This is a genomic window from Streptomyces sp. MA5143a (genome assembly GCF_900290235.1).
GTDB lineage: Bacteria > Actinomycetota > Actinomycetes > Streptomycetales > Streptomycetaceae > Streptomyces.
Genome location: NZ_OLMK01000103.1, coordinates 1 through 57671, shown reverse-complemented (window position 1 = coordinate 57671; position 57671 = coordinate 1). Strand labels below are relative to the sequence as shown.

The window sequence follows — 57671 nt, the reverse complement described above, 5'->3', positions numbered from 1 at the left end:
GGCGAGGCGGCGCTCGGTGTGGTACCGGGTGGCGTTGTCGTGGGCCAGGGCCAGGCGGTGGGCGAGGTTCTCCAGATACTTGCGTTCGAGCGCGGAGTAGCCGTCGGTGTGCCGGGCGAGGACGAGCGCCCCCAGCGTCTGGTCGTGGGAGCGTAGCGGCAGGGCCAGCACGGTGGCGTGCGCCGGGTGCGGGCCGGCTGGGGCGGGGGCCGTGCCGCTGATCGCGTGGGCGGCTGCGGTGGCCAGGGCCTCGCAGGCCAGCAGGGGGGCGCCGGCGGTGTACGCCGGGGGCGACTGCGCCGGGGCGGATGCCGGGTCGGTGAGGTGGATGCTGATCTGGTCGGCGAAGTCGGGCAGCAGGAGCTGGCCGGCGGTGTGCAGTATCTGGTCCGGGTCGAGGGTGGCGGACAGCCGCAGGCCCGCGTCGGCCAGGGAGGCCAGCACGGCCAGCTGGTTGCGGGTCTCGGTCAGGACCTGTTCGCGCAGCCGGGACAGTTCCAGCCCGGTGCGGACGCGCGCCAGCAGCTGGCGCGCGGAGAAGGGCTTGGCCAGGTAGTCGTCGGCGCCGGCGAGCCGGCCCTGCACGGAATCCTCCTCGCTGGCGCGGGCGGTGAGCAGGACGATGGGCAGGCGGGCGGTGCGCGGGTCGGCGCGCAACGCCCGGACCAGCTCAAAGCCGTCCATGCGGGGCATCATCACGTCGCTGAGCACCAGCTCCACCGGCTGCGCCAGGGCCGTCTCCAGGGCGGCCCGGCCGTCGGCGGCGAGCAGCACCTCGTACTCCGGCTGCAGCAGCTGGGCGAGGTAGGCGCGCATGTCGGCGTTGTCGTCCACGACCAGCAGCCGTGCCCGGTGGGGGCGGCCGGTTGTGTGCGGGCGGCGGTCGGTCTCCTGCGGGCCGGGGCCGCAGGGGATCTCCGGGGCCCCACGATCCTGCGGGGTGCGTGCCGAGGCAGGCCCGGCCTCCAGCCAGCCCAGAGCCTCGTTGACATAGGCCTCGGCGCGGCCGGGCCGGCCGCCCGCGTCATCCCCGGAGGGCGCGGCGCTTGGAGCGGGCGGGCCTGGGCGGGGCCGGTGGGCGGCGGCGAAGGGGAGGTCCACGGTGACGGTGGTGCCCCGGCCGAGCCGGCTGTCCACGCCGACGGTGCCGCCGTGCGCTTCCACCAGGTCCTTCACCATCACCAGGCCGAGGCCGCTGCCCTCGTGGGAGCGGGAGCGGGCGCCGCGGACCCGGTGGAAGCGCTCGAACAGGTGCGGCAGCTCATCTTCTGGGATGCCGGTGCCGGTGCCGGTGTCGGTCACGGTCAGCCGGGCCCGGTCGCCGGCCGCGGCCACCTGCACCCGGGCGCCGCCGGTGAAGGTGAACTTCAGGGAGTTGCTCAACAGGTTGAGGATGATCTTCTCCCACATCTCCCGGTCCAGGGGCACCGCCTTGGGCAGCGGCGGGCAGTCCACCTCCAGATGCAGCCCGGCCGCCTCGAAGGCGGAGCGGAACACTCCGGCCAGTTCGGCAGTGGTGCGGGAGAGGTCGACCGGCTCGAAGATCCCCCGCACCTGCCCGGCCTCGGCCCTGGACACGTCCAGGAGGGTGTTGACCTGCTTCAGCAGACGCAGGGCGCCGCGCTCGGCCAGCTGAAGCTGCTCGCGCCGCTCGGGCCGGTCCTCGTCGACGAGGGCCTGCTGGATCGGGCCCAGCAGCAGGGTGAGCGGGGTGCGCAACTCGTGGCTGACATTGGCGAAGAACGTGGTCTTGGCCCGGTCCAGCTCGGCCAGCGCCTCCGCCCGCCGACGCTGCTCTTCGTGCGCGACCGCGGCCGCCACCGCCCCGGCCACGGCGGAGGCGAGCACCTCCAGGAAGTCCCGGTAGGCCCCGGCGGGCGGGAAGCAGGGGTTGACGCCCACCACCAGGACGCCCTCCACCCGGCCCGCGCAGTGCAGCGGCAGGGCCAGAGCCTGCTCGACCGGGAACCGGCGGGCCCCGGCGTGCTGCCCGCCGCCGAACGCGGCGGCCGGCAGGGGGGCCGGGGCCCCGTCGGCGACCACCCGCGCCAGCCGGGCCGCCGCCTCCGCCCCGCCGACCGCCTCCAGCGAGACGGTCTCGGGCGCCGGCCGGAGCCCGGCGGGCAGGCCGGCGGATGCCGCCAGCCGCAGCACCCCCGGCTCGGCGGCCATGTACAGGCCCAGAAACGGGATCTCCTCGCGGTAGGAGTCCGCCACCTCGGCGACCACGCGGGCGACCTCGCCGGGGGTGGGCAGCCCGGCGGTGCGCGCGCCGGTCTCGCTCAGCAGCCGCAGCCGACGCTCGCCCAGTACCCGGCCGGTGGTCTCGGTGGTGATCTGCAGCACGCCGCCGACGGTGCCGTCCTCCAACAGAACGGGCTGGTTGGCGGCGTCGAAGTAGCACTGCTCCAAAATGCCGTGGCGCTCAATGACGATCGGGTTATCCGGGATCCGCAGGGGCTTGCGGGTGTCCGTCACATAGCGGAGTTGGGAGCCCCCGGGCTCCCAGACCTCGGGGAACGCCTCCCGGAAGGGCCTGCCGAGCGCCCCGGGATGCTGGGCTCCGGCAATGGATGCGGAGCTCTCGTTGTACAGCATGGTGAAGTCCGCCCCCCAGTACAGAACCATCCCCTGCTCGGAGGCGAGCATGAGGCGCAGGGTGTCCACCAGGGGCCCCGGCCAGGACTCCGGGGGCCCCAGCGGCGTCGCCGCCCAGTCGATCCCGGCCAGCAGCTCGCCGAACGCGCCGCCCTCGGCGAACACCCGGGCCGCCGCGGTGCGCGGGTCATCGGGCCGGATCATCAAGAAATCTTCCTCCTGGCGCCCATGTGATCCGTCCGCGACCCCCATAACGCCGACAAGTGGGGGGGCCACCGCACTGCGGAGTGCGCCACGGACCTCGCAGGCATATCGAACGCCGGATTCGACATTTCTGACTATATTTCTACCAGATTGGCGGATTGGGGTCGTTTTATCGGGAATGCTCGCCCGCAGCCACACGCCGACGGCCGCGATCGAGAAGCCGCCCGCCGTTCGGCTCGACATCGATGGACGGGCATACGAACGGCAAGCGGCTGGCCCACCCCACCGCAGAGTGCTGTGACCTGCAAAAAGGGGTTCAGACACAGGTCCTACGTGGTGAGGCGGACGAGGCGCTTGTAGCAGCAGGGGGTGGCGGCCAGGCCGAGAAGGGCCAGGTAGTTGCGCGAATTGCATTCGTAGCGGGGGCTGAGTCTGCGGTAGCCGGACAGCCACGACATGGCTCGCTCGATGACCCAGCGGCGGCGCCCTAATCGCTCGCTGGACTCGATGCCCCTGCGCGCGATCCGCACTCCGATGCGCTTGCCGCGTAACCATTTCCGCAGATCGGCACGGTCGTAAGCCTTGTCCCGTGTAGGCGCTGGGGCTTGAAGTACCGGCCGCGAGACGCCGACAAGGAGGGGCAGGCAGTCCGTTCGCGTCCGACAAGATGTGCATACGTCGCACAGCCGCGTCCGGAGCATCGCGCCTCCCCCCGGCACCGCGATCGAGCGGAGCTGGCCCTTTTCTCCATCCTGCCCCGGTGACCAGGTGTGCGCACGACGGTCAGCGGCGGCAGCCGTCCAGGAGTGCTCTGCATGGTCAGGAGCCGCAGCGTGAGCCGAGCCGGCGCCCGGGGCGATGTGGCCGGCTGCCAGGCGCAGGTGACCCGAGGCTCCTCCGGGCTGGATGGCGCCGCGGCGGACCTGTGCTCCCGGGCGAGGGCGGCGATCGCCGTGGATGCGCAGGGCGAGACGGTCGCGGTGCGGGACGTCGAGTTCACGTACGAGGCCGGAGAGGTGCACCGTGTCGATGGGTCGCGCGTAGGTTCATGCTGGGGTGCGCTGGCCTGCGACGGAGTGGACCGCCCCAGCGCCGCCACGCCCTCGGCTCGCTCCGCGTCGCGCGCACCATGGTGCAGACCCTCGGTCCCCGCACGGCACACCTGACCAGAAGCCCGATCGGTCGAACACTCGCCCTCTGGCAACTCGCCGCCCGTCCCTGGCAGATGACGGCAGAGGCGGCCAACGGTGCCCTGCGCAACCTCGTCCGCTCACCCGGCTTCGAAACCACACGCCGGGCAGCCCGCACCTACCGGCGCACCGGCTTCACCCCCAACGCCCCGGTCACCGTCGCCTGGGATGCCCGAGACCTTCTGACAGCCCGGCACCAGGCCCACCACGCAGCCCTACTCCTGCCCGCAGCCCGCGTGTCCGGCTGCGCGGCAGCGGGCAATCACCCATGTCCGACGATCCCGGCCGGATTGCCCACCTCCTGCTGCCCACAAACACCGGCTGAGGCAGGGGAGTCGGCGTCAGCCTTCGGGGAGTAGGGGTGCCGGTAAGTACCTGTTCCTGGGCTGCTCATGGCATGAGGGGGTTTCTCCGGCCGTCACTCGAGCCCGCCCGGCGGATCATGCCTCCAGGAGCGCCGGGCCACCGCCGTAGAGTTCTCGCTGTGACAGCTCACCGAATGCCTTCCGCGGAGGTTTCAGTTCCTGTCGACTTGGTGCGCCGTCTACTCGACGAACAGCACCCCGACTTGGCGGATCTGCCGGTCGAGATGCTGGCGAACGGCTGGGACAACCTTGTGTGTCGGCTTGGCGAGGAGTTACTCGTCCGGTTGCCGCGGCGTGCCCTGGCCGCCGAGCTCCTCGCGCACGAGCAGCGGTGGTTGCCGGAGTTGGCCGACCGTCTGCCGTTGCCTGTGCCGGCGCCGGTGCGTGTCGGGCAGCCGACAGCTCGATACCCGTGGTCCTGGAGCGTCGTGCCGTTTTTCGCGGGCCGGATCGCGGCGCGGTCGGAGCCCGACGACCCCTGTTCGGCCGCGGCGACGATCGGCGGATTTCTGGATGCGCTGCACGCCCCGGCCGCTTCGGAGGCGCCGGTCAACGCGGCTCGCGGAATTCCGCTGGCCGGACGCGCCGAGGGCGTCCTGACCGGACTGGCACATGTCGCCCCGGACGATCGAGCAATCGCACTGCAGATCTGGCAGAAAGCCGTCGCGGCGCCCGTCTGGGACGGGCCGCCGGTATGGCTGCACGGAGACCTGCACCCGGCCAACATCCTGGTCGACCGCGGCCGGATCAGCGCCGTGATCGACTTCGGTGACATCACCTCCGGCGATCCTGCCACCGACCTGTCTGTGGCCTGGATGTTGTTCACCGCGGAGCAGCGCGCCGTTCTACGACAGGCGTACGGCCGCGCGGACGACGCGACTTGGGAACGGGCCCGCGGGTGGGCGCTTGCCCTGTCCTTGGTCTTCCTGTCGCACTCGGCGGACAACCCACTGATGCACGGTATCGGCGAGCGGGCATTCCGTGCGGTGCTGGCTGCGTAGGTTCCAAGCGAGAGCACACATTGATGGGTTCCGGCATCACTCGTGGTCCGGAGAGCGCAGAGATATCGGTGAGAAGTAAGAGCGGTGAAGCGGCGTGGGCTCGCAGTGATCGCGTGCGGGGCAGTACGGGCCGTGGCAAGATGACGGCATGTCGATCCGAAAGGCCGATGCCGCGTAGGCGTCCAAGAGGGCTACGCGCGGAGCGTTGGCGGCCCAGAAGAAATGTCCCGGTTCGCCGGATCCGCGGTGTTTCCGCGGCGACTCGCGTAGCGATCCGTAAGTTGGAAGAAGACCGCCTGTGGCCTGGGGCTGTGGCCGCTGCCCTGGCCGAGTGCCGATCGTATGTGGGGCAGCCAGGGCGCGTTCTGCCGGATCCGTTGATCGGCTGTGACTGCTGTGACCCTTTGGTGGCACGAGACCGTCTGGAGGACGTGCTGCTGTGGCTGCCCCGTCGTGCTCGGGCAGACCTCGGCAGGCTCGTTGCCAGGTTGGACGCTGAGTTCGACCGCCGGGCCGTATCCCTCAGCCCTCACCTCATGCTGGCAACCCCCTTCAGTGCTTGCGGGTATTGGCGCCGGCGATTCATGGAGAACTGAGGGCCGGATGGTCTCTCGCTGCTCAGCCGGCGGCCGTCGCTGAGACCAAGGAGGGCTACGACCTCTGTAGTCAGGGGCCCGCATCAGGTCCTGAGCTCGTAGCTGCTCTCGCGATGGTGTTCAAGCTCGCCGACGCCGCCCAGGCCGGCTGACGGGCGGTCACCGCACCCCACCTGGTCGCACTCGTTTCGATCCGGCGCCCGCTTCGAAAACGGCCAACTGGTCGAGCACCCCGACGAACAGGCAGCGGCCGCCTAGTGACCCGAGGCCGAGTCACGGATTTCACCGCGAGATGATCCTCCCATGGCGGATGTGGTTTTCTTTGATCTGGACGGCACCCTGGTCGATCACAGAAGCGCGGTCTTGGAAACGATTGGCCAGATCGTCCAGGCCGCGCCGAACGCGACGGCTCCACCAGAGGAGCTGGTGACGTTGTGGTGGACGCTGGAGGCGCGACACATGCGGGAGTACCTGGCCGGTCAGTGCTCCTTCGCCGAGCACCACCGACGCAGGCTCCGTTCCTTCCTGCCGATGCTCGGCGAGCCGGTTCCTGAAAATCCCGGTCTTCTGGACGCCTGGATCGCCGAGCGCTACCTCACCGTGTTCGAGAAGTCCTGGCGATGCTATCCCGATGTCCAGCCCTGCCTGGAGAGCATGAAACGGCTTCCCCGAGGACCGCGTCTGGCCGTTCTCACCAACGGAGACCCCGATCAGCAGCGCGCCAAACTCGCCCGCTTCGGCCTCCTGGAATACTTCGAAGCCGTTCTGACCCCGACCGAGCTCGGAGCGGCCAAGCCCGCCGCCTACGCCGCCGCCTGCCGGCGGATGCAGACGGACCCCGCGCAGGCCGTCAACGTGGGCGACATGCTGAGCAGTGACGTCAACGCAGCCGCCCTGGCCGGGCTGACTGGCATCTGGCTGGACCGCGGCATCGACTTCGTCACCGGTGGCCCATCGCCGACGGCAGACGAGACGGTCCTCCGCATCGAACGGCTCACCGACCTTCCCGACCACCTATCACCCACGCATGCCTGACAAACTCTCAGGGACTTGATCCACAGGTCTTGACTATCTACTGGTACATGAGGCACTGGGGCCCGCTACGTTCAAGCTGATCATTGTCCAACGAGGCCATCGATGGGGCAGGTCCGGGTGGCAGTGGCGCCGAGGTGTCGGCGGTGGAGTAACGACCTCCGGGGGAAACTGAGGTCCGGGCGTGCTGGCCTGCCGCGATGTCGAGCTCGCTACAGGTAGCCAGTGTTTAGCAAGTGGCCCTGGCGTGGCACGCTACGACGTAGGCAGGATCGTGAGTCATGCATGCAGTTGTGTTCGACATGGATGGGACGCTACTGGATAGCGTCCCCACGGTGTCCCGCGCATACGCCGATACGATTCGCTCGCTCGGCGGCCCGCCGGTCTCGCCGGATGAGGTGGTCGCCGGCTGGCATGTCGGCCACACAGAGCGGGTTCTCGCCCACTTCCTCGGCCGCACCTGCGGCCCCGCCGAGGTCGAGCGCTTCCACGCTTACCTGGATCCGGCCGTAGCCGAGCTGCGGCCGTTCCCCGGCATTCCGGCCCTGCTCGACGAAGTCGCCGATGCGGGCATGCGGCTGGGCGTATTCACGGCGGCCACCCGGCGAGTGGCTGCGAGCATGCTCGCAGCCGCCGGAATCGCCGCGCGATTCGACGTGGTCGTTGCGGGCGACGAAGTCGACAACCCCAAGCCGGCGCCGGACGGGTTGTTGCTGGTGCTGCGGCAGCTCGGGGTCCCGGCCGAGGCAACTGCCTATGTCGGTGACGCTGAAGTGGACCTCGACTGTGCCAACGCCGCGGGATCGCTGGGAGTGCACGCAGGGTGGGGTGCACGCGCCGGTGTCCGTACCGGGGCCCACCCGGTCGCGGCGCGTCCGTACGACGTGCTCAGCCTGCTGGTGGCGCCTCGCAGGCGTACGGCGACGGCACGGCCCGCCAAGGCGGCTCCGGGAGAGTGTCCCGCAGATCGGCAGATCAGTTGAGGCTCGCGAGTGAGGGTGGGCTGTCGTGATCACCATTGGTTCGCTGTGCGAGGAAGATCGCGCCGCCTGGGAAGCGCTGGCGCGCGGGTACAAGGCGTTCTACCGCACCATGGTGCTCGACGAGGGCTACGAGCAGACGTGGCAGCGGCTACGGGGCGACACCGAGTTCCACGGCATTGGCGCCTGGTCGCAAGGGGAGCTGGTCGGCATCGCGCACTATCTGTTCCACCCGACGTTCTGGATGGAAGACAGTTGCTACCACCAGGACCTCGTAGAGACGGACGGATGTGCCATGACTCGATCCTCTCAGGGAATCGAGCCGCCATCAGACCCAGAGCGGTTCAGCCCTCGTCAGCGCAGTCCTGCTCGGTGTCACCGCCGCGACCTGCTCATCGCCGCACACCGGCAGCAGCTCGGCGCACCGCACCCATTGTGCTCGTGTGGGACAACCTCAACGTTCACGAGGACCGCCGGCTGCGGGACTTCATCGACACCCACGACTGGATCACCTGCTACTTCTTGCCTGCCTACGCACCGGACCTCAACCCCGGCGAGGGCATCTGGCCCCTGCTGCGACGCAGCAGCCAGAGGTCAACACCGCCGTCAACGACCCAGACCACCTCATCGGAACGCTCCGACACGGTTCCCGTCAGATCCAGTACCACAGCAACCTCGTCAGCGGATGCCTCGCCGAAACCGGACTCACCTTGACGACATCACGGCAACAACGTCAGTAACGAAACTGAGCCCAGTTCCCACACGCGTTCGAGACCTCCCAGACGGGCTCTGGCCTGGGGCAATGACTGGTTCGCCACACCGTAGAGCAACGGTGGCTAGCTACGCTGAGCCCGCTGCCGCGGGCCCAGCTAGCCACCAAAGTGAGGGGCGCTCTTCGCGAGGGAGGGCACGGCAAAGGAACTGGCTGCCTCTTACTCGGGCTGAGTCACTGTCAGGGACCAGCGAATGTGTTCGTCCGAGGCGTCGACTCGTATGGTGAAGGATCCTGACTGTACGACGCCCGCGTCCATCGTCACCGAGCCGACTCCTGCGGTGCCGGTGGGGCAGTCCACGGTGAAGTCGGCCACTTGTCTCTGCTGTGATTCCATCTTCACTGCGACACTGCCTCCGCCTTCGCATGCCACGGTGAGGACGGTCGGTGCTTTCTCCCAGGCCCCGCCGGATGCGACTCCGCCGTCTCCGGTCATCTCTTCCACCCACACCAGCCCTTCCGGTCCAGGGTGAGGAAGGAGGCCATCGGCAGCCGCTGCCGGCGTGGTCGCGAGGCCCGCCATCCCGAGGGCTGTCAGCATCGCCGTCGCAATGATCTTCCGTGCGCTCATCGCGCCTGCCTTTCTTGCTCGTCTGTCATGACACCGACAGTCTGACCTACGTCAGGCGTCAGGGCATGAGTACGAGAACTCATGACAGCAGCGGCCAAAGGGTGTTGCACAAGGCCGTGTTCGGGCAGGTCAGGGCCCGTGATCGCGGACTTCTGGTCATGATGCGAGCGCGAGGTTGTGCATGTGGGCGACGGCCTGGACCGCGTGGTGGAGGCCGTCGCCGCGCTGCCGGCAGTCGCGGAGGATCTTGTAGTTCTTCATCCGGCCGATCACATGCTCCACCCGTGCACGCACCTTGCGGTGAGCGGCGTTGTCGCCCTCCTCGCCCGGCAGCAGGGGCCGGTGCGGGCGTTTGCGGTGCGGCACGACCATTCCGCAGTTGAGGTAGGCGCCGTCGCCCAGGACAGTCACGCCCTGTTAGGGGTTGTCCCGAAAGTGGGCAGGGTGAGCTACAACCCCAGGGCGGCGGCACCGTCTTACATAACTGATCCCTGAAGGGCTTCTCGCCACTGGTCCCTCACATCGCGGGACTCGTCCAGGGCGGGATCGCGGCTTCCGCCAGGTGCGTAGGCAGGAGACCGGTCTGCGCGGAGCGGCACGTGGGCGCAGTACCAGGCTCGCTTGGCGCCTGCTTGCTCCGCGTCCGTGCCGGTCCGCAAATAGCCGAGCAGGGCGGTCATGACCCGGCGGCGCCCGAAAACGTAGACCGCGGGTTCGACGAACCAGCGGCAGAAGCTGGGGTCCGGGTCGTAGACGGCTGCCGCCAGCAGGGGGGCGAAGAACTCCTCGGGCAGGTGGGCGCGTTCGAGCAACGGCTCGCGCACCGCATGGGCCAGGTGCCGCGCGCGGCGGGCTTCCGGCACGTCGGCTGCATCCCCGAGGTCCATCAGCCGTGCCACCTCGGTGGCACATGACAGGAAGGAGCGTGCGGCGGGCTTGGTGTGCTCTTCGTCGGTCATGGCGGCATTCTGGGCCAGCTCGGACCGAGAAGGCGTGGGGCGGTGTTGCCTCTCGCCGAGTGAAACGATTACGAGGTGGCTGGTGTGATCACGGCATCGGTGCCGTCCCGGATAGAGCCGTTCACCGGACTGAGCTTGCGCTGCTTCGACAAGTTGGTTGCCTCGGTGCGACGCGAGCAAGCCTTGGATCAGCAACGCGGCCGGCCCTGGAGCCTGCCGCTGGAGGATCGCGTCCTGTTGATGACGGCTTATTGGCGAACGAGCTTGACGATGTGACAGCTTGCTCTGCTGTTCGGGATCTCCAAGTCGGCCGCTGACCGGATCATTGACCACATCGGACCGTTGCTGGCGCTCCGACAGCAGAAGCAGTTCCGCAAGGACGCTGTGCTCGTTGTCGACGGCACTCTGGTGCCCACGCGTGACCACTCGGTAGCCGAGCAGTCGAAGAACTACCGCTACTCGACCAACCACCAGGCCGTCATCGACGCCGACACCCGCCTCGTCGTCGTGGTCGGCCGGCCCCTGCCGGGCAACCGCAACGACTGCAGGGCGTGGGCGGAATCCGGCGCGAAGGACGCCGTCGGCAAGACGATGACCATCGCGGACGGCGGTTACCCGGGCACCGGCCTGGTGATGCCGCACCGACGCGCGAAAGGCCAGGCCGAACTCCCCGACTGGAAGCCGGCACACAACCGCTCCCACAAGCAGGTCAGAGCCCGAATCGAGCACGTCTTCGCCCGCATGAAGGGGTGGAAGGTCATGCGCGACTGCCGCCTCAAGGGTGACGGCGTGCACCACGCGATGCTCGGCATCGCACGCCTGCACAACCTCGCCCTGGTGGGCTGATCGAACAAGCCGCCCGACGGGCATCTGCGTCACCGCCTCAGCGGAGATCACTTACGGGACATCGCGTGGGGGTCGGCGCGCTCGCGCTCTTCGAGGCCGGGCTGGGCGGCTGAACCCTGTGCCGGACGACTGGTTCGTAGCGTCGGCGCCAGGTGTAGAAGCACTGGCGGCTGATGCCGTAGTAGCGACACGTGGCAGCGATGTTGCCGCTCACCTCTTTCGCGTGGCGCAGCACTGCGAGCCGATGGCGGGCGCGTCTTGCGAGATCTCGTTCAGTCGTGCGGGCCTCATAGGGACGGGAGACCCACCTGTCGATAACACCCGCCAGTTCTAGAACCAGCGCGTGTCTCTTTGAGGGTTGGTGAGTTGATCGGACGTGTCTGTCCGATTAGTGATCATCGATGCGATGTGGGACAGGATCGAGTCGTTGATGCCGACTGCTCCGGTCCGCGGGCGGAGGTGGGCAGAGGCAAGGTCGCATGCATCGACAACTCTCCTTCGATCGCTCCGGCTACGACGGAACTCCGGAGGACCTGAGCTGTCGGCGCGATGGCGTGGGAAGCGCAGAGAGGCGAGCCAATATGTGAGTCATGACTCACACATGTGGTGAGCGTGAACTCACTGTGCGCGCACTTGCGCGACGGCGAGCGAGGAGGTCACCGGCCGTCCGGGGTGGCGAGGAGGTAGGAGATGACCGCGGTCTGGAGGTGACTGCGCAACTGGCTCCAGGGCAGCGGGCGGTCGGACTCCAGGAACTCGCCCTGCGTGACGCGGTGGGCGACTGTGGCGTAGACCAGGCGGAAGGCGAAGTCCAGCGCGGCCTCGGGATCCGGGTGCGCGACGGGGATGTGACGCAGCGCCTCGGCGAAGGTGCGGTTGCCCTCGGCGCTGACGCGTGAGCCCTCGACCCGCACCGCCTCATGCCGGGTGCCGAGCAGCAGGAAGACGCGCAGCAGGGACTCGTAGGCCTGGAAGGCGTCGGTGATCGCGCCCACTGCCTCGGCGACCGCCACGGCCGGATCGCGCAGAATGCGCAACCGCTCCGGGGACATGCGCTGGGTGATCTCGGCCTGGAGGTTCTCGGTGAAGGCGTGCTGGATGGCCAGCAGGAGTCCTTCCTTGTCGCCGAACCGGCGGTAGATGCTGCCGACCGCCATGCCGGCCCGCTCGGCGACCGCGGCCACGGTCAGTGCGTCCACTCCACCCTCTTCGAGCAGCGCGTACCCGGCCTGCGTGAGGTCCTGCTGCGAACGGCGACTGCTTTCCCGGAGGGCGGCAGGCCTGCGGGCGGGGGACTCGGTCATCTGTGCAGTTTATCGACCGGGGTCTTGACGTCCATGTTGCCATCGTGTGAATCTCGCTTCACTCAAAGTGTGAATCCGAATTCACATGGAGCGCGACATGCACCGCACGGTGGAGCCGCACCTCTCTCCTTCCCACCACAGCCCCTCGCAACGGCGCGGGGCTGTCTTCGGAGGTGTCCGATGGCTCCGCACTATGACGTAGCCGTCGTCGGCTACGGTCCGACCGGACTCGCCGCGGCGTCCCTGCTCGGCCGGCTCGGCCACCGGGTGGTGGTCTGCGAACGCTGGCCTGCCCTGTACGGGCTGCCCCGGCTCACCCACATCGACGACGAGACCGCGCGTACCGTCCAGGCGGCGGGCGATGTCGACGAGGCGCTGCGGGACTCGTCCCCGTGCGAGTACCTGTGGGTCAACGGCAAGGGCGAGACGCTGGTGCGCATCCCGGCGACCCCCGACGGCCCGATGGGTTATCCGGACCACATCTCCATGTATCAGCCGCACGTGGAGCAGGCGATCGACAAGCGGTTGCGCGGCTACGGCACGGTCGACGTCCGTCAGGGCTGGGCGGTCACCGGCCTCGACCAGGACGACGACGGCGTCACCCTGCACCTGAGCGGCTGGAACACCGAGACAAACTGTGCGGACGGTCCGCGCGACGAGGTCCGGGCCCGCTATGTGATCGCCGCCGACGGCAGCCGCAGCGGCGTGCGGGAACTGCTCGCAGTGGAGCGCGAGGACTTCGGCTTCAACGAACAGTGGCTCAACATCGACACCGAGTGGCTGCGCCCCCAGCCACCGGAGTTCGCCCACGGCACCCAGTACTGCGATCCCGCACGCGGCCACATGACCATCAACATCGGCACAACCCGCCAGCGCTTCGAGTTCGCCGTCCTGCCGGGCGAGACGCGTGAGGAGATGACCGCGCCGGAGACGGCATGGAGGCTGCTGGGGGAGTACCACGAGCTGGGTCCGGACGATGTGCGGATCATCCGTCAGCTCGTCTACGGTTTCGAGGCCCGCATCGCCACCCGCTGGCGCACCGACAGGGTCTTCCTGGCCGGCGACGCCGCCCACACCATGCCCCCTTACCTCGGCCAGGGTGCGTGCAGCGGCATCCGCGATGCCACCAACCTCGCCTGGAAACTGCACCTCGTCCTCAGTGGCCTGGCGCCCGAGGCTCTGCTGGGCACCTACGAGAGCGAGCGCCGCCCGCACGTCACCGCCCTCACCCACATGGCGATCGGCCTCGGCAAGGTCGCCAACACCCACGACGTCGAGGCCGCGGCGGCCCGGGACGCCGCGTTCTTCGCGGGCAAGGTGCCACCGCCGCCGCCGTTCCCGCCGCTGAGCGGCGGAGTGCTGCGCAAGGAAGCCGGCACACCGGTCGGCACCCTCACCCCGCAGGGCCGTATCCGTCTGGCCGATGGCCGCACCGGGCGCCTCGACGACCTGACCGGATACGGCTTCACCGTCGTCACGGCCGAGGACCCCACCGCCGCCCTCGGCCCCGGCCGGCTCGCCAGGTTGGAGCGTCTGGGCTGCGCCGTGGTCGCCCTCGACACGGTCGACGACCTCGACGGGCGGCACCGGGAGTACCTCCAGCGGCTCGGCGCGGTCGCCTACCTGGCACGTCCCGACTTCGTGCTGTTCGGTACGGCGGCCGACAGCACGGACCTCGGCGCGCTCGTGGACGACCTGGACGACGCACTGTCCGGCACGGCCAAGGCGGCCGTATGACGCCCGCAGTCCCCAGGACGGCTTCTCTGCCGCCGCTGGTGGCGGCCCAGCACCGGGCCATGCCCTTCACCCGGCTCACCGACTGCGGCATGGACCCGGCCGACGCCCGCCGCCTGCTCGCCGACACAGCGACTGGGACACCATGGCAGGACGCCGCCGCGGCCATCGCGCAGACGCAGCTGGTACGGGCCCGGCGGGCGGAGGAGGCGAGCCACCGCACAACCGCCCGGCAGGCGTACCGGTTCGCTTCCGCGGCCTGGATGTTCGCACAGATGGCGTACCAGAGCGACGCTGCGGAGAAACGGCAGCTGTACGCCCGGCACACCGCCGCGATCGCCGCTCTCGCACCCGCCGTGGAGCGCGTGGAGATCCCGCACCGTCACGGGGCGCTCGGCGGCTGGTTGTGCCTGCCGCCGAGCGGCGAGGCCTCGGCCACCGTCATCGTCTGGGGCGGACTCAGCGGCTGGGGCGCCGCATACCTGCCCGTCGCCGACGCCTACACCGCGCGCGGCCTGGCCTGCCTGCTCGCGGAAGGCCCCGGGCAGGGCGAGTCGCGGCTGCGGCACGGACTGTACGTCGACGAGCGCGTCACCGAGGGCTTCGCCCGCTTCGTCGACCTGGTCGAGGCCGATCCCCGCCTTGGCGGCGCGATCGGTGTGCAGGGCATCAGCTTCGGCGGCTTGTTCGCCGCCCACCTGGCCGCCGCCGACCCGCGCGTCGGTGCGGTGGTCGTCAACGGCGCCCCGGCCACGCCCACGGTGCCCGAATTCCGCACCGCCCGCGAGCAGATGGCCGCCGTGGTCGGCACCGACGAGTTGGACCGGGTGGCCGAGGTCATGGGCGCCCTGCGCTTCAACCCGGACAAGCACCGCATCACCTGCCCCCTGCTCCTGCTGCACGGCGGCCAGGACCCCCTGGCCCGCTACGAGGACCAGGAGCCCTTCCTGCGTGCCGCCGACCCCACCCGCGCGACCGCCCGCATCTGGCCCGACGGCGAACACACCCTCTACAACCACGCGGCCGAACGCGACGCGCTCACCGGAGACTGGTTCACCGACCACCTGACCGGCCAGGGCACCGCCAACAGTTAGGAAGACCAGTGGACTTCACCGTCGAGACCGCCACCGACGCCGTGGTGGAGAGCTTTCGGCAGACCAAGGACAAGCGGCTGCGGCAGATCATGGAGAGCCTGACCCGCCATCTGCACAGCTTCGTAAGGGACATCGTACCCACGATGCAGGAGTGGGAGGCGGCGATCGATTTCCTCACCGCGGTCGGCCGCACGTGCGACGACACCCGCCAGGAGTTCGTCCTGCTCTCCGACATCCTGGGCGTCTCCATGCTCGTCGAGACCATCAACGGTGCCGAGGAGGGAACCGAGACAACCGTCCTCGGCCCCTTCCACATGACCGAATCCCCCCGCCGCGAACTCGGTGACTCCATCGACCTCCTCGGCACCGGCCGTCCCTGCGTGGTCTCCGGCCGTGTGCTCGCCTCCGACGGAACCCCGCTCCAGGGCGCGGAACTCGACGTGTGGCAGTGCTCGCAGGACGGCTTCTACGACGTGCAGCAGCCCGACGTACAGCCCCCGGGCAACGGCCGCGGCCTCTTCCGCACGGACGAGCACGGCCGCTACTGGTTCCGCACCGTCGTCCCCTCCCACTACCCGATCCCCACCGACGGCCCCGTAGGCCGCCTCCTCCAAGCCACCGGCAGGCACCCCAACCGGCCCGCCCACATCCACTTCATCGTCGGCGCCGCGCACCACCGGACGGTCACCACGCACACGTTCGTCGCGGGCAGCCCCTACATCGACTCGGACGCCGTCTTCGCCGTCAAGCGGGGCCTGATCACCGACTTCGCCGAATCCCACGACGAACAGGACGCCGAGCACTTCGGCGTCACCGCACCCTTCACCCACGCCGGGTTCGACATCGTGCTGGCACCGGAGGCAAAGGCGACGCGATGACCTTCACCTACGAGGCCCTGCCCATGCGAGTGGTCTTCGGCCCCGGCAGCCTGCGCCAACTACCCGAAGAAGCAGACCGCTTGGGCCTGTGCCGACTGCTGGTGCTGTCCACGCCCGGTCAGCGCGCTCTCGCCGAGCACGCGGCCACCCTGCTGGGCGACACATGCGTGGGGCTCTTCACCGAAGCCAGGATGCACGTGCCGGTCGAAGTCGCTGAAGCGGCTCGCGCGGCCGCCCACGAAGCCGGCGCGGACGGCTGTCTGGCCATCGGCGGCAGCTCCACCATCGGTCTGGGCAAAGCGATCGCCCTGACGTCCGGCCTGCCCGTGATCAGCGTACCCACCACCTACGCCGGCTCCGAGATGACCACCGTCTGGGGACTCACCGACAACGGACGCAAACAAACCGGCCGCGACCGGGCCGTCCTGCCTCGCAGCGTGGTCTACGACCCCGAACTCACCCTCGGCCTCCCCGTGGACGTGTCCGTGACCAGCGGATTCAACGCCATCGCCCATGCGGTGGAGGCCCTGTACGCGCCCGACGCCTCACCGATCGTGTCCCTGATGGCCAAGGAGGGGGTGCGTTCACTGGCCGCTTCCCTGCCGCTCATCGCCGCCGACCCCGGCGACGCGGCGGCCCGTATCGACGCGCTGCGCGGCGCGTGGCTGTGCGGGGCGTGCCTGGGAGCCACGACCATGTCACTGCACCACAAGCTCTGCCACATCCTCGGCGGCACCTTCGACCTGCCCCACGCCGCCGTCCACACGGTCCTGCTCCCGTACGTCACCGCCTTCAACCTCCCTGCCGCACCGGCCGCCGAGCAAGCGCTGCGCCGCGCGCTGGCCACGGACGACGTGCCGAAGCACCTCGCGCACACATCCGCCGAACTCGGCGCTCCACGCTCACTGGCCGAACTCGGCCTGAGGGAACGCGACGTCGACGAGATCATCGCCCAGGCACGGGCCCAGCGCTATGCCAACCCACGACCGGTCACCGAACAAGCTCTCCGCTCGCTCCTCACCCTGGCGCTGAAGGGAATCCTCCCGTGACCAAGTTTGTGGCCGCTGCACGGCGGCGCCCCGGTATGACGCACCCGCTCAACGACCGGAGATCAGTACCCTGAGGCCCATCAGCACATGCTGCCCATGATCGACTGCGAGAAGCGTTCACTGGCAAGAGGGCTGGCGAAGACCCTGGAAGCCCCCACCTAAAGTGACACGCTCTCTGGCGGCTGGAGGTGGCTTCGGGAGTCCCTTTCGACTCGCTGGGCCGTGAGCGGCGTGGGCCCCCGTTTGGGAAGGATCATCCGGGTTTGCCTGGTCCCCAGGGGGCGTTGGCAGTGCCTCAGGTGAGGAGAGTTGCCAGCGCCTCGACTGCAGAGCGTAGTGCAATACATCCCCCCGACACACAGCTGACGGCAGCCTACAGAAGCCATCATGCACCCAACTCGACGGGTGTCTCATCGAATCCGAGCCGGGCGAACTCCACCGGGAGACCGCAAGAACAGGCACTTGGGAGTTTCGACAGCACCGAGGGCGGGGCATTGGTCGGCCTTCAGGCAGACCCGAACGCTCGCTCCTGTGCGCTGAGGTCAGCCTGTGCGGCGGGAACGGCCCAGAGCCAGCCACCCGAGGACCGTGGCGATCAGCCCCAAGAGCAGGGCAGCCCCGCCTCCCACCACTCCGTTCCCGGTGCCGGGACCACCGTCGGCGACGGCAAGATGTACCGTGCCACCCACCATGGTGATCAGCCCCACCGCCAGGGCCGTGATCGCCCCCTTCGTCCCGCCGTTGCCGTTACGGCGGACCGAGCGGGTCAGAGCCCGCCGGCCGATGACAACGCCGGCCAGCGCCAGCAGCGCGGCCGCGGTTGCCCAGAATCGTGCTGTGGTCAGCGTGTATGCGCCGACTCCCGACGACTGGGCCGAGACGTGCGCGGCCGCTGGTGCGGCAAGCAGGCGACGAACAGACATCAAGATGCTCCTTCTCTTCCTGCGACGGGTGTGGACCGAGCATGTCTGCCGGATCCGCCCCCGGTCGTCCGGCGGACGGAGACACTTCGCACTGCCGCCGGTGCCGCATCCGGCTACCACGGACGCCGCAGGCGCCGTGAAGGTACTGCGTGGGCGGTAGTCAGCTACTCGTCCACGAGGGGGACTCGCCCGCGGCGGCGGCCAGCTAGGGTGCGCGCATGAGTGCAGGTGAGACCGGTGTCCGGGGCCGTGTCGGAGAGTGGGGCATCGCTGTCGGCGTGGCGACGGCGCTGCTGGTCACCGGGCTGTCCGAGCAGCACTCCGCCACGGGCCTCGACCTGCTCGGCTACACGCTGTTGACGGCTGGCGGCCTGGTGCTGGCCGCGCGCCGTCGGGCTCCGGTGGCCGTACTGGTCGTCGCCGGGCTGTGCGCCGCGGGCTACCAGGCGGCCGGTTTCGACGTGCCTGCTGTGGCCTACCTGTTCGCGGTTTACGCAGCCGTACGGGCGGGATACCGCACCATCACGGTCGCGGCGAGCGTAACCATGCTGGCCGCTCTCCCCCTCGCAGCCCTGGCCTCGGGCCTGCACGACACGGGCGAGGCGTTCGCGCAGGCCCGAGGCGCCCTGGAGATCGCCTGGCTCATCGCGGCGGGCGCCGCGGGGGAGGCGCTGCGGCAGGCCGAGCGGCGGGCGGACGAGGCCGAGCGCACCAGAGAGGAGACCGCGAGACGCCGCGCCGACGAGGAGCGGCTGCGCATCGCGCGGGAACTGCACGATTCCCTCACCCACCAGATCTCGGTCATCAAGGTGCAGTCCGAAGTCGCCGTCCACGTGGCCCGCAGGCGTGGCGAGCAGGTGCCGCAGGCCCTGCTGGCGATCCAGGAGGCCGGACGTGAGGCGACCCGGGAACTGCGCGCGACCCTTCAGGCGCTGCGCGACGACGACACCACCCCGCCGCGCGGCCTCGACAACGTCCCGGAACTGGTGGAACGGGCAAGCAGGACGGGCCTGGAGGCCACGCTGACGATCGAGGGACAGCGGCACGGCGTGCCGACCGCGGTGGGGCGGACCGTCTACCGGATCGTTCAGGAGTCGCTGACCAACATCGCCCGCCACGCGGACGCGGCCACGGCGTCCGTCCGGATCGACTGCGGTCCGGACGTTCTCGCGATACGCATCGATGACGACGGCAAGGCGACCCATGACACCGCTCCGGAACCCGGCGTCGGGCTTCTGGGCATGCGCGAACGCGTCACCGCCCTCGGCGGCCGACTGCGGGCACAACCGCGCGGCGGGGGCGGCTTCACCATCCAGGCCGAACTCCCCCTAAACCGAACGTCATGATCCGTGTCCTGCTGGTCGACGACCAGCCCCTCATTCGCAGCGGGTTCCGCGCGCTCCTCGACCTCGAAGACGACATCGAGGTGGTGGCCGAGGCCGCCGACGGCAGCGAGGGCTTGGAGCTCGCCAAACAACACCTGCCCGACGTCGCGCTCATCGACATCCAGATGCCGGTCGCCGACGGCATCGAGGCGACCCGGCGCATCGCCGTGGACCCGGCCCTGGCCGGGGTGCACGTCGTCATCCTGACCAACTACGGTCTGGACGAATACGTCTTCAACGCGCTGCGCGCCGGCGCCGCCGGATTCCTCGTCAAGGACGTCCTGCCGGAAGACTTCCTGTACGCCGTACGCGTCGCCGCTCGCGGTGACGCCCTGCTCGCACCGTCGATCACCCGCAAACTGATCAACCAGTACGTCGCCCAGCCACTCAACACCGGCGCCGGCACGGGGCTGCAACAGCTGACCAACCGCGAACGCGAGGCCGTCGCGCTGGTAGCGCAGGGCCTGTCCAACGACGAGATCGCGGACCGTCTGGTGATCAGCCCGCTGACCGCGAAAACGCACATCAACCGGGCCATGACCAAGCTCCATGCCCGCGACCGTGCCCAACTCGTCGTCCTCGCCTACGAATCCGGCCTGGTAACGCCACACAACACTTGACCCGCGCTTCCACGCGGGCGCTTGACTGCTGCCTGCCGACCGCAACCCGTCCCCCTGGAGGACCCCCGCGACAACTGGCGTACGACCGGGTCGTCAGCTCCGTCCGGCTTCGCCCGAACCGGAGAAAACCGAAGCCGCTGGTCAGGTAGGGGCGCCACGCGCCACGCTGTCTTCACCGTCGGGGACTGATGCGACGGAGGCGTCGCGGCGACGCCGACTTCACCCGCATACCACACACCCTCGGCGCCCAGTGCATCAGGCGGAACCCCAGCTGCCCTTGCTGCCCCGTGGGAAGAACCGCTTCGGTGAGCACCACGAACTCGACCCGACCCGTTTCGTCGACCGCGCCGGCCTTGCGCAGATCGCCGAACTGGAGCTGGAGGACCTGCCGCATCCGAAAGCACGGGCGGAAGGACCTGCCCCCGCCCCAGGCCGAGCCTTCTACGACGCTCCCTCAGCCTCGACAGCGGCCTCGATCGCCAAACCCTCGAAGCCTTCCTCGACCTGGCGCTCCCGCCCTCCGCGCAATCCCCCGGCGGACGATGACCATTCCAGCGATGGCCGACGCCGAAGCCGCCGACTGGCTCACCACCACGGCGGCAGGGGAGAACTGACCCACGTCCGGAGACATCACGGGCCCCGGGGGGGAAGGCATCCCCGGGGCCCGGTGCATGGAGTCGTGCTGTTCAACGAGGCTTCGCCTCTCACGGCACGGGGGGTGCGCTGCTCGGCGTCCCGCTTAGCTTGTCCTGCAATCCTGGTCAGCGGATCCTTCGACGAGCTTCAGAAGCTGAGACAGGATACGGGGCAGGTCGTTCTCCGAGGTGATCACCTGCTGGTCTTGCCAGGTGCACTCGGTCTGGGAGTCGATGAAGAGCAGTGAAGCGCTTCCCGAGCCCCATACGAACAGCTTCCCCAGGCGTTCGTCCGACTCCAGAGTGAGGCTCACGGCCGTTGCCTTCGGGCGCCTTCTGGTTGCTGTGCAAGGGACTGGCTGATTCACCGTGGGGCTGATCCCGCGAGAGCGGAGTTCGTGTGCTTGTGCGGCATGCCATTCCACGAGCCATTGAACGATCTCCGGCATTACGCCCCTCGCTGTCACGGTCGAACGAGTCGTCGAACTCGATCGTACGGATGGCGTTCGCCGGACCGCTGGGACGGCCGCCTGGGCCTCGCCGCTCCTGGCATTCCCGATGGATGGTTTCCCCGGCAAGCCGGCCGGACATGAGCCGGGAACTTCTGGGTAGGCGGGCGGTGCCTGCCGGGGAAGGGCCGTCAAAGCCTGGGGAGGTCGAAGCGGTCCTTCCCCTGGCAGGTTGCGCCAGAGGGTGGAGGAGTGGTGCTCACGGCGGCGCCCCGAGCACGGTGCCTCTGGGCGGCACTGCTGACCGTCGGATGATCAGTAGCGGTGAGCCTCCTCGCTCACCGCCCACTGAACCCGAGTTCGGCCAGCGACTGGAGCCACTCAGCCCCGAGCTTGGCCCGCCAGGTCTTGCTGTTCGCTTCGGGGCTGACCACCATTCTGAACATAGGGAAAGGGGCCGCCAGCGACTGACGGACCCTCACTGCAAGATCGCGCTAGCGGTGAGTACCCACTACTTCGGGGTATGGCCGCAGCAGGCGACGGTCTTGGTCTGGTCGGTGCTGGCGAGGGGCACTACGGCGAGCACGGCAGCCAGTGCCACGAACAAACCGATGACGGCTTGACGCATTCACTTCTCCTGGTCAGTCGGGATCCGGTGCTGCTTGAGGAACCGGCCAGCTGCCCCTGCCCCTGCCCCGAGCCGCGGCGCCGGCAGGCTGCTCAAGTGACGCTGTTGACTATCACCTGGTGAGCACAGGGGTGTCATCGAATCAGGGGCACAGGATGCGTGCCGATCGATAACCTTCCTATTATGTCATCAGGTCAGACGGGCAAAGAGGTTGCCTCCGTTGGGGTGACCGTGTCGAAGAAGCCGAGCATTCATCAGCTTCGGCTCTATCTCACACTGAGCGAGGAACTCCACTTCGGGCGGGCCGCCGCACGTTTGTCCAACACGCAGCCAGCGCTGAGACAGCAATTCAGAGAGCTGGAGAAACGCCTCGGGGTGCGCGTGGTGGAGCGCATCAGCCGGACGCTCACGCTGACCGATGCAGGACAGGCCCGCCGAGGTCCTCGTACCAGTCGCGGTTGCCCGGTATCGAGTAGATGGGCGCTGGGTAGTCCCGGTACGGCCGGAAGAACTTGCTGCCGTAGTCGTCCGTGCTGCCGCCGGGTAGATCACGACACTGGCGATGACCGTGAAGAACGCTTCCTGACTGTGCCTCAGGAAGTTGGGTACCACAGCACACTTGGGTCGTCGCCCTACCGGTGTCGCCGATGATCACGAAGGAGAAGCTGTCCGCGTTACGCCGGATCTCCTTGTCCGTGGGTGCTCCAACCGCCTGACGCCGCGACACCCACCGGCCACGGGTTCGGCCCGTGGGGTCCCCGAACCATGAGGCGAGCACACCGTTGCGGGGCGGCCCGCAGCATCCGGGGATCGAATCACGAGATCTTCGCTGTCCGGCCGGGGATGAGCCGCCGGTACGCGCCGGGTTCGGCGTCGCTCCAGTCGGCGCCTTCGGCGCCTTCGGCGCCTTCGGGGGTTCGGCGTGAGGACGTTGAGGAGTCGGACACGGCTGCACCGTAGCAATGGTCCCCGGCGGGGCCGCAGTCGGCTCACCCTGCTGGGAGTGCCCCCCGGCACTTCTCCCGGACACCCGCCGGTCCTCGGGCCCGGTCACAGGAACCGGCGCAGCAGGCGCTCCTTCCGGCGGGTGAACGGTGGGTAGACGAGCCGCAGCGCGTCCGGTCGCAGCGGCTTGTCCAGTACCGCCTTGGTGTGGCTGAAGGTGTCGAGGGAGTGTGGCCCGTGATAGCGGCCGACCCCACTCTCGCCGACGCCGCCGAACGGCAGGCCGGGCACGCTGAGATGGGCGTTCGGGATGCCGAAGGCCAGGGCGCCCGAGGAGGTCTCCGCGGTCAGCCGCCGCTTGGAGTGGGGGGAGGCGGTGAACGCGTACAGGGCGAGGGGCTTGTCCCGCGCGTTGACGAACGCGATCGCCGCGTCGAGGTCGGGGACGCGCACGATCGGCAGGATCGGCCCGAAGATCTCCTCGCTCATGACGGGCGCCTGCGGATCCACGTCGGCGAGGACCGTCGGGGCGAGGTAGCGGGTCGCGCGGTCGTGCTCCCCGCCGGTGACCAGCCGGCCGCCGCCCAGCAGGCCGACCAGCCGGTCGAAGTGACGGTCGTTGACGATGCGGCCGTAGTCCGTACTGGCGGACGGCTCGGTGCCGTACATCTCACGGACCGCGGCGGTGAGGTGCGGCTCCAGCCCGGTGGCCGCCTCACCGATCGCGAGCACGTAGTCGGGGGCGACACAGGTCTGCCCGGCGTTCATGAACTTCCCCCAGGCGATGCGGCGCGCGGCCGCCCGGAGGTCCGCGCCCGGTTCGACGACGGCGGGGGACTTGCCGCCGAGCTCGAGCGTGACCGGCGTGAGACGGCGGGCCGCGGCGGCCATCACGACGCGTCCGACGGTGCCGTTGCCGGTGTAGAAGATGTGGTCGAACGGCTGCTCCAGCAAGGCGGTCGTCTCCGGTATACCGCCCTCGACGACCGCCACGGCGCTCGGGTCGAGCGCCTGCGGCAGCCGGTGGGCGAGCGCGGCCGAGGTCGCGGGGGAGAGCTCGCTGGGCTTGACCACCACGCAGTTGCCCGCGGCCAGCGCGCCGACGAGCGGCGCCAGCGCCAGCTGCAGGGGGTAGTTCCACGGGCTGATGACCAGCACGGTGCCCAGCGGCTCCCGTACCGTCCGGGCCCGGGCCGGGGCGAGCGTCAGGGGCACGGAGACCCTGCGCGGGCGCAGCCAGCGGGCGAGATGGCGCAGGGTGTGGTCGATCTCCTTGACGACGAAGCCGATCTCGGTGAGATGGGCCTCGGTGGCGCCCTTGCCGAGGTCGGCGTGCAGGGCGGCCGCGAACTCGGCCTGGTGTTCCATCAGCATGTCGCGCAGCGCGCGCAGTTGGGCCCGGCGCCAGGAGACGGGGCGGGTGAGCCCGGTGGCGAAGACCGTGCGCAGTCGGGAGACGGTCTCGTCAGGGGCGACGGCGGGCTGGAGGCGGGAGTCAGGATGCATGCCCGGAGCATATACGAAACGAAATTCTTTCGTTTCGTTATCGAGTACACTCGCTGCATGACCACCCGTATCCCCGTCCCGCCCCTCGCCGAGCTCACCGAGCGGCTGCCCGAGCGCCTCGCGGTTCCCGAGTCCGACCTCCTCGCGCCGGGCAGCACCTGGAACCTCTCCCAGACGCTCCAGCACTGCGCCCAGACCGTCCGCTACTCGGTGACCGGATACCCGCGGCTGAAGCCGGCGCTGTTCCGGGCCACCGCGGGCGCCCTGGCCAAGCGCGTGTTCCTGAGCCGGGGCGCCACGAAGCACGCCCTGGACGCGGAACTCGACGGTGCCCCCGCCCTCGACCCGCACCTGCCGGCCGCCGAGGCCGCGGCGGACCTCGCGGACGCTGTGGCCCTCTTCGGCGGCCACAGCGGTCCGCACGCGCTTCACCCTGCCTACGGCCGCTGCACCCACGACGAGTTCGCGCGGCTGCACGCCATGCACCTCGCCGAGCACCTCCCCGGTCTGGCCGATGCCTGAGGCCGCGCCGCGCCGGGGCCGCCCCCGTGACGCGGCACGGGACCGGGCCCTGCTGGAGGCCACCCTGGCCGTCCTGGCCGAGAGTGGCTACGGCGGCCTGACCACCGCCGCCGTGGCCGCCCGGGCCGGAGTCTCCACCGCCACGCTCTACCGCCGCTGGTCCTCCAAGGAAACCCTGGTCATCGCGGCCGCCGCAGCGCGTGCCGAGGACCTCGTGAAGCGGCCCGACACCGGCACCCTCGAAGGGGATCTGCGGGCCCTGCTGAGGGACAAGGCCGCGAGCCTTACTGGGGAGAGCGGGCGGCTGATGCGCGCCCTCGTCGGTGAGGCCGCGCACAACGACGCCCTCGCCGAGGCCCTCGCGACCACGTTCCTGGCCCCCGTGCGCAGCCGCGTGGAGGAGGTGGTGGCGCGGGCCGTGGCCCGGGGGGACATCCCATCGGTGGACGACTTCGGCATCCTCGGCGACCTGGTTGCCGGCCCAGTGATGAGCCACTTCCTGATCACCCCGCAGGCGCCGGACGAAGTGGACCCCGAGACCGCCAGGGCGTGGGCCGACCGCCTGCTGCCCTTCGTCCTGCGGGCGCTGGGCTCCGGCTGAGCGTCGGGGGAGCGTCCGGCGCGCGTCGAGCGGGCCACCGCACGGGCTGAGGTTTCGTCAGAATGCCGACTTTCGCCATGAGCTCAGGCATCAGGCCTGGCACACCACCCGGCCCCTTCGGTATGTCATGCCTCTGCCGTAACTCCCGGCCCGCCGGAATGAAAGGTAACCCCCGTGCGTCTGCGCGTCCTGCGCGTCCTGCGCGGCACCGCCGCGCTCGCCCTGACCCTGCCTGTCCTCTCCTTCGAGCCACCCCCGCACCCAGCCCCTGACATGCCGTCACCACGAGCCCATGCAGCCGCCTTTCCGTACCGTGAACAGCGGGACACCACTTTCCGGTCAGCCCGAGCCGCGTGCGTTGCCCCGTGCTCCGGTCCCCGGGACAGCCCCGCCAAACCGTGTGTGTGGCCGCTGACGGAGCCGTCAGCTCATCGTTGAAGGAGCGGTGAGGCGACCGTGCCACTACCCGCCTGCGCTCCGCCTCCTGAACTCTGCTCCCCGAGAACGCCGGGGGGTGAGGGACCTTGCCGCGCCGCCCTGCTCGCTCTGGTCGTCCGGCTAATGCTGTGACCGGGATGGTTCACCGTGATCGGAAGTCGGCTCGCGGGACGAGCGCACGCGAAACGGCTGGTATTACTGGGGCATGCAGGAAGAGATTGCACGCTCCGCGATCGACACGTTCATCTCCGCGTTCAACGCCTCGGACGACAGCTATGTGACTGAGCTGCTCTCCCAGGCTCTGACCTCAGACGTGGTCTTCTGGGGGCCGTTGGGTCGCAGCGAAGGAATCGCGGCGGTCGAGCGGTTCGTGCTGGACATCCGGCGCCACCCGGCGGGGACCGGCACGATGGTGCGCTGCTCGGCGGTGGACATGCCTGACGAGTGGGCCCGGTACCAGTGGGTCTTCACCACGCCGGATGGAGGTCCCCGCCTGGCGGGAACGGACGTCGTCCATCTGCGGCGGAGCCTCATCGACCAGGTCATCGTCTTTGCGGGGGAGATCGAACCGTCCGCCTCCTGAGTCATCCTTCTGTCGCTTTCGGCACTCCGGGGCTGCGGTTCGCGGTCGGTCAGGCTGCGGTGCTGAGGGGGCGTCCGCCCCAGCGGATGCCCTTCTCGCTGCGGATGCGGGCGCGTTCCTTGCGTTCGGCGGCAAGTACGTCGGGGTGGCGGGCGTTGGCGTTGCGCCAGCGCAGGTAGGCGTGCAGTGCCCGGGTCTGCACGGGGTGGTGGGAGTTGGCGATGGTGAACTGCCGCAGCGGTCCGAAATGCGCCTCGATCGGGTTCGCCCACGACGCGTAGGCCGGGCTGAAGCACAACTCGACCTTGTTCGTCTTCGCCCAGCGGCGGAGGTCGGCGCCTTTGTGGGCGGACAGGTTGTCCAGGATGACGTAGATCGGGGCGCCGTCGGGCCGGGCGGCGCGGATCGACTTCGGCGCGGCCAGCGTGTTCGCGGCACCTTTCCTGCGGCGGTTGACGCCCCACAGGCGGTCGTCGCCGACCGAGTAACAGCCGTGGAAGTAACGCACCCCGTGAGTGCGGTGGTAGGTGGCCGGCACTCGGTCGGGAAGCTTCCGTTCGGCCCAGCCCGAGCCTGCGGTGGGTCGGATGCCGAGCGGTCCGAACTCGTCGAAGGCGAAGACCCGGTGGGGGGGAAGCGGTCCAGGATCACCTCGATGTGGTCCAGCTTCGCCTCGCGGTCCGGGTCGGGGGATTCCTTCCATGTCTTGGTGCGCTGGAAGGTGACGCCGCGGCGGGCGAGTGGACCGCGTAACGCCTCGCGGCCGATGCGGATCACGCGGCCGTGGACTTTCCGCAGGTAGACGACGAGCTTGCGCGGCGACCAGCGAGGGCAGGGCTGGCCGAGCTTGGTCGGGCGGGTGGTGGCCGTCTGAATGACGAAGTCCTCGTCGTCAGGGCTGAGCAGGCGGGGACGGCCTCCCGCCCACCGAGGGTCCAAGCAGGCCGGACCGATCTCGTTGAGCCGATGGATCACGTCACGCACGGTGTCCTCATCGGCCTGCACCAGCTTCGCGATCACCGGCACCCGGTTCCCGCCCGCTGAGGCCAGCAGCATCATCGCCCGCCGGAACCGCACCGAACTGGTACTGCCCCGACGCACGATCTGCTGCAGCTTCTGCCCCTCCTGATCGTTCAACCTGCGCACACGGACAGGCTCAACCACCACACACCCAGCAATCGGACGGACCTCAGCGCCCATCCAACCGTCGGAGCCCTCAACCCGGCCAACCTTCCCGGTGAGAGCACTAGGACAGGACCTGCGCGCCACCGAGGCCAAGCCGCCCGCGCCCTGCGGCTGACTCTGAAGTTCGCCGGCGGCGCCACCTGGGAGATCACCCGGCGCCTGCCCGAGGCCTCCGCGCACGACGAGGACCTGCGCACGCTCGCCTACCGGATGATGGACGCGGCCGGTCTGCAGGCGGCTGCCCGACCGGCTTCTCCCTCAAGGGCGAGGACCTCGTCGACGCCGACCAGGTCGCCCTACAGATCAGCCTCGAACAATAGCGCGAGGACCGGCTGACGGCGGAGGCCGTCAGCGGCCGCATCCGCGCCAGGTTCGGCCCCGACGCGATCGGCCCGGCCGCCACACGCCTACGCCCCGCCCCCGCCTCCTGAACCTGCCGGGAGACGAGGGATCTTGCCGCTGCACTCGCCGGGCCTGCTGCCGTACGAGCTGCTGCCGCACTGGCCCTACATGCGGGCGGTACGGTCGGCATGGCGCGCGGCGGTGGTAGGGCTGACCTGGAAGCGTTCCGCGGCCGCCGCAGCGGCCAGCCGTCCTCGACGACACACCGGGCCAGACGCGGCCGGCCGGTCGGCGTCAGCGGGGCTTTACGGTGGGACACGAGGGCCTCCCGAGTACCGGACGTAGATGTCGCAATCCACACCGAACCCTGAAGGCCCTTCCCGGGTGCAGCGACCATCACCCGCGCCTCGGCATCGGGTCGTCCGCCCGGTGCCACGGCCCTGTCGACGTCCGGCAGCCACCACTATTGCCGTGGCGACCCCCTGCGGGCGATACGCGTCTTCGCGGGCGCCGCCTTCGATGTGATCATCCTCGGGGAGTACGGCGAGCAAGCGGGACTCCGCCGCTGCTGACGGCACCCCGCCGTCCCTCCCCGGCGATGACGACCACCTCGTCGCCGTCGGACCAGCGCCGGCGGTCCGCCTTGGACGGATTGAGGCGCAGCCCGTACCCGGGGACCCGGTGGGCGTCGGCGTGGCTGCGGTAGCCGATGGCGCACTCGCCCCGGGCGCGTGCCGCCGCGACGACCGTGGCGAAGGACGTCTCGTGGCCGGTCACGACGTAGTCGGCGGCTGACCGCAGGTGGATCTGCGTGCCGCCGGCCGAGAACAGTTCGTCGAACACGTCCGCCAGGTGGTGGTTCTGGGAGATCTGCGCCATCAGCAGCCCGATGAGCTTGCCGCTGATGATCACGTCCGCTCCCGGGCCCAGTGGGGCGAGGGGCCGGTTGCCGTCGTCGGTGAGCTCGGTGACCACCGGCAGCTCCCGCCCGGTGCGCCCTTCGAGGTGGCGCAGGACGAGCAGGGTGACGAGCGTGCGGGTGTCCGGCTCCTCGGAGGGCTCACCGGCCCGTGGCTCCTGGCCGAGCACGATGACGCTGTCGTAGGAGCCGAGGTCCAGGCCGGCCAGGGTCTCTGGGCGGGTGGTGTCGCCCCTGAGGGCCACACAGGTCCAGCCGGAGCCGTCGCCGTCACCGACGTCACCGTCGTCGTCGCAGGCGGCCCGCACCACGGCCTCGTCCTCGTCCGCCACCACGTCGGCCACCGAACCCGGGGGTGCGTTGCGGCCCCACTCCCGCAGGACGAGGGGTGCGCGGCGGTTCCAGCCCAGCACCAGCAGCCGCTCCGGCCGGGTGTCCGACGGCCGGGGGCCCGCCACGGACCGCTCGTCGACCAGCGGCGCGCAGTCGGCGAGTTCGGCGGTGTCGTCGTCGGCGGCGATGACGAGGAGCTGGTCGTCGGGTTCGAGCACCGTCCGCGCGGGCGGGTTCAGCCAGGGCACCCCGCCGCGGATCAGCCCGACCGCGCTGGCGTTGCCGTAGGAGAGCAGCGCCTCGCCGAACTCACGGCCGGCCAGGGACGGGTGGGCGGCAGGGTAGAACTCGTCCCCGGCGAAGTCGAGCAGGTCGCGGTGGACCAGGGACAGTCCCGGGCGGCGCGCCGCCTGCGCGATCAGCCGGGCGGTGACGGTGTCGCTCTCCAGGACGACGCCTCGGGGCCCGGCGGCCAGGCGGGCCGCGAGTAGGTAGCCGCTGTCGCGGACCGCCGCCACGACGGGCACGGTGACGTCGCCCCCGCGCGCCGTCGCCCGCAGTGCCAGCAGCGCCTTGACGACGTCCGCGTCGCTGCGGGACGCGTCGGGCGGCAGCACGATGACCGAGTCGGCGGTGGCCGGACTGGTCAGCGCCAGTACGGCCGGGTCGGCAGAGGGACCGCTGCGGCAGATCAGCCGGGTCCGGCCGGTCGGGCCGACCTTGCTCTGCAGGGACTCCTCCATGGCCGTCTTGTCCCGGTCGGCCAGGATCGCCACGGCCGACCGGCGCTGGTTGGCGCCCGCCGCGACCAGTTCGCTCACCACCGTGAAGACCTGCTCCGACCAGCCCAGGACCACCAGGTGGCCGCGCTCCAGGAGCTTGGAGCGGCCGCGCCGCAGGGCGATGAGCCGCTCGGTGAGCCCGGTGGTGATGAGACCGACGAGGGTCGAGACATACACCAGGGCGACCAGGGCCAGCAGCACCGACAGCGCCACCCGGGCCGGACTGCCCGTGGTGCCGCCCAGCCGCATCGTCTCCCCGGTCAGGCGCCAGATCGCCGCCACCTTCCCGGAGAGGGTGGCGGGGGCGTGCCCGCTCGTCCACACCAGCGCCGCGCTCGCGGGGACGACGACGGCCAGGCAGACCAGGACCAGCCAGCCCACCAGGGCCGAGGTGCCGCGCGCCAGGGTCGTGTCCAACCAGTACCGCGCTCGGGCACCCGCCCCGGGCCGCTGTTCCACTGTGTTCCCCCTCCGCGCGCAGGTCTGTAGGGGCAGTGTCCTGACCTGGCCTCGCGCGCCGGGCGGCTAGGCGGCGCGATTCATCCCTTCGCCGTAATCGGGGGCAGGCGCCCGCCCTCGCGTGCCCCCGCGCACCCGGTCACGCACCGGTTTGAACGAGGGCCTTCCCTCGTCCGTGGCAATTCACCACAACCTGGAGTGAACCGGTCCGGCGGGCCCGTAGAAGTTGCGGCATGACCGAGCATCACCAGGCTGACGCCGATCACGGCGGCCTGACCAGACGTACGCTCACGACGGCCGCGGGCACGACCGCCGTAGCCGCCTTCCTCAGCGCCGGCAGTGCGGCGGCCCTGCCCACACAGCCGCCCCCGCGCAATCCCGCCCCGGCGGCGGCCCTCTCCGCCGCGCAAGGCGCGGACTTCGACCGCTGCCTCGCCGTCGCCCGGGCCCTGCTCGTCGTCGACGACGACGGCCGGCCCCTCGTCCCCGGCTACCGGCGCGTGCTCAAGGACGGCCTGCCCCGCACCCGGACGGCCAGGGCCACGAAGGTCCTCGTCATCGGGGCGGGCCCGGCCGGCCTCGTCACGGCGTGGCTGCTCCAGCGCGCCGGACACCACGTGACCGTCCTGGAGGCCAACGGCAACCGGGTGGGCGGGCGCATCAAGACGTTCCGTCGCGGCGGCCACGAGAAGGCGGCGCAGCCCTTCGCCGACCCGCGCCAGTACGCCGAGGCCGGCGCGATGCGGCTGCCCGGCAGCCACCCGCTGGTGATGGACCTCATCGGCCAACTGGGCCTGAAGAAGCGGCCGTTCCACTACGTCGACGTGGACGGCCAAGGACGGCCCGCCGCGCACACCTGGATCCACGTGAACGGCGTGCGCATGCGCCGCGCCGACTACGCCCGCGCGCCCCGGCGCATCAACCGCTCCTTCGGCGTCCCGCGCGCCCGCTGGGACACCCCGGCCGCGGCCATCCTGCGCTCGGCTCTTGACCCGGTGCGCGACGAGTTCAGCACGCTCGGGCCGGACGGCAAGCGCACCGACAAGCCGCTGCCCGCACGCATCCAGGGCTGGGCCAGGGTGATCCAGCGCTTCGGCGACTGGTCGATGTTCCGCTTCCTGACCGAGCACGCGGGCCTGGACGAGCGGACGGTCGACCTGATCGGTACCGTCGAGAACCTCACCTCACGGCTGCCGCTGTCCTTCGTGCACAGCTTCATCGGGTCCTCCTTGATCAGCCCGGACACCGCGTTCTGGGAGCTGGAGGGTGGCACGGCCGTCCTGCCCGACGCCCTGCTGGCCAAGGTCCGCGACACCGTGCGGTTCGACCGGCGGGTGACCCGGATCGAGTACTACGACCCCGACCCCGACCGGGCCGGCAGCGACACCCGACACGTACGCGCCCGGGGACCCCACGTGTGGGTGGACACCGTCTCCGAGGGACGGGGCGGCCCGGTCGTGCGCGAGCAGTTCACGGCGGACGCGGCGGTAGTGACGGTGCCCTTCTCCGGCCTGCGGCACGTGCAGGTCAGCCCGCCGATGTCGTACAGCAAGCGGCGGGCGGTCACCGAGCTGCACTACGACTGCGCGACCAAGGTGCTGCTGGAGTTCAGCCGCCGCTGGTGGGAGTTCGACGAGAGTGACTGGAAGCGGGAGCTGGGCCGCATCGACCCAGGGCTGTACGACGCCTACCGCGCCGGACGGACCCCTGGCGACGGCAGCCTGCTCGGCGCACACCCGTCCGTCCCGTCCGGCCACATCACCGCCGGCCAGCGCACCCACTACGCCGCGAACCGCGCCGTCACCCGCGACCAGCCGGCCGCGGTCGACGTCGTCGGTGGCGGCTCGGTCTCGGACAACGCCAACCGGTTCATGTACCAGCCGTCCCACGCGGTGCCCGGCAGCGCCGGCGGGGTGGTCCTGGCGTCCTACAGCTGGGCCGACGACGCCCTGCGCTGGGACTCCCTGGACGACGAGGCCCGCTACCCGCACGCCCTGTGCGGACTCCAGGAGGTGTACGGCCAGCGGATCGAGGTCTTCTACACCGGCGCGGGCCGCACCCAGAGCTGGATGCGCGACCCGTACGCCTACGGCGAGGCGTCCGTGCTGCTGCCCGGCCAGCACACGGAGCTGCTCACGTCCATCCCGGCCCCCGAGGGGCCGCTGCACTTCGCGGGCGACCACACCTCCGTGAAACCGGCGTGGATCGAGGGAGCGCTGGAGTCCGCCGTGCGCGCCGCCCTGGAGGTCCACCGGGCCTGAACCGCGCCGGGCGCCGCTCCCCGTGTGAGGGGGCGGCGCCGCACGCAGTCGCCATCTACGCTTCAGCCGCTACCACGATGCCCGACCCACAGGGCACCCGCTGAACTGCTGTGGTATCGAGCTCGAATGGTTCAACACCCGCATGCGCGGCCCCTTGTCAGTGGGTGGTGCGGGGGAGAGGTTGAACCGCTCCGGGATCGGTGGAGGCTCTATGCGTTGACTCCAGCCGCCGGTCAGGGCTGGTGCTGAGCGTAGTGGTTGGTCTCGTACTCGTGGGCGGGACGTCTCCGACCGCGCTGCGAAGGGGTGGAACGCGCCGGGCAAGGGCGGCGCCCAGGCCGACATCGTGCTCACCGCTCCGCAGGACGGGGTGCCGTTGCTGTTCATCGACGAGCGGTGGCAGGCGGTGGAGCGCACCGGAGCGTCTGGACCGGAGGCCGATGCGCGAGCCCTCGAAGGGATGTCGAGCCACACGGTCCCCGGTCGCGACACCATCTGCCCATGCCGTCCTCTTCGAGGACCTGTGTCGGGCAAGGGACACCGGACTGGGTGTGCCTTTGTGGACGCCAACAGGTTGATCCACATGCCGTCGCCCTCGTGCGGGGTTAGCGTTCTGGGCATGGGCGTGAGGTGTTGCGCTGCATGAGCGGGATCGGAGTTGGCGAAGGGCTGGCTGAGGGCGATCCCTTCGACGACGCATTGGCGGCGGCGGTGCGCGGTGCGGGCGCCAGATTCGGCGGCGTCTATTTGCTGGACCCGGCCGAAGCCACGCTGGGGTTGATCGCGCTGTGTGGTGTATCGGTCGAGGCTTTCGCGCCATGGTGGCGGACTGTCTTTGCCGTTCGCGGTCTGATGCAGGACGCGGTACGTGAAGAGCGATTCGTCTGGGCGGGTTCTCTGGAGGAGCTGGCCCAGCTCTACCCGCGTGTGGCAGCGGGCGTTCCGTATCCAAACGCGATGGCGGCAATCCCGCTCACGGGCGTGCGGCACTGCCGAGGTGTGCTGCTCTTGGCCTGGACTCCGGGTCGTTCTCCGCTCAGCCCCAGCGAGCGCCGCCGCATCACTCGCGGTGCCCAGCGTATTGCCCGGGTCCTTGACGCAGCGGCTGTAGCTCCACCCATCCCGGAGCGCCCGCGGTTCATACACCCCTACAATCCACAGCCGAAGGCACAGCCCGGGCTTGCAGCGGCCGACCTGGTGAACCGTCTCCCTCTCGGCACCCTGGCCCTCGACCTCGAAGGGCGTATCACCTTCGTGAACGCCGCAGCCGCCACTCTCCTGGACAGGCCCGCGGAACAACTGCTGGCAACCCTGCCCTGGCAGTCGCTGCCATGGCTGGACAACGCCACGTACATGGACGCGTACCGCATGGCCGTGAACAGCCACGAGATTGTCACACTGACCGTCCTGCGCCCGGTGGAGCAGTGGCTCGACTTCCGCCTCCACGCGGACGACAGCGGCATGAGCATCTTGATCACACCGGACTGCGCCTCGAAGCCGATTGCCATGCAGCCGCCCTCGGCAGGCAGTCCGCCGGAGAGCAGGCCAAGGGTCGGCAGTCCGCCGGAGAGCCGGATTCACCTGTTGATGGTGCTGGCCGCCGCTCTGACCGAGACCATCGGCGTCCAGGATGTCGTGGATCTGGTCGCCGATCAGATTCTGCCCGCCTTCGGCGCCCACGGCATGATCATGTCGACCGTGGACGCCTGCCGGATCCGCATCATCGGACACCGCGGCTACACCCGCGACGTCATCGAGCAACTCGACGGCGTGCCCCCGGACGCCGATCTGACACCCGCCGGCCGGGCGCTCGCCACCGGCACTGCGGCCTTCTTCGCCGACCGCAGCGAACTGACCCGCCTCTACCCCCATGCCAAGGTGCCACAGAACAGCGGCAAGCAGTCGTGGGCCTTCCTGCCCCTGATCAGCTCCGGACGTCCCCTCGGCTGCCTCCTCCTCGCCTACAACCAGCCCCACGCCTTCACCCTTGCCGAACGCTCGATCCTCACTCCGCTCGCCGGCCTCGTGGCCCAGGCCCTGGACCGAGCACACCTCTACGAGACCAAGCACAGCCTCGCCCACACCCTCCAGCAAGCTCTGCTGCCCCGCGCCCTGCCCACCATCGCCGGACTCGACGTCGCCGCCCGCTACCTGCCCGCCAGCCACGGCATGGACATCGGCGGGGACTTCTACGACCTCATCCGCCTCACCGATACCACTGCCGCCGCAGTCATCGGAGACGTGCAGGGCCACGACATGACAGCGGCTGCCCTGATGGGCCAAGTCCGCATGGCCGTCCACTCCCATGCCACCGCCGGTGCCGCACCCGACCAGGTCCTCACCCGCACCGACCGCGACCTCGCCGACCTCGACGCCGGCCGTTTCGTCACCTGTCTCTACGCCCACCTGGACCTGGCCCGCCAGCAGGTGGCCATCGCCAGCGCCGGCCACCCGCCCCCACTCCTGCGACACCCCGACAACCGAGCCCACGCCCTCGGCATCCGTCCTGGCCCGCCTCTCGGACTCGGCATCGGGACCCCGTCCTACCCGGTCAGCACGGTGCCCTTCCCCACAGCCTCCCTCCTGGCCCTCTACACCGACGGTCTCGTGGAAACTCCCGGGATCGACATCACTGAGACCACCGCCGAACTCGCGCGCCACCTCAGTGGACTCGGCAGCCTCCCACTGCACGAACTCGTCGACGCCCTCATCCACCACGTAGGCCACACCAAACAACACACAGACGACACAGCGCTCCTTCTGCTCCAACCCCACCGCGCCGTCATTCTGTGATCAAACTTCGGTGGCACGCGCTCAGGGTTTGATGTCACAGGACAGTTGGCGAGGCGGCAGACTTCCGTCATGAGCAGCCCCCGGCGCCGTCGACCGAGCAGCGGCCCGAGCACTGCCAGGATCACGCGGGCGGCGGAGCCGGTAGCCGCAGGGGACGGGCGGCCCGACGGGGCGCCGCGTGTCGGGATGTGGGCGCGGGCCATGGCGGATGCCGCGTTCGAGCTGCACGACATCGCGCGGTCCGGCGGCTGGGACCAGGACGCGCCGAGGACGCCGTCGCCGCGTGCGAGACCCACGTGCAGACCCTCGCCACCCTCCACCCCGACGCGCGCGACGTCCTCGATGTGGCGGGCCGCGTCGAGGCAGAGCTGCGGCGCGTGCTCCGCCTCCCCGCCGACACCACACCAGGGGTGGGGCAGGCAAAGCCGTGAGGCAGGCTCTGCTCGCTCCTGCGAGTGATCGCGGACCTGGGCCCCGTGCCTGCCCGATCACCTCGCGGGCCGAGCATGACTGGCTCACCACCGTCCGCCTCCCGCCGTATGCACCTGACCCGAACCCCGTCGAGGCCGTCTGGTCACTGGCACGCCGCGCCATGGCCAACACCGCCTTCGACACACCCGACGACCTCGCGCCTTGCCGCCGAGACTGCTGGTCTTCCGCCGGCCTTTCGGCTTTCGTCCTTCGGCCCGCCGTGGTCTCCGCTGGTGAGGTGCACGCGCTTGGAGGCATCGAGAAGGTCCCGTGCGGTGGGCCGGGGCTGGGCCCGCGTCCTACGCACGGAGCCTGGCGTCATGTCTCCTCGGCGCCGCGGTCCGACAGGGAGCCGTACCGGCTGCGCAGGTGGGCCTTGAGGATCTTGCCGGTGGCGTTGCGGGGCAGGGCGTCGACGAGGACGACCGACTTGGGGAGCTTGTACTTGGCGAGTCGGCCGGACAGGGAGTCCATGATGTCGTCGGGCGACACGCCGGCGCCCGCGCGGGGCACGACCAGCGCTCTGCCGACCTCGCCCCATCGTTCGTCGCGTACGCCGATCACCGCGCATTCGGCGACCGCGGGATGCTGGTAGAGGAGTTGCTCGACCTCGGCCGGATAGACGTTCTCCCCGCCGGAGATGTACATGTCCTTGATCCGGTCGACGATCGTGACGTACCCCTCCTCGTCGACGGTGGCCGCGTCTCCGGAGCGGAACCAACTTCCGTTCACGAAGGCGTCCTTGGTCGCTTCGGGCCACTGCCAGTAGCCCTTCATCACGTTGGGGCCCTCGATGATCACCTCGCCGACCTCGCCCGGTGCGACATCGGTGAGGTCGGGCCGCACCACGCGTACGTCGGTGAAGAAGCAGGGTGTGCCGGCCGAGCCGACCTTGCGGATGCTGTCCGGTGCGCGCAGGCCCAGCGCGGCGGGGGCGGTCTCGGTCAGGCCGTACGCCTGGAGGAAGGTCAGGCCACGGTCCTGGTATGTGTGGATGAGGGCCTTGGGTACGGGTGCCGCCGCGCACATCAGGATCCGGATCGACGACAGGTCGGCCGTCGCCCACCGCGACGACCGGGCCATGGCCCGGTACATCGCGGGCACGCCGAACATCCTCGTCACCCGGTGCTCGGCGATGACGTCGAGCACCCGTTCCGGATCGAAACCGCCCATCAGCACCGACGTCCCTCCTTTGAGGAAGCCCGGCAGGAAGACGGTGTTGAGGGCGGCGGTGTGGAACATCGGTGCCACCACCAGAGCGACGTCGTCGGAGGCGATGTCCACGTCCAGCAGGAGGTTGAAGCAGTTCCAGGCGATGTTGGCGTGGGTGAGCATGACGCCCTTCGGACGGCCGCTGGTGCCCGAGGTGTACTGGATCATGCACACCTCATCGAGGCCGACCGTCTCGTCCGGGGGGTCGTCGGGTGCGTTCGCGAGCAGCTCCTCGTACGCCTTCCCCACCTCGACGTAGTGCTTCACCTCGACGTCGTCCCTGAACGCGTGAACGATGTCGGTGAGTTCGGCCCCGAACACCAGCACCGTCGCTCCCGAGTCGCCCAGGATGAAGGCCAACTCGGGGGCCGCGAGGCGGGTGTTGAGCGGGACGAAGACGGCGCCCAGCGCGTTCGTGGCGAACAGGGTTTCCGCCAGGGCCGGATGGTTCACGCCGAGGTAGGCCACCCGGTCGCCGTGGCCGACCCCCAGGGCACGCAAGGCGTGAGCGAGCCGCGTCACGCGCGCGGCCAGTTCTTCGTAGGACAGGGATCCACCGTCGTGCACGACGGCGGTGGCCTCCGGTGCCATGCGGGCACGCCGCGCGGGCCATGAGCCGAGCCCTTGATCGCGCATGGTGCGTCTCTCCTCTCTCAGAGCCCTCAGAGCTCTCAGAACCAGTCGGGCCATGTGTAGTCGGCCGATTCGTCGTGGTCCCGGCGGGGCGGCAACGGGGCGAGCCGCCCCCGGGAGAAGACCAGCGGCGAGACGCCGGTCTTCTCCACCCCGAGTTCCCGCACCCGGCCGAGGACGAAGTAGTGGTCGCCGAGGGTCCACACGTCGGCGATGTCGCAGTCGATCCAGGCGACGGCGCCCGCCAGGACGGGGCTGCCCGAGGGCGCGCCGCGCCACGGGTGACGGTCGAAGACGTCGGGTGCCTTGGCGCTGACGTCCCGGCAGCGGCCCTCCTGGCCGGCGGCCAGCACATTCACGCAGAAGGCGCCGCCGGCCATGATTCTGGGCCAGGTCGTGGAGGAGCGGCCGGGGAGGAACGCGACGAGCGGAGGGTCCAGGGACACCGAGGTGAACGAGCCGATCACCATGCCGACGGGGGTGCCGTCGGGTTCCTTCGCGGTGACCACCGTGACACCCGTCGGGTAGTGGCCGAGCACCTGCCGGAACAGGTCGGGGTCGTCCGACGGGCCACCGCCGGGCGCCGTCGCGGCGGGCGTCTGCCGGTTCACGCCGGAGTCTCCAGCCCGAGCAGAGAACGGGCGTACCCCGTGGCCCACGAGCCGTGTTGCGCGTTGATGTGTGTCTTGTACGTGGCGACGTCGCGCAGGTACCGCTGCATGCGCTCGCCATTAGCCAGCGCGCTGGAGCCACTGGCCGAGGCCAGCATCTCGACGGCCTGGCAGGCGAGTTGGCCGGACTGTCGGGCCGTGAGGGAGAGGGCCTGGTCGTCCAGTTCGGAGAAGGGCTCGCCCCCTGCCAGGCCCCGGGCGGCGTACGCGGTGTAGTCGTCCGCGACCGACAGGATGATCCGCTGCGCGCTGTCGGCCAGGGCCGTGGCCAGGCCGAGATTGCGCTGGTGTTCCGGATCGTGACTGCGCGGCCTGAAGGTCGGCAGCTGGCTGTTCTTGGTGGTGATGATCCGCTGGTACTCGTCGACCGCGGCCCAGGCGGTGCCCGCCACGATCGAACACAGCTGGATGTTGAAGAACGGCATCAGCCGGCCCGCGTACATCGGGTTGCCGTGCAGTTCCACCCCCGGCCCGTCGGTGGCGTCGGCCGCCCCGAGATGGGTCCTGGACACGTACTCGTACGGTACGAGGGCGTCCTCGGCCACGACGCTGTTGGAGCCGCTGCCGCGGAAGCCCAGGATCTCGCCCCAGTTGTCGAGCATCCGCCAGCCGGAGGGCACGAGCACCATGCCCGGGGTGGGTATGCCGCCCTCTTCGTCGATGATGAGGACGCCGCCCAGGAAGTGCGTGGAGACGTTGACTCCGGAGGAGTAGTCCCAGCGGCCGTTGACCAGGTACCCGTCGGGGGCCCTCGTCGCGGTGGCGCTCGGGGCGATCGGCAGCGGGGCCCGGAAGTCACCGTCCGGCCCGAACACCTCGCGCTGGGTGCTCTCGGGGAAGCGGCCGGCCACCACTAGGCTGTGGGAGGCGGCCAGACACAGGTTCCAGCCGCTGGACGGGCAGCCGCGGGCCACCTCGGTGACCATTCGGGAGTAGGTCCGCAGGTCGAACTCGTAGCCGCCGAAGCGGCGTGGCTGGAGGGACCGGTAGAAGCCCGCCTTCAGGAACGCCTTGTGCGTGTCCTCGGAGATACCGGTCCGCTGCTCGGTCTCGTCCTGATGATCACGTAGCCAGGCCCTCATGCCGGCGGCCCGGCGCACCAGTTCCTCCGGGGTCAGATCCGGCTCCGGCTGCGGAATCTCGATGATTTTCTCGGCTGCCTTGGTTGTCTCGGTTGTCTCGGACAATTCGCACCCCATCCGCTAATGTTCCGGGTCGGCCTGAAGGGAGTGTTGGCAGCGCGGTGAAGAACCGTCCAATGCCGGTGATTGCGGGCTTGATGAGTGTCGTGCATCACAGCAGGTCGGAGAGGGTGACGGGAATGCCGCACATTTCTGACTGGTGACGTGCGGGGAAGCGCGCTGTAACCTGGCGCGGACCACAACGTCGTGGACCTCGCCTTTCTGGAGGGCTGAGTGGAACTCCGGAACCTGCGCCATTTCTCGGCGCTCGCCGAGACCTTGAATTACCGGGTCGCCGCCGAGCGTCTGCACCTCACCCAGCCCGCGCTGACGCGATCGATCGCCGCCCTCGAGCGTGAGCTGGGCGTCCAGCTGTTCGACCGCGACAAACGGCATGTGGCGCTCACCGCCGACGGCGCGGAACTGCTCGAACGGGCGGGCGAGGTGCTGGCCGATGCCGACCGGCTCGCCGCCGCCGCGGGCGCCATCAGGGCCAGGCGACGGGACGAGGTGCGGGTCGCGCTCTACGGGGTGGCTCTCGCGGAGCTGACGCATCCGGTCATCGAGGCGTTCTGCGAGCGGTATCCCAGCGTCACGGTCCGGGTACATGAAGCGGACTTCCACCAGGGTCTCGCCCCGCTGCTGGCCGGCGAGTACGACGTGGCGCTGTTGCCCCTGAACGTCGACATGCCGGGCGTGACACGGGTACCGATCTTCACCGAGCCCGCTTCCCTCGCGCTGTGGAAGGGGCATCCGCTGGCTGGGGCAGCCGCGGTGGACGTGACCGAGGTCTTCGACCAGCCCTGGGTCACCCCCGAGCCGGGTCTCGACTTCTGGGTGGGCGGACGACACGGGGACGACGACGCCCCGACGGTCGGCTTCCACGCCCGCTCGGCCCGGGACGTGTCCTTGAAGATCGCCTACCAGCACATGGTGGGACTGATGCCGCTGTCGGCCACCCGGATGTTCCCGCACCCGGGAGTGCATAACGTCGCTCCGAAGGAGCCCCTCGGCTTGGTGGCCGCCGTCGTGTTTCCGGAGGCCGGTCACTCGCCCGCCGCCCCGGCGTTCGCCGAGGTCGCACGCCGGGTGGCCCGACGCGCGACCGGCGTTCCGTACGCTGAAATCTCCCGCTAGGAGGGGTCAGCCGCCGTACGGCGGCTCGCCCGCCCAGGCCGCGTGCAGGACGGCGCGCAGCTCGTCCGCGGAGGCCGGGCGGGGATTCGCGTACGGGGCCCCGAGAGCGACATCGACCGTACGGTCCACGTCGGCGGCGGTCAGGCCCAGGTCGGCGAGCGATCGCGGGATGCCAAGACGCTCGCCCAGCTCGTGCAACTCCCGTACGGGATCGGGGACATCGAGCGCCCGGCGCAGCGCCGCCAGTGCCTCGGGAACCGCCGGCGCGTTGAAGGCCAGCACATGGGGCAGGACGACGGCGTGTGTCTCGGCGTGCGGCAGGTCGAAGGTGCCGCCGAGCACATGGCAGAGCTTGTGGTGCAGCCCCATGGTGGTGGCGCCGAGACAGGCACCGCACAGCCACGCCCCATACAGCGCCCGGCTGCGCGCGTCATGGCCCGAGGGGTCGGCGACGATCTCGGGAAGGGCCGCAGTCAGCGCCCGCACACCCTCCTGCGCCATGAGGGAGACGATCGGAGTGGAGTCCGGGGCGTACAGAGCCTCGACGGCGTGCGCGATCGCGTTCATGCCGCTCGTCGCGGACCCCACGGGCGGCATGGTGAGCGTGAGCAGCGGGTCGTAGACGACGCTGCGCGGCAATACCTTCGGGTCGCGCCCGGTGCGTTTGACCGCGCCCTCGGTCAGGCCCCAGACGGGCGTCATCTCCGATCCGGCGTACGTCGTCGGGACGGCGACGATCGGCAGGCCGGTCCTGAGCGCGACGGCCTTGGCCAGGCCGGTCACGGAACCGCCGCCGACCGCCACGCAGCCGTCCGCCCGGGCTTCGCGAGCCGCTTCGACGGCCAGGTCGGCGACCTCCACCGGGACGTGCGTCACCGCCCCCGCGTGCAGCCCGGCGCAGGCGTCGCCGAGAGACGCGGCGACGGCACGGGCCGTGTCCAGGCCATGGTTGTCGCACAGCACGAGGACGCGGCGCAGTCCGAGAAGCGCGACCTCGTCGGGCACCGCGTCCGGGACGGCACCCGACCGGAAGAGGACGCGCATCGGCTGGGCCTGGTAGGTGAAGTCCAGGGCGCCTTCCCTCACGCGATCACCGGTTGCAGCACGATGTCGAAGCGCGCCCGGCGGAAGGGGTTGGCCAGGCCCAACTCCGCGGCCTCCTCGGGGGAGTCCACCTCGACGAACTCCTCGACCAGGCTCGCCTTCACGGCGAAGACGGCGTCCGACTCCAGATAGTCGCTGCCCGCCACGAAGATGTGCGTCGTCACCGGGCTGTGCCCCTCGGCGCCCACGATGAAGTGGACATGGGCCGGACGGTAGGGGTGACGGCCGGTCGCCTCCAGCAGCGAGCCGACCGGCCCGTCCGTCGGAATCGGATACGGGCTCGGAACGCACGAGCGGAACCAGAACCGCCCCTCCGCGTCCGCCGTGAACAGCCCGCGCCCATTGCCCGGCGGCTGCTTCTCCGGCTGCTGGACGTCGTAGAAGCCCTGGTCGTCGGCCTGCCACACGTCCAGCGTCGCGCCGGGCAGCGGGGTGCCGTCGACGGAGACGACCCGTCCGCTGATCACGCAGGGCTCGCCGGCGCCGACCAGATCGATGTTCGCCCCGAGTTCCCGGACCGGGGACTCGGTCATGTGGAAGGGGCCGAGCACAGTGGAGTCGGTCCCGGCGGCGGCCTTGTGGTCGTTGATCGTCTCGATGAGCATCGACACTCCCAGGACGTCCGACAGCAGGATGAACTCCTGCCGGGTGTCGTCGCACATGTGCCCGGTCGCGGTGAGGAAGTCGATCGCCCGCTCCCACTCGGCCTGAGTCGGCTCGATGTCCCGTACGAACTCGTGCAGGTGACGGGTCAGGGAGGCCAGCACCTCGCGCAGTCGGGGATCGGAGGTGTGGGCGAAACTTTCCAGCACCGCCGTCGTCGTCGCGGAGTTCGCGGAATTCGCGGAATTCCCGGAACTTGCGGCCTTCGCGGTCTTCGCGGTGAGGTCCATGGCCGCTCAGCCCCGCCCGAGAATGCGTCGGAGCGCGTCGCCCAGTGCGGCCGTGACGTCACCGGTGGCGTCCTGGCGGCGGAAGGCCACGTGGTTGTCCGGGCGTACCAGCAGCGCGCCCGAGTCGCCGATCTCCCGCCGCCGGGCCCAGTCCCCGTACGGGTCCTCGTACTCCTGGCCGGGGCCGATGACCGCCGTGGCGATCTCCAGGCCGAACTCCTTGCCGAGGATGCGGGCGGCCTCCGTCCAGGGCTCGCCGCCGATGCCGGTGAGCAGGGTGAACCGGCCGTTCTCGCCCAGGTCCAGGGTGGACAGGTTGCGGGTGCCCGCGGAGAGCCAGGCGTGCGGGAGCTTCGCGCCGGGGCGGGTGCTCGGCTGGAAGTGCAGCTCGGGGTCGCGTGCGAAGCCGGGGTCCTCGGTGCCGTCCGGGACGATCGCGGCGGAGGTGTAGCGCTGGTTGAGGTCCACGCCGTGGGCGTTGAACTCGTACGCCTTGAAGGCGATCGCCTCCCGCAGCCGCGCCCGCTGCTCCTCGGCCTCCGCAGTGGCGTCCTTGCGGGCGGCGATGTTCCGCCACAGCTGCTCGGGGGTCCGCGGCGCCAGGCCGCCGAGCGCCTCGAAGACGGGGGCCGTCTCACCGATGGACTGGTTGGCCCGGGTGACGACCTGCCTGCCGACCGGTGCCCGCTCGTCACTGTAGGTGTCCAGCAGGGACGGGGACGCGGTGCCGTCCAGGACGAGCTTCAGCTTCCACGCCAGGTTGTAGGAGTCCTGGATGGAGGTGTTGGAGCCCAGACCGTTGGACGGTGGGTGCCGGTGGCAGGCGTCGCCCGCGCAGAACACCCGGCCGCTGGAGTACGTCTCGGCGTACATCTCGTTGACCGTCCACGCGGAGGACGACTTGATGGTCACCGGGATCTCGTCGTCGCCGATCAGCTTGCGGACGACGGACAGGGCGTACTCCTCGGTGAGGTCCGGCGGCCCGGCGTCGACGTCGTAGCCCCACACGATCAGCCACTCGTTCCACGTCCGTACGCAGCGCACCAGGCCGGCGCCGATGCCGCCCACGGTCGCGCCGGGCGCCAGCACCCAGTAGAGCGTGGCGGGTCGGTGCGCCACGTACTTGCTGAGGTCCGCGTCGAAGACGATGTTGATGCTGCCGGCCACGCCCATCTGGCCGCCCATCGGCAGCCCGGCGTCCTCGGCCACCTTGCTGCGGCCGCCGTCCGCGCCGATCAGGTACTTGGCGCGGATGGTGTACGTGTCGCCGCGCAGCCGGTCGCGGACCGTGGCCGTCACGCCGTCGGCGTCCTGCTCGTGCGACAGGTACTCGGTGCCGAACCGTAGTTGGCTTCCGCGGGCTATGGCCGCGTTCACGAGCACCGGTTCCATGAGGTGCTGCGGCATGTCACACATGCGGGTGGGGCTCGCCAGCTCGTGCGCGGCCTGCACGAGCGGTTCGTTGCCCCAGGACCTCAGCCGGCCGAGCTCCTCGCCCGCGAGGGCGGTGCAGAAGACGGTGTTGCCCATCAGGTGCTGCGGAGTGGCCTGGGCGATCACATCCTCTTCGACACCCAGGTCACGCAGCACTTCCATGGTGCGCTGGTTGGTGATGTGCGCCCGGGGCGTGTCCGCGAGGCGTGAGTAGCGGGTGACCATGACGTTCGGCACGCCATAGGTGCTCAGTGCCAGTGCGGCGCTCGCTCCCGCGGGCCCGCTTCCCACGATGAGCACATCGGTCTCGACGGTCGGCACGGTCGGCGCGGTTGTCATCGGGACGTTTCCTCCCCATCCGCCAGTCGCTTGTTCAGCCAGGTCATCAGTGCTTCGGCCACGTCGTCGGAGTTCTTCTCGCCCATGGGCAGGTGACCGTTGCCCGTGAGCCCCAGGTCCGCCAGGCGCAGCAACTCGGCATCCGCACCGGCCTGGGCGAGGTAGTCGGCGACACCGTGCTGGAACCCTGCGAACGGCGAGGTGTCGGCCGCGACCACGGCGATCGGGAAGCCCTGGAGCCCTGGCAGGGACCGCACGGGGCCGGCCTGTTCGTCCTGGACGAGGCAGTCCTGCAGCCCGCCGCCCCCCGCCTCGCGCAGCCGAAGGCGCAGTTCGTCCGGGGCCGTTACCGGCGGCTCGTAAGTGATCGGGGCGGCGGTGAGCCCCCACTCCAGCTTTCCGAGGCCGGGCAGTTCGGTGAACGGCGGCCCGATCGGCTCGATGGAGACAATGGCCCTCACCAGCCCGGGCCGGGCATCGGCGACCAGCCAGCCGAACGGCCCACCCATGGAGTGGGTGATCAGCACGGCCGGTCCGATACGGTCCAGCAACTCGACCCCGCAGCGCCGCATCTGCTCCTCGTTCTCGGCGAAGGTGGGCAGCGTCGGGCCCTGGCTCGCCATCAACTGGTCCAACGCGGAGTCGTCGCCGATCTCGCCGCTGCCGGGCCACTGGCCACCAGGTCGTCCCGCCCCTTCGCAGAACAGCCAGCGGATGAACTCGTACGTCGGTGCCGCGCCCTCGATGGGCCCGAGGACATCGGGGTGGTAGGGGGAGCGCCCGTGACCTGGACGGTCGACCACGTACACGGCGTAACCGGCCTGGAGGAAACGGGTGGCCCAGCCGGGGCGCCCGTCCGGCGTCGACAGGTAGTCCGTGCCCTGGCCGCCGCCCCCGTGGACCATCACCACGGGCAGCGGATGCCGGAGATCGGCCGGGATCTGGTACTGGACGTACATCGCGGCCTGGGCGGCGGTCCCGCCCTCGGTCGGCTTGCGCCCGACACCGACCCAGAACGCGCCTTGCTCGCTGATCGTCAACGGCGAGGCGGCACGGGCCGGCTCGGTAATTCCGGGTGGGGGGGAGATGGTCATCGGTGAACCTCCGTCACGGCGTCTGCGCCCATCCCCAGCACTATTGGTGACCGGCTCCGGGGCGGTCCAATGCCGGTTGGGGACGCCGTGATGCATGGCGCTCATCAGCGTCCCCGAGGGCAGCTGCTTCAGCGGGAAGGTGCACGTGGCGGCGAGGGTGACCAGGGCGTCGGTGCAGAGCGCGGCCTCCAGCTGCTCGACGACCGGCAGTTTGTGCTGCGGGTCGCGGTCGGAGAGGCTGGTCAGGTGGAAGCTGCCGGTGCCGACCCACCGCTTGGCGCGTACGACCTCGAAGGATCTTCATCCCCTATTTCGCCGCGTCGACCGCCCTGACCGCGAGGTAGGCGTGGGCGAACATGGCCAGGGTGATGTGTCGATACCAGCCGACATGTCGACGGACCTCGTACTGGTCCAAGCCGCACTCGTTCCTCGCCGCCTGCAAGCACTCCTTTCCGAAGGCGGGTGTCCGTGACCGTGACGGCCTGTTCTGTGCCCCAGATGGTGGGGTCGCCGAAGACGAACTCACCACCGTGTTCGGGCGGTCGTCCTCCCTTGGGTCGTAGACCCCTGGTGGTGTCGGCCGACGCATGACGCGGTCGGAGCGGAGTCGGCCGAGGATCTGCACGGGCAGGTCCGTGAGCAGGTGGGCGACGCGGGGCGCGTCGTATCCGGCGTCCAGCACCACCAGGATCTCCGTGTCTCCCTGCTGCCACTGACCGGCGGCGATGAGCCGTTCGACGACCTCGCGGATCTGAGGCAGGTCAGAGGCGGTCGCCGAGCAGGACGCGGCGCACGTGGTACAGGTGCTCGCGCAGGGCGTCGCGAGCCGCCTGGGGGTCCCGGTCTCGCACGGCGGCGACAATCCGTTCGTGTTCGGTGCGGTAGCAGCGGTGGCGTCCGTGCTGAAGCTGCGCAGTTTGAGGCTGCCCCAGATGGGCTGGCGTCGGGCACTGACGAGCATCGAACTGACACCGATGAGCACGGTGTTGTGCGTGGCGACGGCGAAGCTGTGGTGCAAAGCGGTGTCCCAGCGCTCGAACTGCTCGGACTTCGTGGCGTGTTGGACGCCGTACAGGCAGCGTTCCATCTCTTCGAGGTCGGCGCCGGTCGCCGAGGCGACCGCGAGCGGCATCAGTTCAGGCTGCCATGGCAAGGCCGGGGTCTCGTGCCACCGGACGCGGCGCCGCGAGCAGTAGCTGCTACAAACTCGGCGCCACAACACACAGCTGTTCATCGGCCGAGCCCGGCGGCACCTCAGCCGAATCACGTAGCAGGATAGGGCCGTGGGAAGCTCCGGCGGACACAGCCCTCAGCCGACGCAGCGCTTCAGCATGGCCACGGCGCCGTCGTCGCCGGTGAGCACAGCGGCCGTCAGCACGGTCACCAGGACACCGGGATCAATGGCAGCAGCCGCAGGATGATGAGGGTGGGGCGCGGGAGCCACCTGGGGACGCCGAGCGCCCGTGACCGGTGCGGAGGATCTACTTGTCTGGTTGCCGGGTGCGATGCCGGTCATCTGGACCTGCCCTGCTCATGAGCCGACGGTAGGTTCCATTTCTCAGGTATCCGTAAGAGCGCAGCACCCAGCGACGCTCTAATCCTGGCCTCAGGTTGATCGGGGACAATGAGCGGCAAAAACATCGACTGGAAGGGGGCGGGCCGGCGTGCGGATCATGATCGCGGATGATGAAGCGGCCATCCGTGAGTCGCTGGAGCGGGTGCTCCAAGTCGAGGGTTACGACACCAGCACCGTCGCCAACGGTTTCGCCGTGCTCGACGGGGTCGTCGGGGCCGACGGTGACACGCTGGATCTGCTGATCCTCGACGTGATGATGCCCCGCCTCGGCGGGTTGGAGACCTGCCGGCGGTTGCGGGCCGCGGGCCGGGATCTGCCGGTGCTGATGCTGACCGCCCGTGACCAGGTCTCCGACCGGGTCACGGGGCTGGACGCGGGCGCCGACGACTACCTGCCCAAGCCGTTCGCCACCGAGGAGTTGCTGGCCCGGGTGCGGGCCCTGCTGCGCCGGCGCATGCCGACCGACGGGGAGTCGCAGATCCTGTCGTTCGCCGACGTCCGGCTCGATCCGGACAGGTTCGAGGCGTGGCGGGGCGAGCGGCCGTTGCGCCTGACCCGGACCGAGTTCTCCCTCCTGCGGGTCCTCATGAGCAACGCGACCCGGGTCTTGACCCGCGACGCGCTGTTCGAGGCGATCTGGGGTTTCGACATGAGCGCCACCGCCAACAACCTCCAGGTGTACGTGAGCTACCTGCGCCGCAAAATGGAGGCCGAGGGTGAGCCGCGACTGGTCTACACGCTGCGCGGCCTGGGTTACGTGCTGCGGGAGACTCCTCCGTGAGCCGGCCCGCCGGGCGGGAACCGCGTCGGCTGACCCGATGGTGGCGCCGGCGGTCCCTGCGGGCCAGGCTGACGGTGATCGCGGCGACGGCCATCGCGGTCAGCGTGTTCGTGGCCTTCCAGGTGGCCAGCGAACTCCTGGGCTGGGAGCTGCAGGACAGTGCCAAGACTCAGCTGCGCGCCGACTCCCGCGTCCTGGCGACGAACGCGCAGCGCGCCGGTCTGGCGCAGGTCGAGCTGCCGCCGTATCCCGGATCCGGTCGGCTGGTGCGGGTCATCCTGCCCGACGGCTCGGTCCGGACGCCGGCCGGCCAACCCGCGCTGCCCCCCGTCAGCGAGCACGCCGGGCGCGTGGCGCAGGGCGCGTCGGCCGACCTGATGGAGTCGAACGACAGCGACGAGGACGGCTACATCATCTACACGCTGCGGGCGGGCGACGGCGCGGTCCAGGTGGCCCAGGTCGCCGACGACAGTCCGATCAACCAGTTCGGGTTCGGCATGCTGCTGATCGGGCTGCTCTGCGTGGTCGGCGGCGCCCTTGTCGGGCGGACCGTGGCGCGGACCGGGCTGGCACCGATCGACCGGCTGACCGCCGCCGCCGTACGTGTCGCGGACACCCGGGATCTCGACGCCGACATCCCGGATGAGGGCGGTGGGGAGATTCGGCGGCTGATCCAGTCGATCAACGACATGCTCGCCGCGCTCCGGGACTCCCGGCGGGCCCAGCGGCTGCTCGCCGAGGACGCCGCCCACGAGCTCAAGACCCCGCTCACCAGCCTGCGCCTCAACGTCGAGCTGCTGATCCGGCTGGATCGGCGCGGCACCCTGGACAGCGCACTGCCGGCGGAGAGCCGGACCCGGCTGCTCAACGATCTCGGTGCCCAGGTGGCCGAGTTGAGCACCCTTGTCGCCGAGCTGACCGACCTGGCGCGCGGTGAGGTCAGCGACGAGAGCACCGAGGTGCTCGACCTCGCCGACGTGGTGGTGGCGGCCGCGACCCGGGCGCGTTCCCGCCTGCCCGACATCGAGGTCGCGCTCGACGTGACCTCTGTGTGGGTGAGCGGGCGTCCCGCCGCGCTCGAGCGGGCGGTGCTCAACCTCATCGACAACGCCGGCAAGTGGTCTCCCGCGGACCAGCCGGTCCAGGTCCGGCTCCGTGCCGAGGGCGCGTCGGTGGTGCTCGAGGTCGACGACGCCGGGCCGGGCATCGATGCCGCCGACGTACCGCGGGTGTTCGACCGGTTCTACCGTGCCGACAGCGCCCGGGCGTTGCCGGGATCCGGTCTGGGGCTGTCGATCGTGCAGCGGGTCGTCGACGCCCACGGCGGTCGGGCCTCCGTCGCCCGCTCCGCACGCGGTGGCGCGCTGCTTCGGGTCGACCTTCCGGCCGCGGCCCCGCCCGCCCCGATCGCCCCGATCGCGCGGCTCACCGCCGGGGAGGACACCGCGGCGTGCTGACCCGCCCCGGCGGCGCGGCGCAGAACACGGGACCGCGGCCCTCGGGCATGGCCCCGCGCGGCTCACCGCCGGGCCAGGAGACCGTGGCGCGCCGGCCCCAGCCCCGGCCGCACGGCGCAGGACCAAAGGGCGGCGACCGTCGGGCCCATGAAGAAATCCGGGACGGGCCCCAGGCCCGTCCCGGATGTCGTCCGTGCCGCCGCGCTCACCGTTGCAGCACGGGCTCCTCGTCGTCGGCGAGCGGCTGTTGACCGTCCGGCAGCTTTGCCGCCGGCCGGGACAGCCGGCTCGGCCACCACATCCGTCGGCCGATCAGCAAGGTGAGGGCGGGCACCAGGACCGACCGCACCAGCAGGGCGTCGAGCAGCACGCCGAAGGCGACCAGGAACCCGACCTCGATCAGCATCACCAGCGGAAGTGTGACGAGGACCGCGAACGTGGCCGCCAGGACCAGGCCTGCCGAGGTGATGACGCCACCGGTGGCCGAGAGGGCTTTGAGCATGCCCTCTCTGGTGCCGAGACGCACGGTCTCCTCCCGGGCCCGGCTGGCCAGGAAGATGTTGTAGTCGACGCCGAGCGCCACCAGGAACAGGAACGCCAGCAGCGGCACCGAATAGTCGACACCCTTGAACCCGAGGATCGTGTCGAAGACGAACACGCTGCCGCCGAAGGCTGCGGCGAATGAGACGATCACGGTGGCCATCAGGACCAGCGGGGCCAGGATCGCGCGCAGCAGCAGCCCGAGGACGATCAGGACGACGGCGAGCACCAGCGGGATCACCAGCTTCTCGTCGCGCTTGGTGGTCACCTCGGTGTCGAGGTTCTCCGCACTCGGCCCGCCGACGACCGCCTCCGCCCCGTTCACCGCGTGCACGGCGGTGCGCACCCGCAGAATCGTGTCGTACTCTGCGACGGTGTCCGGCGCGTCCTTCGGGAACACGGAGATGTTGGCCCAGCCACCGCTGGTCTGCTCCGGGACGGCCAGGGCCACACCACGCGTGTCCTTGACGATGTCCAGCACCCGCTCCCGGTGCGCCGGGCGCGTGAAGACCGTCATCGGCTGGCCGCCCAACTCCGGGAAGTACTGGCGGAGAACGGTGAACCCGGTGACCGACTCCGGCGCGGACAGGAACTGGTCCTGCTCCCGAAGGGCGCCGGTGTTGCCCGCCAGCCCGAGGGCGAGCACGCCGAGGACTCCCAGCGAGCCGAGCGTCGCCACCCACCGGCGGCGGCCGATGGCGGTGCCGAGCCGTCCCCACAGCCCCGGCTTCTCCTCCACGGCCGTGCTGAACCGCGGGACGGCCGGCCAGAAGATCCGCCTGCCGAGCACCACGAGCACCGCCGGGAACAGCGTCAGCATGGCCACCAGCGCGCACAGGATGCCGGCCGCACCGATCGGGCCCAACCCGCTGGTGCTGTTCAGGTCCGCGACGAGCAGGCAGAGCAGGCCGGCGACCACGGTGGCAGCGGACGCGACGATGGCCGGCGCCGAGCCGCGCAGCGCGTGGACCATCGCGACCCGGACGTTCTCATGGTGGTGCAGTGCCTCCCGATATCGGGCGATGAGCAACAGCGCGTAGTCCGTGCCGACGCCGAACACCAGGATCGTCAGCAGCGCCGAGTTCTGGTCGTTGACCACGATGCCGAAGCCCTTGACCAGCAGGTAGACGGTCCCCATCGCGGTCAGTGCGGCCGCGCCCACGGCCAGCAGCGGGATGATCCACAACACCGGGCTGCGGTAGGTGAGGATGAGCAGGAGCGTGACGACGACGATGGTGGTGAGCAGGACCTGCACGTCGATGCCGTCGAAGACGGCCTCCATGTCGCCGTCGATCGCGCCCGGGCCGGTCACGTCGAGCTCCAGGCCCAAGGGGCGGTCCTTCGCGGCGTCACGCAACGGGCCGACGATGTCCTCCGGTGCGCCGTAGGCCGTGCTCACCTCAAGGGTGAACATCATCGCCTTGCGGTCGGTGGAGGGACTCGGTGGTGAGCCCTCGTCGTCCTCGCCGGCCGCAGCCGTCGCCTTCGGCGGGTACCGCTTGGCAAGGGTGTTGTAGTGGCGCTCGACCGTCGCGCGGTCGGCGTCGGTCATGCCGCCGGCGCGGTGGTACACGAAGACGAACGTGTTGTTGTCACCGCCGGGGAGACTGTCGTCCAGCACCGCCACCTTGGTGGACTCGGCACTGGCCGGCAGGGTGTCCACGGCGCTGTCGGTGGTGACCGAGCTCAGCTTTCCGCTCAGCGGCACCATGCCCGCCGCCAGCACCAGCCACAAGTCGATCACCAACCAGGGCACCCACCGGCCTGCCAACCGACCGGCCGGCCCTTCCCCGGACAGCGCTGCGTTGACTGCCATCACTAACCTCCTACATACGGGCTGCATCGCTTATCTGGATGCCTGCTTCCTACGGAGCGAACCTGAGACGACTGTTAGTACGGTGCTCAGGCCGGTCGGCCGAACCATGTGCCCAGCGCACGCACCAGCGTGGTGGCGTCGAGGTCCCGCCCGATGGGCAAGGCCCAGGCGACGAGGCCGTCGGGCCGGATGAGCAACGCGTCGACGTCCACCCGGCTCGTGCGGGCGGTGACGGTGTTGACCCGTCCGGTCCACGCGGCCGCGGCGTCGCGGGCCTCCGCGCGGTCGACGGGGTCGAGCAGGGGCCCACGACCCTCACGCAGCAGGTCCGCCGACCGGGTCATTCGCGGTGACGACGTCCGGGTCGGGCCGCTCCAGCGTCAACTTCATGTCCGGGCACAGGGTGCCGACGAGCCGGTGGTCGTCGCCCAGGTCGTACCGGGCGTCCATGCCGGCGAGCGGGTCGGTGACGTACCGGTGGGCGTCGTCGAGGTCCATCAGGTCGGAGAACATCTCCCACAGCGCCCTCGTCTGCGGGCCGGGTCGCATCAGGGCTCCTGTCGGGCTGGTGGGGCGGATCCGCAGCGACCGGGTGGTGCGGCTGCCGAAGCCCTCGATCAAGGAGTACGCCCTGGCCTGTCCCCAGGGCGGGCGACCGCCGATGCACGGCAAGGGGTTCCGCTTCGCCAACCCCGAGACCTGGCCCGAGGCGGCGATCACCACCGTCACCACCGTCACCGACACCACCGACTACGGCAAGGCCCTGTCGGCGGAGGGGGCGCAGGCGGTGCACACACGATCACGGTGGGAGACGTATCGCACGCCTGGCAGGCGAACGGCAGCCTCCACAAAGGCACTTGGCATGATGTCTCTGTTGGAGCGCCGGGCCTCGGTGTACGCGCAGACGAGTGGAACGGTTGTCCTGCGGCACCGGACCTTGAGCCCTTGAGCGCGTGCCATCGCAGGTTGAGTGACCCGTCAGTCCCACGAGTTGAAAATCGCCGCGCAAAGAGGCGCGGGCTGCCAGTGCTTGATCTGGCGGCACTCCGCGATCGGCCGCTACGAAACTCGGGGCAGCTCACTCCGACATGTCATGACGGTAGAACTGCGCCAACTGTTCCATAACGGGACGCAATTCGCTGTCCGCTGGCCAGAGAGTGACCGGAATCGTGTCAGCGGTCGAGCGCATTCAGGGATTCTCGCACCGATACACAACATGGATCTACGGGGGGACGAGAGCCATATGCCAAAGCGTCGGCCGTCGAGCATCCGTCCGGCCTCTGCACCGCGACGGTTTAAGAACGGGTTCTAACGTTCGTCTCAGGTTCGCTCGGTAGGAAGTAGGCATCCAGATAAGCGATGCAACCCGTATGCAGGAGGCTGGTGATGGCAGTCGACGCAGCGCCGTCAGGGAAAGCGCCGCCCGGGCGGTTGAGGTTCGGGGCGGCCACCAGGGCGCTGGCGACGGCGTTCGCTGTCGCCGCCCGCGAGTCGCACGCCGACAACAGTGCGGCGCCCGCCGCGACCGGCCCGCACAGCGCGCACGTGGGCGGGTCGTCAGTTCCACCCCAGCCGCTGCGTGTCGGCGAGCGGTTCCTCGACCAGAGGATGGCCGAGGCCTAGACGCCCGCGCCGCCGGAGGGCGGCGGCTCGGACGGGTCCTGGTGCATCTCGCAGACGGATGCCGCACGGATACCGCACCACACAAACACCTGAGGAGAGACTGACATGAAGTCTATGGGACGTCGCGGCTTTCTAGCCGCTTCCACGGCACTTGGCGCTGGTGCTGGCTTGTCCGCGTATGCCGCCGTTTCGGCAACGGACGGGAACAAGACTCCGGAAAAGACTCCGGACAAGACTGCGGACATTGCATTGCGAGACCGGGACCTGCCTTTCATCGGCACGGAGGAGACCTTTTCGACTCCCACGTTGTTGAAGCTGAACTCCATCAATCAGGATCACATAGCGTTCCTTGAGGAAATTGGCCTTTCGGATTTAGGGCAACGCCGCATCGGCGATATGGATGCGGGGGGACTCGACGTTCAAATCCTCTCTGCTCATACACCCTCCGTGCAAAATGTCCCTGGGCAAAGAGGCGTCGACCTTGCCTATCGGCTTAACCGGCAACTTGTAGACGGGCCAATCGCCGAATATCCGGGCCGCTTCAAGGCTTTCGCCACCTTGCCCTTGCAGAGCCCGGAAGCGGCGGCGGACGAACTGGAACGCTCGGTTCGGGAAGATGGCTTCTTGGGTGCACTGACCAACGGACACATCGCGAAGAAGTATCTCGATCATCCCGATTTCGAGCCTGTGTTGGCACGTGCCGTTGCTCTCGATGTGCCGATCTATCTGCATCCCGGATATCCAGCCGACGAGGTCTTCCAGATCTACTACAGCACCACACGGTCTAAATACACGGAAGAGTACCAAGACTACATTTTCAGTGGGTCTGGATATGGCTGGCACCAGGAGGTGTTGACCCAATGCATTCGGATGATCACGTACGGGGTTTTCGACAGATTCCCCAAACTGAAAGTCATCATCGGCCACATGGGCGAAGGTCTTCCCTTCTACTACGAGCGGATCGTCAATGACATGGGCGAGCCAACCGAAGACTCGCTCGAGAAGCCCATCGGGCAATACTTCCAGGACAACTTCTGGGTCACGACCAGCGCATTCCCCCAGACCGAACTGCTCGATCTCCTGCTGAAGTACATAAGCGTGGATCGAGTGATGTTCGCAACCGACTACCCGTTCGCGGACATAAAGGAGCAGACCGACTGGTTCCGCGGAGTCGATTTGCCACGCGAAGACAAGGAAAAGATTGCGTTCCGAAATGCAGAGAAACTGTTCGGAATGAAAGTGCCCGTGAAGTGATACGCCGGCGTCGGCCGGAGTGAAAGAATGATTTTCTGTAAGGCGAGAGTACGGCCGAAGTATGCGATGCGCGGCTGCCGCATCACGTGGTCCTCATCAACGGCTCTGCTGGTTGATGGCTGCCGCTCGCCTCATCGGGGAAGCTTCGCGGTGCGTTCGGGGTGAGCCGCAGTGATGTACCGCATTGGAGTCTGCGAGGAGATACCTAACAGGCGCATCAGGTGCAGCGGGTTGTCGACCTCGCATGCCTCGTCGCGGATCCGGTCCTGCCGTAGCGTTTGCATCGTGAGTCCGGTGGGCCGGAAGACGGCGGTGAACGTGGTGCCGATGGGCTATTGAATGGTGCCTACCGCGGTCCATCAGGTTGATCAGCAGACGAGGGTTGGTGGTCACTGGCCAGCGGCGGTGACGTTCGCGGAGCCACGCGGAGGCGCAGCGGTAGGTGAGTTCGTCCAGGTAGATGATGTGCCGTTTGCCGGGGCGCCGGACGATGAGGCGCTCACGGGACAGGTCGAGGTCGGTGAGCAGCAGGTGGCGGATGTCGGTGCCGCTGAGCGCATGGACGCAGACCAGCACCGTCACGAAGCGCAGGCCGGCGAGGCTGGCCTGGGCCACGCTTTTCGCGGTCATGGCAAAGGGCACGCCGTGGCCGAAGCCGTCGTTGAACTCGGTTGAGTTGCGGACCGCGGTCCGTGCTTGTTGCCCGGGCTGCCTTTCGCACGGCGAGCGGAAGCCGCTTGAGGGTGGCGCAACCGCCGGAGCGGGGGAGAAGGGCCCCGCTGCCGCCACTCTGCCTGGCCCCACATCGGCAGCGAGAGCCGCCGACACCGCCCATGGTGTTCCGCGTCCCGGAACAAAGAGTGGCCCATCGCGGCGGTGCTGTCTAAACCGGTGTACAACCGCCCATTCCGCTTCCTTCTGGAGGTAACCCGTGTCTACCAGGCTCGAGAGCGCAAGCCCGGACACCGTGCCACCAGCGGTGGTCACGGCAGCCGACCTGCTGGCGGAAGCCGCCCGTACCGGAGCCGCTTGTCCGCCGGTGCGTACGCTGTTCGACGAAGGCGGCGATCTGGAGACCGCGTACGCCGTGCAGCAGCTGAACATCCGGCGCGCCCAGGCCGCCGGCCGCCGGATCGTGGGCCGCAAGATCGGCCTCACTTCGGTGTCCGTGCAACGCCAACTAGGCGTGGGCCAGCCCGATTTCGGGGCGCTGTTCGCCGACATGGCGGTGGCCGACGGCGGCCGGGTGCCGGCCGGACGGTTGCTGCAGCCCAAGGTGGAGGCTGAGGTCGCGCTGGTGCTGGGCCGCGATCTGCCGCACGGCGGGTGCACCGTGGTGGATGTGCTGCGCGCGGTCGACTTCGCACTGCCCGCTCTGGAGATCGTGGACAGCCGGGTCCAAGGGTGGGACATCACCCTCGTCGACACGGTCGCCGACAACGCCTCCTGCGGCCTGTTTGTGCTCGGCGGCACCCCGCTGTCACTCATCGGAGTCGATCTGCGCGCCGTGACGATGACCATGACACGGAACGGTGAAACCGTCTCAGAGGGCAGCGGTGCCGACTGTCTCGGCAGCCCGCTGAACGCGGCCGTCTGGCTCGCCTCCGCCCTGGCCGAGCGGGGCGACCCGCTGCGCGCAGGAGACCTGGTGCTCACGGGAGCCCTGGGGCCGGTTCGAGGCGTCCATCAGCCACCTGGGCACCGTAGGTATCGAGTTCACAAGTGAGAAGACTGAGGCATGAGTACACGAACCAAGGTCGCCGTCATCGGCTCGGGCAACATCGGCACCGACCTGATGATCAAGGTGCTGCGGCTGTCGGAGACCCTCGACATCGCGGCGATGGCCGGCATCGACCCGGACTCCGACGGCCTGGCCCGCGCCCGCCGGCTGAAGGTGGTCACGACCCACGAGGGCGTCGAAGGACTCGTCCGGCTGGACGAGTTCGCGGACATCGAGATCGTCTTCGACGCCACGTCGGCCGGCGCACACCGGCACCACGAGGACGTACTGCGCCCGCTCGGCCGCACCCTCGTCGACCTCACTCCGGACGCGATCGGCCCGTACGTGGTGCCGCCCGTCAACGGCGACGTCCACATCGACGCACTGAACGTCAACATGGTCACCTGCGGCGGCCAGGCCACCATCCCGGTCGTCGCCGCCGTCGGCGCGGTCACCCCCGTGCACCACGGCGAGATCGTCGCCTCCATGTCCTCCCGCTCCGCCGGCCCCGGTACCCGGGCGAACATGACGAGTTCACCGAGACCACCGCCTCCGCCATCGAGCGGGTCGGCGGCGCCCGGCGCGGCAAAACGATCATCATCCTCAACCCGGCCGAACCTCCGCTGATCATGCGGGACACCGTGCACTGCCTGGTCTCCGACTGCGCCACCGAGTCCGTCGCGGCATCGGTCGAGGAGATGGTCACGCGCGTGCAGGAGTACGTGCCCGGCTATCGGCTCAAGCAGAAGGTGCAGTTCGCGAAGCTGGCGGCCGACGACCCGCTGCGCACCCTTGCCCCCGGCGCGGCCGAGGTCCTCAAGGTCTCGGTCTTCCTGGAGGTCGAGGGCGCCGCCGACTACCTCCCGGCCTACGCAGGAAACCTCGACATCATGACCTCGGCCGCGCTGCGCACCGCGGAACGCATGGCCGCACACCGTGCCACGGAGGTGGCCTGAAGATGACCCACCTGTACGTCCAGGACGTCACCCTGCGGGACGGCATGCACGCCGTCCGGCACCGCTACACCGTCGACCAGGCCGCTACGATCGCCGCCGCCCTGGACGCCGCCGGGGTGACCGCCATCGAGATCGCCCACGGCGACGGTCTGGCCGGCTCCAGCGTCAACTACGGCGTCGGCGCCCACACGGACTGGGAGTGGATCGAGGCGGTGGTGGGCGCCGTGCGCCGGGCCGTCCCCACGACTCTGCTCCTGCCCGGAATCGGAACGGTCCACGACCTCAAGCGGGCGCGGT

General features: G+C 69.8%; 43 protein-coding genes and 16 pseudogenes (1 of these 59 running past the window's edge). 30 read left to right on the top strand and 29 right to left on the bottom strand.

All coding sequences use genetic code 11. The features are described 5' to 3' along the window. Nucleotides 1-2802 carry the 5' portion of a SpoIIE family protein phosphatase gene (locus SMA5143A_RS36510; protein ID WP_107467105.1) on the bottom strand. Its footprint begins 729 nt before the window's first position, so the window shows 2802 of its 3531 coding nt (coding positions 1-2802); it begins with the start codon at nt 2800-2802; its stop codon lies beyond the left edge, outside the window. 329 nt (nt 2803-3131) lie between these two features. Continuing rightward, nucleotides 3132-3555, bottom strand: a pseudogene (locus SMA5143A_RS44875) (transposase); the annotation flags it as partial. A 1005-nt stretch (nt 3556-4560) separates the two neighbouring features. Here SMA5143A_RS44875 and SMA5143A_RS36495 point away from each other — a divergent pair. The 4 genes and pseudogenes from SMA5143A_RS36495 to SMA5143A_RS36475 form a co-directional block, all read left to right on the top strand. Further along, complete coding sequence (locus SMA5143A_RS36495; protein WP_258193940.1) at nt 4561-5358, top strand: aminoglycoside phosphotransferase family protein; 798 nt, start codon at nt 4561-4563, stop codon at nt 5356-5358. A gap of 899 nt (nt 5359-6257) precedes the next feature. Beyond that, on the top strand, nt 6258-6989 hold the full coding sequence (locus tag SMA5143A_RS36490) for an HAD family hydrolase (RefSeq protein ID WP_107467102.1): 732 nt from the start codon (nt 6258-6260) through the stop codon (nt 6987-6989). A gap of 278 nt (nt 6990-7267) precedes the next feature. Next, complete coding sequence (locus tag SMA5143A_RS36485; protein WP_107467101.1) at nt 7268-7969, top strand: HAD family hydrolase; 702 nt, start codon at nt 7268-7270, stop codon at nt 7967-7969. Between the two features lie 379 nt (nt 7970-8348). Next, nucleotides 8349-8706: pseudogene (locus tag SMA5143A_RS36475) on the top strand (transposase); the annotation flags it as partial. A 192-nt stretch (nt 8707-8898) separates the two neighbouring features. Here the strand turns inward: SMA5143A_RS36475 and SMA5143A_RS36470 are convergent. From SMA5143A_RS36470 to SMA5143A_RS36460, 3 genes and pseudogenes are all read right to left on the bottom strand, one after another. After that, a complete protein-coding gene (locus SMA5143A_RS36470) occupies nt 8899-9309 on the bottom strand; it encodes a hypothetical protein (protein WP_258193939.1) in 411 nt (136 codons plus the stop codon). A gap of 156 nt (nt 9310-9465) precedes the next feature. After that, nucleotides 9466-9726, bottom strand: a pseudogene (locus tag SMA5143A_RS36465) (transposase family protein); the annotation flags it as partial. Between the two features lie 59 nt (nt 9727-9785). Further along, the gene (locus SMA5143A_RS36460) at nt 9786-10268 is read right to left on the bottom strand and encodes a hypothetical protein (protein WP_258193938.1); all 483 of its coding nucleotides are present in this window, start codon (nt 10266-10268) and stop codon (nt 9786-9788) included. Nucleotides 10269-10343: 75 nt separating this feature from the next. On the opposite strand from SMA5143A_RS36460, the pseudogene SMA5143A_RS36455 reads away from it, so the two are divergent. Then, nucleotides 10344-11114, top strand: a pseudogene (locus SMA5143A_RS36455) (transposase). Between the two features lie 37 nt (nt 11115-11151). Here SMA5143A_RS36455 and SMA5143A_RS36450 read toward each other — a convergent pair. Next, on the bottom strand, nt 11152-11430 hold the full coding sequence (locus SMA5143A_RS36450) for a helix-turn-helix domain-containing protein (RefSeq protein ID WP_258193943.1): 279 nt from the start codon (nt 11428-11430) through the stop codon (nt 11152-11154). Nucleotides 11431-11490: 60 nt separating this feature from the next. On the opposite strand from SMA5143A_RS36450, the pseudogene SMA5143A_RS36445 reads away from it, so the two are divergent. Beyond that, a pseudogene (locus SMA5143A_RS36445) lies at nt 11491-11589 on the top strand (IS5/IS1182 family transposase); the annotation flags it as partial. Nucleotides 11590-11770: 181 nt separating this feature from the next. On the opposite strand, the gene SMA5143A_RS36440 reads toward SMA5143A_RS36445, so the two are convergent. After that, the gene (locus tag SMA5143A_RS36440; protein ID WP_107467099.1) at nt 11771-12418 is read right to left on the bottom strand and encodes a TetR/AcrR family transcriptional regulator; all 648 of its coding nucleotides are present in this window, start codon (nt 12416-12418) and stop codon (nt 11771-11773) included. Between the two features lie 180 nt (nt 12419-12598). On the opposite strand from SMA5143A_RS36440, the gene mhpA reads away from it, so the two are divergent. From mhpA to SMA5143A_RS36420, 4 genes are read left to right on the top strand one after another with little or no spacing between them, the layout of a single operon-like run. Continuing rightward, on the top strand, nt 12599-14155 hold the full coding sequence (mhpA, locus tag SMA5143A_RS36435) for a bifunctional 3-(3-hydroxy-phenyl)propionate/3-hydroxycinnamic acid hydroxylase MhpA (RefSeq protein WP_107467098.1): 1557 nt from the start codon (nt 12599-12601) through the stop codon (nt 14153-14155). Continuing rightward, nucleotides 14152-15246 (top strand): alpha/beta hydrolase family protein, encoded by a 1095-nt coding sequence (locus tag SMA5143A_RS36430; RefSeq protein WP_107467097.1) that lies wholly within the window; start codon nt 14152-14154, stop codon nt 15244-15246. Before mhpA ends, SMA5143A_RS36430 begins: the two co-directional genes overlap by 4 nt. A gap of 8 nt (nt 15247-15254) precedes the next feature. Then, nucleotides 15255-16124, top strand: coding sequence for a dioxygenase family protein (locus tag SMA5143A_RS36425; RefSeq protein WP_107467096.1), 870 nt, complete (start codon nt 15255-15257; stop codon nt 16122-16124). Then, nucleotides 16121-17173 (top strand): maleylacetate reductase, encoded by a 1053-nt coding sequence (locus tag SMA5143A_RS36420; protein ID WP_107467095.1) that lies wholly within the window; start codon nt 16121-16123, stop codon nt 17171-17173. Before SMA5143A_RS36425 ends, SMA5143A_RS36420 begins: the two co-directional genes overlap by 4 nt. A gap of 542 nt (nt 17174-17715) precedes the next feature. Here SMA5143A_RS36420 and SMA5143A_RS36415 read toward each other — a convergent pair. After that, a complete protein-coding gene (locus SMA5143A_RS36415) occupies nt 17716-18096 on the bottom strand; it encodes a DUF6223 family protein (RefSeq protein WP_107467094.1) in 381 nt (126 codons plus the stop codon). A gap of 218 nt (nt 18097-18314) precedes the next feature. Between SMA5143A_RS36415 and SMA5143A_RS36410 the strand changes: the two genes are divergently transcribed. From SMA5143A_RS36410 to SMA5143A_RS36390, 3 genes and pseudogenes are all read left to right on the top strand, one after another. Then, on the top strand, nt 18315-19442 hold the full coding sequence (locus tag SMA5143A_RS36410) for a sensor histidine kinase (RefSeq protein WP_107467093.1): 1128 nt from the start codon (nt 18315-18317) through the stop codon (nt 19440-19442). After that, the gene (locus SMA5143A_RS36405) at nt 19439-20101 is read left to right on the top strand and encodes a response regulator (RefSeq protein ID WP_107467092.1); all 663 of its coding nucleotides are present in this window, start codon (nt 19439-19441) and stop codon (nt 20099-20101) included. Before SMA5143A_RS36410 ends, SMA5143A_RS36405 begins: the two co-directional genes overlap by 4 nt. Before the next feature lie 1895 nt (nt 20102-21996). Then, a pseudogene (locus tag SMA5143A_RS36390) lies at nt 21997-22230 on the top strand (LysR family transcriptional regulator); the annotation flags it as partial. Between the two features lie 16 nt (nt 22231-22246). Here the strand turns inward: SMA5143A_RS36390 and SMA5143A_RS44320 are convergent. The 3 genes and pseudogenes from SMA5143A_RS44320 to SMA5143A_RS36380 form a co-directional block, all read right to left on the bottom strand. Beyond that, a pseudogene (locus SMA5143A_RS44320) lies at nt 22247-22616 on the bottom strand (metallophosphoesterase); the annotation flags it as partial. Between the two features lie 12 nt (nt 22617-22628). Then, nucleotides 22629-22760, bottom strand: a complete 132-nt coding sequence (locus SMA5143A_RS44315; RefSeq protein ID WP_258193937.1) for a hypothetical protein — start codon at nt 22758-22760, stop codon at nt 22629-22631. A 103-nt stretch (nt 22761-22863) separates the two neighbouring features. Continuing rightward, complete coding sequence (locus SMA5143A_RS36380; RefSeq protein WP_107467089.1) at nt 22864-24264, bottom strand: aldehyde dehydrogenase family protein; 1401 nt, start codon at nt 24262-24264, stop codon at nt 22864-22866. A 57-nt stretch (nt 24265-24321) separates the two neighbouring features. Between SMA5143A_RS36380 and SMA5143A_RS36375 the strand changes: the two genes are divergently transcribed. From SMA5143A_RS36375 to SMA5143A_RS43270, 3 genes are all read left to right on the top strand, one after another. Next, nucleotides 24322-24786 carry a DUF1569 domain-containing protein gene (locus SMA5143A_RS36375; RefSeq protein ID WP_181362185.1) on the top strand — a complete coding sequence of 155 codons (465 nt, stop codon included), beginning with the start codon at nt 24322-24324 and terminating at the stop codon, nt 24784-24786. Then, nucleotides 24779-25387 (top strand): TetR/AcrR family transcriptional regulator, encoded by a 609-nt coding sequence (locus tag SMA5143A_RS36370; protein WP_107467088.1) that lies wholly within the window; start codon nt 24779-24781, stop codon nt 25385-25387. Before SMA5143A_RS36375 ends, SMA5143A_RS36370 begins: the two co-directional genes overlap by 8 nt. Nucleotides 25388-26030: 643 nt before the next feature. Beyond that, nucleotides 26031-26408 carry a nuclear transport factor 2 family protein gene (locus tag SMA5143A_RS43270; RefSeq protein ID WP_181362184.1) on the top strand — a complete coding sequence of 126 codons (378 nt, stop codon included), beginning with the start codon at nt 26031-26033 and terminating at the stop codon, nt 26406-26408. Nucleotides 26409-26457: 49 nt separating this feature from the next. Here SMA5143A_RS43270 and SMA5143A_RS36365 read toward each other — a convergent pair. From SMA5143A_RS36365 to SMA5143A_RS36350, 3 genes and pseudogenes are all read right to left on the bottom strand, one after another. Further along, nucleotides 26458-27572 (bottom strand): annotated as a pseudogene (locus SMA5143A_RS36365) (IS630 family transposase). 542 nt (nt 27573-28114) lie between these two features. After that, nucleotides 28115-28254, bottom strand: a pseudogene (locus tag SMA5143A_RS36355) (IS481 family transposase); the annotation flags it as partial. A gap of 206 nt (nt 28255-28460) precedes the next feature. After that, the gene (locus SMA5143A_RS36350; protein ID WP_107467087.1) at nt 28461-30428 is read right to left on the bottom strand and encodes a CASTOR/POLLUX-related putative ion channel; all 1968 of its coding nucleotides are present in this window, start codon (nt 30426-30428) and stop codon (nt 28461-28463) included. 233 nt (nt 30429-30661) lie between these two features. Here SMA5143A_RS36350 and SMA5143A_RS36345 point away from each other — a divergent pair, with 233 nt between their 5' ends. The 4 genes and pseudogenes from SMA5143A_RS36345 to SMA5143A_RS45025 form a co-directional block, all read left to right on the top strand. Continuing rightward, nucleotides 30662-32689, top strand: coding sequence for a flavin monoamine oxidase family protein (locus SMA5143A_RS36345; protein WP_107467086.1), 2028 nt, complete (start codon nt 30662-30664; stop codon nt 32687-32689). 642 nt (nt 32690-33331) lie between these two features. Beyond that, on the top strand, nt 33332-35482 hold the full coding sequence (locus tag SMA5143A_RS36335; protein WP_107467084.1) for a SpoIIE family protein phosphatase: 2151 nt from the start codon (nt 33332-33334) through the stop codon (nt 35480-35482). Between the two features lie 296 nt (nt 35483-35778). Then, nucleotides 35779-35913, top strand: a complete 135-nt coding sequence (locus SMA5143A_RS44310) for a hypothetical protein (protein ID WP_258193935.1) — start codon at nt 35779-35781, stop codon at nt 35911-35913. A 68-nt stretch (nt 35914-35981) separates the two neighbouring features. Continuing rightward, nucleotides 35982-36110, top strand: a pseudogene (locus SMA5143A_RS45025) (transposase); the annotation flags it as partial. 161 nt (nt 36111-36271) lie between these two features. Here the strand turns inward: SMA5143A_RS45025 and SMA5143A_RS36325 are convergent. From SMA5143A_RS36325 to SMA5143A_RS36315, 3 genes are read right to left on the bottom strand one after another with little or no spacing between them, the layout of a single operon-like run. After that, complete coding sequence (locus SMA5143A_RS36325) at nt 36272-37801, bottom strand: acyl-CoA synthetase (RefSeq protein ID WP_107467083.1); 1530 nt, start codon at nt 37799-37801, stop codon at nt 36272-36274. 35 nt (nt 37802-37836) lie between these two features. After that, complete coding sequence (locus SMA5143A_RS36320) at nt 37837-38409, bottom strand: flavin reductase family protein (protein ID WP_107467082.1); 573 nt, start codon at nt 38407-38409, stop codon at nt 37837-37839. Next, nucleotides 38406-39656 (bottom strand): acyl-CoA dehydrogenase, encoded by a 1251-nt coding sequence (locus SMA5143A_RS36315; RefSeq protein ID WP_181362183.1) that lies wholly within the window; start codon nt 39654-39656, stop codon nt 38406-38408. The genes SMA5143A_RS36320 and SMA5143A_RS36315 overlap by 4 nt, the downstream gene beginning before the upstream one ends. A 228-nt stretch (nt 39657-39884) precedes the next feature. Between SMA5143A_RS36315 and SMA5143A_RS36310 the strand changes: the two genes are divergently transcribed. Continuing rightward, nucleotides 39885-40787, top strand: coding sequence for a LysR family transcriptional regulator (locus SMA5143A_RS36310; RefSeq protein WP_107467080.1), 903 nt, complete (start codon nt 39885-39887; stop codon nt 40785-40787). A gap of 6 nt (nt 40788-40793) precedes the next feature. Here SMA5143A_RS36310 and SMA5143A_RS36305 read toward each other — a convergent pair whose 3' ends face one another. The 9 genes and pseudogenes from SMA5143A_RS36305 to SMA5143A_RS42735 form a co-directional block, all read right to left on the bottom strand. Beyond that, nucleotides 40794-41831 (bottom strand): maleylacetate reductase, encoded by a 1038-nt coding sequence (locus SMA5143A_RS36305; protein WP_107467119.1) that lies wholly within the window; start codon nt 41829-41831, stop codon nt 40794-40796. A 38-nt stretch (nt 41832-41869) separates the two neighbouring features. Further along, nucleotides 41870-42784, bottom strand: a complete 915-nt coding sequence (locus tag SMA5143A_RS36300) for an intradiol ring-cleavage dioxygenase (protein WP_107467079.1) — start codon at nt 42782-42784, stop codon at nt 41870-41872. 6 nt (nt 42785-42790) lie between these two features. Continuing rightward, entirely contained in the window at nt 42791-44557 is a 1767-nt protein-coding gene (locus SMA5143A_RS36295; protein WP_107467078.1) for an FAD-dependent oxidoreductase, read from the bottom strand. Then, entirely contained in the window at nt 44554-45651 is a 1098-nt protein-coding gene (locus SMA5143A_RS36290; RefSeq protein WP_107467077.1) for an alpha/beta hydrolase, read from the bottom strand. Before SMA5143A_RS36290 ends, SMA5143A_RS36295 begins: the two co-directional genes overlap by 4 nt. A gap of 307 nt (nt 45652-45958) precedes the next feature. After that, nucleotides 45959-46078 (bottom strand): annotated as a pseudogene (locus SMA5143A_RS36285) (IS701 family transposase); the annotation flags it as partial. Between the two features lie 28 nt (nt 46079-46106). Continuing rightward, nucleotides 46107-46405 (bottom strand): annotated as a pseudogene (locus SMA5143A_RS36280) (transposase); the annotation flags it as partial. A gap of 7 nt (nt 46406-46412) precedes the next feature. Next, the gene (locus SMA5143A_RS44865) at nt 46413-46514 is read right to left on the bottom strand and encodes a hypothetical protein (protein WP_375136588.1); all 102 of its coding nucleotides are present in this window, start codon (nt 46512-46514) and stop codon (nt 46413-46415) included. Between the two features lie 86 nt (nt 46515-46600). Continuing rightward, nucleotides 46601-46783 (bottom strand): annotated as a pseudogene (locus tag SMA5143A_RS44860) (FCD domain-containing protein); the annotation flags it as partial. 177 nt (nt 46784-46960) lie between these two features. Continuing rightward, a complete protein-coding gene (locus tag SMA5143A_RS42735; protein ID WP_146194004.1) occupies nt 46961-47167 on the bottom strand; it encodes a hypothetical protein in 207 nt (68 codons plus the stop codon). A gap of 148 nt (nt 47168-47315) precedes the next feature. On the opposite strand from SMA5143A_RS42735, the gene SMA5143A_RS36270 reads away from it, so the two are divergent. Together SMA5143A_RS36270 and SMA5143A_RS36265 are read left to right on the top strand one after the other, a co-directional pair. Next, the gene (locus SMA5143A_RS36270; RefSeq protein ID WP_107467075.1) at nt 47316-48008 is read left to right on the top strand and encodes a response regulator transcription factor; all 693 of its coding nucleotides are present in this window, start codon (nt 47316-47318) and stop codon (nt 48006-48008) included. Then, the gene (locus SMA5143A_RS36265; protein WP_107467074.1) at nt 48005-49465 is read left to right on the top strand and encodes a sensor histidine kinase; all 1461 of its coding nucleotides are present in this window, start codon (nt 48005-48007) and stop codon (nt 49463-49465) included. The genes SMA5143A_RS36270 and SMA5143A_RS36265 overlap by 4 nt, the downstream gene beginning before the upstream one ends. A gap of 205 nt (nt 49466-49670) precedes the next feature. Here SMA5143A_RS36265 and SMA5143A_RS36260 read toward each other — a convergent pair whose 3' ends face one another. From SMA5143A_RS36260 to SMA5143A_RS42730, 3 genes are all read right to left on the bottom strand, one after another. Continuing rightward, a complete protein-coding gene (locus SMA5143A_RS36260; protein WP_107467073.1) occupies nt 49671-51821 on the bottom strand; it encodes an MMPL family transporter in 2151 nt (716 codons plus the stop codon). Between the two features lie 86 nt (nt 51822-51907). Then, nucleotides 51908-52165, bottom strand: a complete 258-nt coding sequence (locus SMA5143A_RS36255) for an aromatic-ring hydroxylase C-terminal domain-containing protein (protein WP_107467072.1) — start codon at nt 52163-52165, stop codon at nt 51908-51910. After that, a complete protein-coding gene (locus SMA5143A_RS42730; RefSeq protein ID WP_181362195.1) occupies nt 52137-52370 on the bottom strand; it encodes a hypothetical protein in 234 nt (77 codons plus the stop codon). The genes SMA5143A_RS36255 and SMA5143A_RS42730 overlap by 29 nt, the downstream gene beginning before the upstream one ends. 7 nt (nt 52371-52377) lie before the next feature. Between SMA5143A_RS42730 and SMA5143A_RS36250 the strand changes: the two are divergent. The 7 genes and pseudogenes from SMA5143A_RS36250 to SMA5143A_RS36215 form a co-directional block, all read left to right on the top strand. Then, nucleotides 52378-52620 (top strand): annotated as a pseudogene (locus SMA5143A_RS36250) (transposase); the annotation flags it as partial. A 587-nt stretch (nt 52621-53207) separates the two neighbouring features. Then, nucleotides 53208-53444 (top strand): hypothetical protein, encoded by a 237-nt coding sequence (locus SMA5143A_RS36245; protein ID WP_107467071.1) that lies wholly within the window; start codon nt 53208-53210, stop codon nt 53442-53444. A gap of 105 nt (nt 53445-53549) precedes the next feature. Further along, nucleotides 53550-54698, top strand: coding sequence for an amidohydrolase family protein (locus SMA5143A_RS36240; protein ID WP_107467070.1), 1149 nt, complete (start codon nt 53550-53552; stop codon nt 54696-54698). A gap of 405 nt (nt 54699-55103) precedes the next feature. Continuing rightward, nucleotides 55104-55373: a hypothetical protein gene (locus SMA5143A_RS43265; protein ID WP_181362182.1), complete on the top strand. Its 270-nt coding sequence runs from the start codon at nt 55104-55106 to the stop codon at nt 55371-55373. Nucleotides 55374-55629: 256 nt separating this feature from the next. Continuing rightward, a complete protein-coding gene (locus SMA5143A_RS36225) occupies nt 55630-56424 on the top strand; it encodes a 2-keto-4-pentenoate hydratase (protein ID WP_107467068.1) in 795 nt (264 codons plus the stop codon). Between the two features lie 12 nt (nt 56425-56436). Further along, nucleotides 56437-57374, top strand: a pseudogene (locus SMA5143A_RS36220) (acetaldehyde dehydrogenase (acetylating)). A gap of 2 nt (nt 57375-57376) precedes the next feature. Then, a pseudogene (locus SMA5143A_RS36215) lies at nt 57377-57671 on the top strand (4-hydroxy-2-oxovalerate aldolase); the annotation flags it as partial.

Excerpts from the sequence above, each read along its gene's own strand:
- SMA5143A_RS36490 (WP_107467102.1), top strand. The coding sequence starts at position 6,258 with ATGGCGGATGTGGTTTTCTTTGATCTGGACGGCACCCTGGTCGATCAC.
- SMA5143A_RS36485 (WP_107467101.1), top strand. The coding sequence starts at position 7,268 with ATGCATGCAGTTGTGTTCGACATGGATGGGACGCTACTGGATAGCGTC.
- SMA5143A_RS36470 (WP_258193939.1), bottom strand. The coding sequence starts at position 9,309 with ATGAGCGCACGGAAGATCATTGCGACGGCGATGCTGACAGCCCTCGGG.
- SMA5143A_RS36460 (WP_258193938.1), bottom strand. The coding sequence starts at position 10,268 with ATGACCGACGAAGAGCACACCAAGCCCGCCGCACGCTCCTTCCTGTCA.
- SMA5143A_RS36440 (WP_107467099.1), bottom strand. The coding sequence starts at position 12,418 with ATGACCGAGTCCCCCGCCCGCAGGCCTGCCGCCCTCCGGGAAAGCAGT.
- mhpA (WP_107467098.1), top strand. The coding sequence starts at position 12,599 with ATGGCTCCGCACTATGACGTAGCCGTCGTCGGCTACGGTCCGACCGGA.
- SMA5143A_RS36430 (WP_107467097.1), top strand. The coding sequence starts at position 14,152 with ATGACGCCCGCAGTCCCCAGGACGGCTTCTCTGCCGCCGCTGGTGGCG.
- SMA5143A_RS36420 (WP_107467095.1), top strand. The coding sequence starts at position 16,121 with ATGACCTTCACCTACGAGGCCCTGCCCATGCGAGTGGTCTTCGGCCCC.
- SMA5143A_RS36415 (WP_107467094.1), bottom strand. The coding sequence starts at position 18,096 with ATGTCTGTTCGTCGCCTGCTTGCCGCACCAGCGGCCGCGCACGTCTCG.
- SMA5143A_RS36410 (WP_107467093.1), top strand. The coding sequence starts at position 18,315 with ATGAGTGCAGGTGAGACCGGTGTCCGGGGCCGTGTCGGAGAGTGGGGC.
- SMA5143A_RS36405 (WP_107467092.1), top strand. The coding sequence starts at position 19,439 with ATGATCCGTGTCCTGCTGGTCGACGACCAGCCCCTCATTCGCAGCGGG.
- SMA5143A_RS36380 (WP_107467089.1), bottom strand. The coding sequence starts at position 24,264 with ATGCATCCTGACTCCCGCCTCCAGCCCGCCGTCGCCCCTGACGAGACC.
- SMA5143A_RS36375 (WP_181362185.1), top strand. The coding sequence starts at position 24,322 with ATGACCACCCGTATCCCCGTCCCGCCCCTCGCCGAGCTCACCGAGCGG.
- SMA5143A_RS36370 (WP_107467088.1), top strand. The coding sequence starts at position 24,779 with ATGCCTGAGGCCGCGCCGCGCCGGGGCCGCCCCCGTGACGCGGCACGG.
- SMA5143A_RS43270 (WP_181362184.1), top strand. The coding sequence starts at position 26,031 with ATGCAGGAAGAGATTGCACGCTCCGCGATCGACACGTTCATCTCCGCG.
- SMA5143A_RS36345 (WP_107467086.1), top strand. The coding sequence starts at position 30,662 with ATGACCGAGCATCACCAGGCTGACGCCGATCACGGCGGCCTGACCAGA.
- SMA5143A_RS36335 (WP_107467084.1), top strand. The coding sequence starts at position 33,332 with ATGAGCGGGATCGGAGTTGGCGAAGGGCTGGCTGAGGGCGATCCCTTC.
- SMA5143A_RS36325 (WP_107467083.1), bottom strand. The coding sequence starts at position 37,801 with ATGCGCGATCAAGGGCTCGGCTCATGGCCCGCGCGGCGTGCCCGCATG.
- SMA5143A_RS36305 (WP_107467119.1), bottom strand. The coding sequence starts at position 41,831 with ATGCGCGTCCTCTTCCGGTCGGGTGCCGTCCCGGACGCGGTGCCCGAC.
- SMA5143A_RS36300 (WP_107467079.1), bottom strand. The coding sequence starts at position 42,784 with ATGGACCTCACCGCGAAGACCGCGAAGGCCGCAAGTTCCGGGAATTCC.
- SMA5143A_RS36295 (WP_107467078.1), bottom strand. The coding sequence starts at position 44,557 with ATGACAACCGCGCCGACCGTGCCGACCGTCGAGACCGATGTGCTCATC.
- SMA5143A_RS36290 (WP_107467077.1), bottom strand. The coding sequence starts at position 45,651 with ATGACCATCTCCCCCCCACCCGGAATTACCGAGCCGGCCCGTGCCGCC.
- SMA5143A_RS42735 (WP_146194004.1), bottom strand. The coding sequence starts at position 47,167 with ATGACCGGCATCGCACCCGGCAACCAGACAAGTAGATCCTCCGCACCG.
- SMA5143A_RS36260 (WP_107467073.1), bottom strand. The coding sequence starts at position 51,821 with ATGGCAGTCAACGCAGCGCTGTCCGGGGAAGGGCCGGCCGGTCGGTTG.
- SMA5143A_RS36255 (WP_107467072.1), bottom strand. The coding sequence starts at position 52,165 with ATGACCCGGTCGGCGGACCTGCTGCGTGAGGGTCGTGGGCCCCTGCTC.
- SMA5143A_RS42730 (WP_181362195.1), bottom strand. The coding sequence starts at position 52,370 with ATGCGACCCGGCCCGCAGACGAGGGCGCTGTGGGAGATGTTCTCCGAC.
- SMA5143A_RS36245 (WP_107467071.1), top strand. The coding sequence starts at position 53,208 with ATGGCAGTCGACGCAGCGCCGTCAGGGAAAGCGCCGCCCGGGCGGTTG.
- SMA5143A_RS36240 (WP_107467070.1), top strand. The coding sequence starts at position 53,550 with ATGAAGTCTATGGGACGTCGCGGCTTTCTAGCCGCTTCCACGGCACTT.